Below are 55,817 nucleotides of genomic sequence, written 5' to 3' on the forward strand. Positions count from 1 at the left end.
GACGCAGCGGCATTCCCAGCCGGGTTTCGAGCGGAAGCAGGCACATCGTCGACAGTCTCCTGCCGCACCAACACCGTTCGTTGGGCCTTATCCCGAACCACCGGCACCGGGTTGGCAACCACCTGATCTCCAGCCTTCAACGGCACATCCGGAATCGTCTTGATCCTCGTTGCCCGGCTACTGAGCAATATCGGCTTAGCCAGCTCCGCGTGGTCATCCCCACGGAACCTCCCGAACTGCCCAGCCATATGCTCCAACCACTTACGCGCTCGCTGAGACTTGATGCCGCCCAGCACCTTCGTACTCAAGCGCACCGCCATCCCCATTCCTGCGGTAGCAAGACACAGCAGCAAATTGATCAATACTTCAGCGCTGATTTCCCCCAGCAACTCGTTCATATAAGGCGGCGGCAACATCCGCATCCAGCTGACCATCGCCGACACATAAATGAACAGCAGCGGCTCATCGCTCAGCACCAACAAGCCCTTTGCGATGCTTTCGGTGCCGAGCTTCAACAGCTTTTCACATTCATCCTGGGACAGGTAATGCAGGAGTTTTTCCGCGTAACCCATTGGGTCCGAAAGCCACTGAAACATCTGCTTGATGTTGTCCCAGAGCGCATACAACGCCTCACCAAACCCCCGAGCGTAGGCTTGGTGCAGCGAGAGATAGCGTTCCAGGAAGTTGGCTTCGGAATACCCCTTCCACAGCGGTTCAAACGTGGTGGTCCATTCAGCGCGCAGCCAACCTTCCAGCGGCGCGATAACCGACTGGTAAGAGGCGTACAGCGCCTTGAAATGCGCTGTGGAAACGTTGGGGTAGAAACTGACCCGGTACTGCTGGTTGCGATCACATTCAGTGATTTCGAGAATGCCGCTCGGGCCAATGGTTTTATGGAGGGGCTCCCCGAGCGGGCCACCCGTTGGATCGATGCGTTGCACCATCACGGGCGTATTGCCAATGGGCACGAACCGTGAACTCTGGAACATGTGCACCAGGGTCAACGTGCCGTTGGCCTGGCAGGTTGCGGTGGTGGTGCTGGGAAACAGGGAGCGGTTGATCGGCGCGACCAGCGCCACTTCATCCCCGACCTTGAAGACCTGCTCGATATCCAGCGCCGAAAAGCTGAAAAAGCTTTCCGCCCAGGCATCGTAGTGATTGAGGCAGCGCTTGAAGTCGCTGATGACCGATTCAACGTCTCGCGTCTTTGAATCCAGGGTGGCCAGTACCAAATAGCCGATGGTTTGGCTGGTCACTTCGATCATGAGGCGGCCCCATCAACCGGGGGCCAAACAAACAATGCCATCCGCAATCCCTCGCACTGTGTACTCAGGCGAGGGACTTTGCGGACCTTTTCACGGGAGGGGAGTAGAGCTTATCCGGCAGACATGTAGGACGTTTCGACAAACCTTGTCGTCCCTCACGCGACTAGCGGCTATTGTCAGAAATTTCCCACAGGAGTACAAATGTACTCCATGACAACTCTAACGCCCCGCCGTACCGCCATCCTGACCTTCATCCGCGACCGTATCGCGCAGCAAGGCCAGTCCCCCAGCCTCGCCGAGATCGCCGAGGCGTTCGGCTTTGCCTCGCGCAGCGTGGCGCGCAAGCATGTGCTGGCGCTGACTGAAGCCGGGTTTATCGAGGTCAACCCGAACCAGGCACGCGGTATTCGCTTGCTCAATCAACCGATGCGTCCGCAATGGCTGGATGTGCCGGTGCTTGGCCGTGTCGCTGCAGGCTCGCCTATCGGCGCCGATGCCGAGGTGCATAGCCGCCTGCAACTTGACCCGTCGACCTTCGCGAAAACCCCGGATTACCTGCTGCGCGTGCAGGGCGATTCGATGATCGAGGACGGCATTCTCGATGGCGACCTGGTGGGCGTGCGCCGCAGTGCCGAGGCCTTGAACGGGCAGATTGTGGTGGCGCGCCTGGACGGTGAAGTGACCATCAAACGTTTCGAACGCCATGGCGACAGCGTGCGCTTACTGCCGCGCAACCCCGCGTATCAACCCATCGTGGTCGGGCCCGATCAGGACCTGGCGATCGAAGGGGTGTTCTGCGGTCTGGTGAGGCAAGGTTGATGGGCGCCGTGGTTGCACTGGACACGCTGTTCAATGGCGGGCGTGTCTGGAAAGGCCGGCCTGCCACGCCGCCAGCCAGTGTGCACCCCACCGGGCTGGCGGCGCTGGATGCGGTGTTGCCCACGGGCGGCTGGCCGGAGGCGGCCCTGAGTGAAATCCTCATGGCCAAGGAGGGGGTGGGCGAACTGCAACTGGTGCTGCCGACCCTGGCACGCTTGTCAAAGGCGCGGGAGCGCATTGTGCTGGTGGCGCCGCCCTATACACCGTACCCCCATGCCTGGCAGAACGCCGGGGTGGATCTGCGCTTGCTTTCGGTGATCCAGGCCGAAGAGCGTGATGCCCTGTGGGCGGTGGAACAGTGCCTGCGTTCCGGCAGTTGCGGCGCGGTGTTGTGCTGGCCACGCAAGGCCGATGACCGCGCGCTGCGGCGCCTGCAAGTGGCGGCGGAAACCGGGCAGACCCTGGCCTTTGCCTGGCGCGCCTTGAGTGAGGCGGTCAACTCATCTCCCGCCGCCTTGCGCCTGGCCGTGGAAGCCAAACCCGCGCAGGTGCGCGTGCTCAAGTGCCGGGGCGGCCTGGCCCATCCGGCGCCGATTAAGCTGGCGGGGCATTGAGGTTGCCATGCGCTGGGTGTGTATTGTCTTCCCGCAATTGGCGCTGGACGGAGTGCAGCGTGCGCATCCCGAACCGGAGCAGCCTCTGGTCTTGCTGGCCGGTACGCCACAGCGGCGTGTGCTGCAAACGGTCAATGACGCCGCCCGCGCCTTGGGCTTGCGCCCCGGTCAATCCCTGACAGCTGCACATGCCCTGGCCAAGACCTTTGCCAGCGCCGAATATGATCCCGCCGAGATCGAACGCTACCAGCAGTTCCTCGCCGCCTGGGCCTATCAGTTCAGCTCTCAAGTCAGCCTGTATTATCCACGCGCTTTGTTGTTTGAGATCGAGTCGAGCCTGGGGCTGTTCGGACCATGGCCACGGTTCGAAGCGCGCTTGCGCAGAGAGTTGACCGAACTGGGTTTTCGCCACCGTATCGTCGCGGCACCCAACCCGGCGGCGGCGCGGGTGCTGGCAAATATCTACGATGGTTTGGCGGTGCAGGATGACGGCTTGATGCAGGCCCTGGCGCCGCTGCCCATCGACCGCGCCGGTCTTGACCCGCAGGCCGCTACGGCCTTGTCGCGCATGGGCCTGCGCACATTGGCCCAGGTGCAGGCGCTGCCTCGGCATACCCTGGCGCGACGCTTTGATGCCGGCTTGCTCAAGCACCTGGATGCACTGGTCGGGCACCGGCCGCTGGGCCTGGCGTTCTATCAGCCGCCGGACCGGTTCGATGTGCGTATCGAGCTGAATTTCGATGTGCAATCCCATCAGGCGTTGCTGTTTCCTTTAAGGCGTTTGACCGGCGATCTGTCCGCCTTCCTCTGTGGCCGCGACAGTGGCGTGCAGCGCTTCGACCTGCACTTGGAGCACGCCCAGGCGCCCGATAGCGTGATCAAGGTCGGCCTGCTCAGTGCCGAGCGTGAACCGGCGATGCTGTTTGAACTGGCGCGTGGCCGCCTGGAGCAAGTCCAAGTCACCTCACCGGTCCGCGGCTTTCGCCTGGTGGCCCAGGACCTGCCGGTGTTCGTGCCCCAGCGCCAGGACCTGTTCGACGACCGCCCGCAACAAACCCTGCCATGGGAGCAACTGCGCGAACGCCTGCGTGCCCGCTTGGGCGATGAAGCGGTGCAGGGCCTGCGCTTCCACGCTGACCACCGACCTGAATGCGCCTGGCAAGCGGCTGCGGATAAAACCCTGTGCCCAACCCTGAACAACGTGCAGCGCCCCGGCTGGCTGCTGAACGAACCGACCTTGCTGGGCGAGCAGGGTGTGCAGATCCTCATGGGGCCTGAGCGCATCGAGTCCGGCTGGTGGGACGGCGCCGATATCCGCCGCGACTACTACCTGATCCAGACGCGCGCCGGTCAGCAAGGCTGGGCCTTTCGCACCGTGGGGCAGGGCGATGGATTATGGTTGCAGGGTTGGTTTGCATGAGTTACGCCGAGCTGCACTGCCTGTCCAACTTCAGCTTCCAGCGCGGCGCCTCCAGTGCGCTGGAGTTGTTCGAGCGCGCCAAGCGCCAAGGCTACAGCGCGCTGGCAATCACCGACGAATGCACCTTGTCCGGCATTGTGCGCGCCTGGCAGGCGGCGAAGGCGGTGGAGCTGCCGCTGATCATCGGCAGCGAGGTGCGCATCGACAACGGCCCGAAACTGGTCCTGCTGGTGGAAGACCTCAGCGGCTACCAGCACCTGTGCCGCTTGATCACCCTGGCCCGGCGGCGTGCCGAAAAGGGCAGCTATCGCCTGCTGCGCGAGGACTTCGATCAACCGCTGCCCGGCCTGCTGGCGCTGTGGGTGGCCGAAGACAGCGACACCCAGGCCGATAGCCAATGGCTGCGCCGCACCTTCGGTGAGCGACTGTGGCTGGCGGTGCACTTGCACTGCGGCCAGAACGATGCGCGTCACTTGGAACAACGCCTGCAACTGGCCGCCAGCCTGCACCTCCCCGCGGTGGCTTGCGGCGATGTGCACATGCATGCGCGTGGCCGCCGCGCCCTGCAAGACACCATGACTGCCATTCGCCATCACGTACCGGTGGCCGAAGCCGGCACGCGCCTGCACCCCAATGGCGAGCGGCACCTGCGCAGCCTCGACGCCCTGGCCGCGCTGTACCCGCAAGCCTTGCTCGACGAAACCGAGATCATTGCCCGCCGCTGCACCTTCGACCTCAGCCAATTGCGTTATCACTACCCGCGCGAACTGGTGCCCGCTGGCCACAACGCCCAATCCTGGCTACGCGCCGTGACCGAAGAAGGCATCGCCAAACGTTGGCCGCAAGGGGTCGACGCCAAGACCGCGCAGCAGATCAACAGCGAGCTGGAGTTGATCAGCGAGCTGGGCTACGAAAGTTACTTCCTTACGGTGCACGACATTGTGCAGTTCGCCCGCAGCCGGTCGATCCTGTGCCAGGGGCGCGGCTCGGCGGCGAACTCGGCGGTGTGTTATGCCCTGGGCATCACCGAGATCGACCCGAGCCTGACCAGCATGTTGTTCGAACGCTTCCTTTCAAGGGAGCGCAATGAACCGCCGGATATCGACGTGGACTTCGAACATGAACGCCGCGAAGAGGTGCTGCAGTACGTGTTCCAGCGTTACGGCCGTACCCGTGCGGCGCTGACGGCGGTGGTCAGCAGTTACCACGCGTCCGGCGCGGTGCGTGATGTGGCCAAGGCCCTGGGGCTGCCGCCGGACCAGATCAACGCCCTGGCCGACTGCTGCGGGCGCTGGAGTGACGCAGCGCCCCCGCTGGATCGTCTGCGTGAAGGCGGCTTCGACCCCGACAGCCCGATCCTGCGCCGCGTGCTCACGCTGACCCAGCAATTGATCGGCTTTCCCCGGCACCTGTCCCAGCACCCGGGTGGCTTCGTGATTTCCGAATACCCGCTGGACACCCTGGTGCCGGTGGAAAATGCCGCCATGGCCGAGCGCACCATCATTCAGTGGGACAAGGACGACCTCGATGCCGTCGGCTTGCTCAAGGTGGATATCCTCGCCCTGGGCATGCTCAGCGCAATCCGTCGCTGTTTCGACTTGCTGCGCCGCCATCGCAACCGGGACCTGGCCTTGGCAACCATCCCCAAGGAAGACCCGGCCACTTACGCGATGATCAGCAAGGCCGACACCATCGGCGTATTCCAGATCGAGTCGCGAGCGCAGATGTCGATGTTGCCCAGGCTCAAGCCGCAGAAGTTCTACGACCTGGTGATCGAGGTCGCCATCGTGCGACCTGGGCCGATCCAGGGTGGCATGGTGCACCCGTACTTGCGGCGGCGGAACAAGGAGGAGGAAACCACTTATCCTTCGCCGGAACTCAAAGTTGTGCTGGAACGTACCCTGGGCATCCCGCTGTTCCAGGAGCAGGTGATGCAGATCGCCATGGTCGCCGCCGACTACGGCCCAGGCGAGGCCGACCAGTTGCGCCGCTCCATGGCCGCCTGGAAACGCCACGGTGGCCTGGAACCGCACCAGGAACGCCTGCGCACCGGCATGCTGAAAAACGGTTACAGCGAAGCTTTTGCCGCGCAGATCTTCGAGCAGATCAAGGGGTTTGGCAGCTATGGCTTCCCCGAATCCCACGCGGCCAGTTTCGCCTTGCTGACCTACGCCAGTTGCTGGCTCAAGTGCCATGAGCCGGCGGCCTTCGCCTGTGCGCTGATCAACAGCTGGCCCATGGGGTTCTACAGCCCGGACCAGATCCTGCAGGACGCACGGCGCCATCGCTTGCAGATCCGGCCAGTGGACGTGCAAGCCAGCGACTGGGATTGCAGCCTGGAGCCGATCGACGGGGCACAGCCGGCGATTCGCATGGGCTTGCGCATGATCTCGGGGTTTCGCGAAGAGGACGCGCGGCGCATCGAAGCCGCACGCCACCGCCGGGCATTCAGCGATATTGCCGACCTGGACGATCGTGCCGGGCTGGATGCACGCGCCCAGGCACTGCTGGCGGATGCCGGTGCTTTGCGCGCCCTGGCGGGCAACCGGCACAAGGCGCGCTGGGAGGTCGCCGGTGTACACAAGCAACTCGGGCTGTTTGCCGGCCTGCCGAGTCCGGACGAAGCCGTGGTGGAGTTGCCGTCGCCCACGGTGGGTGAGGATTTGCACGCCGACTATGCCACGGTCGGCACCACCCTGGGCCCGCATCCGTTGGCGTTGTTGCGTGCGGAACTGCGCAAGCGGCGCTGCCGCAGTTCCCAGGAGCTGATGGCGGTGGAGCATGGGCGCAACGTCAGCGTTGCCGGCCTGGTCACCGGTCGTCAGCGTCCCGGCACAGCCAGTGGGGTGACTTTTGTCACGCTGGAGGATGAATTCGGCAATCTCAATGTGGTGGTTTGGCGCGATCTGGCTGAGCGTCAACGCCAGGCGTTGGTGGGCTCGCGTCTGATGAAAGTGGATGGGCGCTGGGAGGCGGTGGGTGAAGTGCGGCACCTGATCGCCGGGCGCCTCACCGACCTGACGCCGTTGCTGGAAGGCATCACTGTGCGCAGCCGGGATTTTCATTAGGGGCTGTGGTTTCTGCGGGCATTCCTCCCTAAGTTATATAAGATGAAACCATCAGCTTCTGACGCGCTCCAAATTTCGCAGCTGTCTTTTCTTTGCGCAGAGTTCAATGATGCAATTTTTATCCAACCCTCATGGCTGTGAAGGTTGGGCCGGTGAAATGGCCCAGCGAATCCGCGCTTTCGATTGGGCCACCACCGACCTGGGCCCTATCGACAAATGGTCCACCAGCCTGACCTGCACCGTGCAGATGATGCTGGCATCACCCGTGCCCATGGTGATGCTGTGGGGGCAATGGGGGTACATGATCTACAACGACAGCTATTCGGTCTTTGCCGGTGGTCGCCACCCGTACCTGCTGGGTACGCCGGTAGAACTGGGGTGGCCGGAAGTCGCCGAGTTCAACCGTCACGTGGTGGACACTTGCCTGGCAGGCGGCACGCTGTCATTCAACAACAAGGACCTGGTGCTGTTGCGCAACGGCAAGCCAGAAACCGTATGGCTGGACCTGTATTACAGCCCCGTCGCCGGCGACAACCAGCAACCGGCGGGGGTGTTGGCGATTGTGGTGGAGACCACCGAGCTGGTGAAATCCGAACAGGTGCGCCAGGAGCTCACGCATAACCTGGAGCAGCGGGTCGCCGCTGAAGTGCAGGCGCGCTCGGCCGCCGAGGACCAACTGCGTCAGTCACAGAAACTCGAAGCCATCGGCGGCCTGACCGGCGGTGTGGCCCACGACTTCAACAACTTGCTGCAAGTGATCGCCGGCAACCTGCATTTGCTGGCCCGCCACGAACCGGACAACGCCCAGGTGCAGCGCCGTGTCGCCGCGGCCATTGCGGCGGTGGAGCGCGGGTCCAAGCTGTCATCGCAATTGCTTGCGTTTGCCCGTCGCCAACCTTTGTCACCGGCGGTCTACAACCCGCAACGTATCTACGCAGGACTCGGCGAGCTGCTGCAACGGGCGCTGGGGGAAACCATCCATATCGATGTGCAACTGCCCCAGGACTCGTGGTTTATCAACGTCGACCGCAACCAACTGGAAAATGCACTGCTCAACCTGGCGATCAATGCCCGGGACGCCATGAACGGCGAGGGCGTGATTCGTATCACCGGCGAGAACATCATCCTTAATCCGGACGATTGCGCGGGTAAAGGCATCAAGCCGGGCGAATATGTGCGCCTGGCGGTCATCGACACCGGTGTGGGTATGTCCGAGTCCACCTTGAAACGTGCGTTCGAACCCTTCTTTACCACCAAGCGCGAAGGCCATGGCACCGGCCTGGGCCTGAGCATGGTGTTCGGCTTTGTGCGCCAGAGTGGCGGGCATGTGGAGATGTGGAGCGAGGAGGGCAAGGGCTCGGTGGTGCAGATGTATTTCCCTCACAGCCTGGAGCCGGAAAGCCTCGATGTGCATATCGACCAACTCCCCCTAAGCAGCGGCCAGGAAACCATCCTGGTGGTCGAGGACAATGAAGGCGTGCGCCTGACCGTCGTCGAGTTACTCGAACAGTCCGGCTACACCGTGCTCACGGCCGATGACGGTGACCAGGCCATGCTCAAGCTACAAGCCGGTTTGCAGCCGGAGCTGATTTTCACCGATGTGGTCATGCCCGGCCGCGTCAAAAGCACCGACCTGGCCAACTGGGCGCGTGCGCAAAACCCGCCGGTGGCAGTCCTGTTCACCTCCGGCCACACCCGTGACATTCTCTCCAGCAATCATCTGCTGAGCGCCGATATTCATCTGCTGAGCAAGCCCTACAGCCCCGAAGCGCTGACGCAACGGGTGCGCAGCGTGCTCACCGCCCGACAAGGTTGTCCATGACTTCACAGCGCAACACGCCTGCAATCACTGCCCAGCAAACCGGTTTCGTCCGTGTGCGTGGCGCCCGCGAACACAACCTGCGGAATGTTGATGTGGATATTCCCCGGGATGCCTTGGTGGTGTTCACCGGCGTGTCGGGTTCCGGCAAGTCGTCCCTGGCGTTTTCCACGGTGTATGCCGAAGCGCAGCGGCGTTATTTCGAGTCGGTGGCGCCGTATGCCCGACGGCTGATCGACCAGGTGGGCGTGCCGGACGTGGACAGCATCGAAGGCCTGCCGCCCGCCGTGGCCCTGCAACAGCAGCGCGGTACGCCGAGCGCGCGCTCATCAGTGGGCAGCGTGACGACGTTGTCGAGCCTGATCCGCATGTTGTATTCCCGCGCCGGCAGTTATCCGCCGGGACAGCCGATGCTGTACGCCGAGGACTTCTCGCCGAACCTGCCCCAGGGTGCGTGCCCGCAATGCCATGGCTTGGGCCGTGTGTATGAAGTGACCGAAGCACTGATGGTGCCGGACCCTTCGCTGACCATCCGCCAGCGCGCGGTGGCGTCCTGGCCATTGGCGTGGCAAGGCCAGAACCAGCGGGACATTCTGGTGACCCTTGGCTACGACGTGGATATCCCCTGGCGCGACCTGCCGAAAAAGCAGCGCGACTGGATCCTGTTCACCGAAGAAACTCCCACCGTACCGGTCTATGCCGGCTTTACCCCGGAGCAGACCCGCGATGCGCTGAAACGCAAACTGGAGCCGAGCTATCAGGGCACCTTCATGGGCGCCCGGCGTTACATCCTGCACACCTTCGCCCACACCCAGAGCGCGCTGATGAAGAAGCGCGTGTCACAGTTCATGCAGGGCAGCGCCTGCCCGTTGTGCGAGGGCAAACGCCTGACCAAGGCTGCGCTGTCGGTGAAGTTTGCCGGGGTGGACATAGGTGAGTTGTCACAGTTGTCATTGGCGCAATTGGCCGAGTTACTGCGGCCGGTGGCGGCGGGGCAGGACACGATGAAACTCTCGGTGGAAAAACGCCTCGCCGCCCAGCGTATTGCCCAGGACTTGCTGGAGCGGGTCAGCACCTTGACCGAGTTGGGCCTGGGTTATCTGTCCCTGGAGCGCAGCACGCCAACCTTGTCGTCCGGCGAGTTGCAGCGTCTGCGCCTGGCCACGCAATTGGGCTCGCAGTTGTTCGGCGTGATCTATGTGCTGGATGAGCCTTCGGCAGGCTTGCATCCAGCGGATGGCGAGGCACTGTTCACCGCACTGGACCGTTTGAAAGCGGCGGGCAATTCATTGTTTGTGGTGGAGCATGACCTGGAAACCATGCGCCGCGCCGACTGGCTGATCGACGTTGGCCCGGCGGCCGGCGAACATGGCGGCCAGGTGCTGTACAGCGGCCCGCCTGCGGGGCTGGCACAGGTGCAGGCGTCGCAGACCCGCGCCTATCTGTTCGCTGAAAAGCGTCTCTCCAAGCAAGAGCGCCGTGAACCCACCGGTTGGCTGACACTGCAAGGTGTGACGCGTAATAATCTCAAGGACCTGAATGTCGATTTTCCGCTGGGCTGCTTCACGGCGGTCACCGGGATTTCCGGGTCGGGCAAGTCCAGCCTGGTCAGCCAGGCGCTGCTGGAACTGGTGAGCGCCGGTTTAGGGCGCGTGGTGGAAAATGACGAAGAACCAAGCCTGGAAGACGATGCGCCGCAAACCAGCGGCGGGCACATCCACGCCGGTCTGGAGCACATCCGCCGCCTGGTGCAGGTAGACCAGAAACCCATCGGCCGCACTCCACGTTCGAACCTGGCGACCTATACCGGGCTGTTCGACAATGTGCGCAAGCTGTTCGCGGCTACACCGGCGGCGAAGAAACGGCACTACGATGCCGGGCAATTCTCGTTCAACGTCGCCAAGGGGCGTTGCCCGAACTGCGAAGGGGAAGGGTTTGTCAGTGTCGAGTTGCTGTTCATGCCCAGTGTGTACGCGCCATGCCCGACCTGTCATGGGGCGCGCTACAACCCCGAGACCTTGGCGGTCAAATGGCAAGGTTTGACCATCGCCCAAGTGTTGGGGCTGACGGTCGAGCAGGCGGTCGAAGTGTTTGCCGAACAACCGAGCGTGCTGCGCTCGTTGCAGGTGCTGCGGGATATCGGCCTGGGCTACCTGCGTCTGGGCCAACCGGCCACCGAGCTGTCGGGCGGTGAAGCGCAGCGCATCAAACTGGCGACCGAGCTGCAACGCAATGCGCGGGGCGCGACCTTGTACGTGCTGGATGAGCCGACTACAGGCCTGCATCCGCGGGATGTGGACCGCTTGCTCAGCCAGTTGAATCACTTGGTGGATGCGGGGCATACGGTGGTTGTGGTGGAGCATGAGATGCGCGTGGTGGCGCAGAGTGATTGGGTGATAGATATCGGGCCGGGGGCAGGGGATTTGGGCGGGACCGTGGTGGCCAGTGGTACGCCGCAAAAAGTTGCGAAGAGCAAGAAAAGCCGGACTGCCGCCTTCCTGGCGAAAGCACTCTAAACCTGTGTAGGCGCGGGGCTTGCCGACAAGCCCGGCGCCTATACAAAAGCTGTCAGGTCTGTTGGATTTGCTGCTTGGCCTGCCTCACCACATTCTCCACGGTAAACCCGAACTTCTCCTGCAACTTGGCCAACGGCGCGGACGCACCGAAGCTGTTCATCACCACCTTGGCGCCGGTCTGGCCTACATAACGGTCCCAGCCCAATGGGCCTGCCTGTTCCACCACGACCCGCGCTTTCACCGCCGGCGGCAGCACACTGTCGCGGTAGGCCTGGTCCTGGTCTTCAAACAATTCCCAGCTGGGCATGGACACCACTTGCGCGGCAATCCCTTCGGTCTTCAGCTGCTCATAGGCCGCTACGGCCAGGCCGACTTCGCTGCCGGTCGCCAACAGCAAGACCTTGGGATGGTCGGCAGCGGCCAGCACGTAAGCCCCCTTGGCCGCCCCGGACGCCGCTGCGTACTTTGTACGATCCAGCGTCGGTAACGGCTGACGCGACAACACCACGCAACTCGGCCGATGGGTTTGCGCCAGGGCAACCTTCCACAGCTCCAGGGTTTCATTCGCATCGCCCGGCCGCAGGGTCAGCAGCCCCGGCGTGGCGCGCAACTGCGTAAGGTGTTCGATCGGCTGGTGCGTCGGCCCATCTTCACCCACGCCAATCGAGTCATGGGTAAACACGAACACCACCGGCAACTCCATGATCGCCGCCAGGCGGATCGGCGGTTTCATGTAATCGCTGAACACCAGGAACGTCGAGGTGTATGGCCGCAGGTAGGACAGCGCCAGCCCGTTGGCGATCGCGCCCATGGCGTGCTCACGAATGCCGAAGTGCAGGTTGCGCCCGCTGTAGTCGTCGGCACTGAAACGCCCGGCACCGTCAAAGGTAAGGTTGGTCTTGGTCGACGGTGACAAGTCCGCCGAACCGCCCAGCAGCCAGGGGACCTGTTCGGCAAACGCATTCAGCACCTCGCCGCCAGCGGCGCGGCTTGCGATGCCCTTGGGGTCGGTATCGAAGTCCGGCAGGTGCTTCTGCCAGTGTTCCGGCATTTCCCCGGCACGCATACGTCTCAATTCATCGGCCAATTCCGGTTCGAACTGCTCCAGCAAGGACAGGTGTTCGGTCCATTTTTCATACAGGGGCTCGCTGCGTTCAAGCAGGGCATCACGCAATTGCGCGCGTGCTGCTTCGGGGACCAGGAAGCTCGAGTCCTCGGGCCAGCCATACGCCGACTTGGTCAGGCGAATTTCCTCTTCGCCCAAGGGCTCGCCATGGGCGGCGGCCGTGTTGTGTTTGTGCGGTGAGCCATAGCCAATCACGCTGTCGACCACAATCAGCGTGGGTGCGCCACGATTGCAATGAAAGGCTTCCAAGGCATTGCTCAGGGCTTGCAAGTCGTTGGCATCGGTAACGTGCAGGGTGTGCCAACCATACGCCTGGAAGCGCTGGATCACGTCTTCGCTGAACGCAAGTTCAGTGTGGCCTTCAATGCTGATGGTGTTGTTGTCATAGATCCAGCACAGCTTGTCCAGCTTCAAGTGACCGGCCAAGGACGCGGCTTCACCGCTGATGCCTTCCATCATGTCGCCGTCGCCGCACAGGGTATAGACGTTGTAGTCGAACAAGGTTTTTTCTTCGCGGTTGAAGCGCTTGGCCAGCCAGCGTTCGGCCATGGCCATGCCGACACTGTTGGCACAGCCCTGGCCGAGCGGGCCCGTGGTGGTCTCCACGCCAGTGGTCATGCGGTATTCGGGGTGGCCGGGGGTCTTGGAGCCGGCTTGTCGAAATTGCTTGATATCGTCCAGGCTGACCGCGGGTTGGCCGGTGCGCTCGCCGTTGGCATCCAATTCCACTACGCCGGCCAGGTGCAGCAGCGAATACAGCAGCATCGAGGCATGACCAACGGACAACACAAAACGGTCACGGCTGGGCCAGTCGGGATGCTGGGGATGATAGCGCAGGAAGCGGCTCCACAACGTATACCCCACCGGTGCCAGGCCCATGGGCGTGCCCGGATGGCCGGAATTGGCCTTCTGCACGGCGTCCATGGCCAAGGTGCGAAGGGTGTTGATGCATTGGGTGTCGATATCAGTGGCAGCATGAGTCATGAAACCGGTCTCCCTCGGTTGGCTATCTAGAGTGGAGGGCAGGGGGCGGCAAAGGTTTGATCCAAACGCCCGCGCTGCGACGAACGGGGCTGTATTGACCCCGGACATGACAAGACCCCTCGCAATGGTCTAGCTTCTAGGGCGTAAGCCATTGATCAACTTGCGGAGGTACGCCATGCCAGTGAAACACGACCTGTATCAGGACTTGGGGTTTAGCAAGGAAGTCGTTCACGAACGCAGGGCGAGCGATAAACGCCTGGACTCGCTGCTCACTCAATACGATGACGCTGATAAGGAGGTGCTGAAGGCAGAATCGGCAAGCGCCAGCGATGAGGATGTGGAGAAGCTGAAGAAGAAGCGGCTGTTGATCAAAGACGACATTGTCGCAAAGCTGGGGTAAACCAAAACGCCTCCCCTGTAGGAGCAAGCTTGCTCCTACAGCAGGGACGGACATATTTGTTCAGAATTGTCTGGGGGACAGGATGCTTCTCTCTGCCTATCATGCCGACCGCCCACCCGGCTCTGGGGACTGTTGCGGCGCAAGGATTGTGCTGGTGAGTCGGGTGGGCACTTCATTTCAGGCCAGCAGTGCCTTTGTGCATTCATCGATAGAGCGTTGCTGCGTCTCGCCATACAGCTTCAATTCATCAATCGTCCGACGTCCCAGCGCCTTTTCAAACTCGGCCCGATTCGAGTTGGCCGCGTAGTGACTCTGGGCTGCATCCCCCAGGTTCGACTGAAAAATCCCCGCCGCACTCACCGGTAGGAAATCCTCATACACCAACGGCTCCACATCGATGTGGCCGGCCTCGACCAGCGCTTCCAGTGTGCGCGGTTGAGCGGCAGTGCCGCGCGCCGCCAAACCTTGTTCGGTGGCGAAGTAGCGGAAGTAGGCCAAGCCCTGTTCGCGCATCTGTGCATGGTTATCCGGGAACGCCTGGAAATGCCGTTCCATCAATTCGACATAACGTGCAGCGTTGCCCTCATTGGGAAAGGCGCCCAATTCGTCGCGCGCGGCGTTCAGCAACTGGTCGTACAGCGCGCGGCCTTTGGGGGTGAGCGCCACGCCGCGCTGTTCGATTTCGCCAAAGCGCGCACTGTGGCTGCCTTGAGCGTCGGTAAAGGCGATGGGTTCGTCGAGGGCCTTGAAGCTGGTCTGGCGCAGCAGGAGCGGGCAATGCCGGCGCGGTGGGCCTTCGATCACAGCCTTGGGGGTGATGCCTTTGCCGGGCATGGCGGCCTGGACCTGGTCGATGTCCAGGGTGCGCGGGGTCAGATGGTTGATATGCGGGCCTTTGAAGGCGACCACGTCGGCGATCAGGCGGTGCTGGTCGCTCAGTTGCTGGTACTGCGCGCCGGTGACGGTGGCGGTGTGGTGCCAGCGGAAGGTTTCCAGGGCCTGGCGGATAAACTCATCGGCGTCCTCGGCGTTGAGGCCGCCGTCCTTTTCCGCTTGTTCGATCAGCGTCAGGGCGCCAGGGGTGAAGATCGAGCGCTTGGCCAGCGCGGTTTCGGCGAAGGCGCGCAGGTCGGGATTTTCGATCAGTTCCAGGCGCAGCAATGAGGTAAATACCCGAAACGGGCTGGTTTGCAACGCCTGTTCATGCACGGCGCGAAACGCGGTGGAGTGCACCGGTACGCCGGCCGGTGTCAGGTCGTAGTAGCCCACCGGTTGCATGCCCATTACGGCAAACAGGCGGCTGATGGTCGCCAGCTCTGCCGCGGTGCCCAGGCGGATCGCGCCGTGGCGCTCCATGTCCAGGCGCTGTATTTCGCCGGTGCGTTGCAGCTGCTGCGCCAGCTGCGGCTGGGTGTCGAGTACGTGGGCATTGGTCTCGGCCACCAGCTCCATCAGGGCGCCATACAGGGGAACTTCATCTCGGTACATGTCGGACATGGCCTTGGAAAAGCCCCTACGGATCTGGTCGGGGCTGACATGTGCGGTGCTGGGCATAGAAAAATTCCTGATGGCTATAGCGGTAGAGGTGGCCTTTGCCTGGATTTTGTTGAGCGCAAAGCACCCTTGCAAACGAAGATTCCTCAGGACTTCATTCTGCAAATGAATGAGATGACGTGAATATGACAAAAAACATCCCGTGAGAAATTTCATTTAACGGCGGCTTTCCTAACTAATTCTTCACGGATTCCGCCCTGGTCGGCATGAAAGAATCGTCACGTTTGCAAGGATGAAAACGCCGTTATGCACACCAGACACATAAAAAAATGTTTAGGGGCTGTCGTTAATGAAAATTTCTACACTGGCGTTGTCGATCACCGCCGCCGTTCTTGCACAACAGGCGTTCGCTGATGATTTCGGGCTCGGTTCGCTGGGCACCGGCAACGGTCACAGCGGCTTCTTGGAAGACAGTCATGCGGCCATCAGCTCGCGGACCATGTACTACAGCGCGGATAACCGCTCGGGGACCAACAACGACCTGCGCGAAGCCGCAACCGCGCTGCGTTTTGACTACAAATCCGGTTTCACCCAAGGCACCATCGGCTTGGGCTTTGACGTCATGGCTTTCGGCGCACTGCGTCTGGATGGCGGTGATGGCCACACGGCGGGCGCGGGCCTTTCGGGCAACGGCAACAGCTTCTTCCCGACAAAGAACAACGGCACCGAGCCTGCGGATTCCTTCGGCCGCGCGGCGGGCAACGTGAAGTTCCGCATTTCCCAGACCGAATTGCATGTCGGTGGCGGCTTGGCGCCGGTGTTGCCGATCCTGGTTTCCAACGACAGTCGCGTGGCTCCGCAGACCTTTGACGGCGGCATCCTCACCTCCAATGACATCCCCAATGTCACCTTCACCGGCGGTGAACTGAACCGCGCCGAAGGCCGTGCTTCCAGCAACTCCACGGGCTTGAGCGTGGCAGGCGGTACCCGCGACAGCGACAGCTTCAAATTCGGTGGGGTGGACTACAAACCGTTTGGTTCTTCCGAGAACGTGATCGCGAAAAACCTGACGTTGCAGTACTACTACGCGCAGCTGCAGGACTTCTACAAACAGAACTACTTCGGCCTGGTCCACGTGCTGCCGCTGGGCAATGATCGGTCGTTCAAGACCGACCTGCGCTACTTCGACAGCTCCAGCGACGGCAAGAACGGCGAGAGCGGTTACCAGTTCAACAACAACGGTGGCTACGCCAAGCACGCCAACGAAGTGGACAACAAAACCTACAGTGCGGCCTTCACCTACCAGTTGGGCGGCAGCAGCCTGATGCTTGGCCACATAGGCGTGGGTGATGACGGCGGCTTCGTGTGGGTGAACCAGGGCAGCCTGGCCGACCCGCACGCACAAGGCGCCGGCGGCAGCGACTTCTACCTGTTCACCGACGCCGTGGTCGGCCAGTTCTCCCGTGCGGGCGAACAGGTCAACTTTGGTCAGTACTCGTATGACTTCAAGGCCTATGTGCCGGGTCTGAAGGCGTCCGTGGCTTACCTGGACGGCAGGGACATCAAGTCGAAGGTGGCCGGTGGCCCTGACCAGAAAGAAAACGAAGCCGACTTCCGCCTGGACTACGTCGTGCAGGCCGGTCCGCTGAAAGGGTTTGGTACGACTTTCCGTACCGGCACCTATCACGGTAAAAACACCGGCACCGCCGACCAGGACCAAACCCGCCTGATCTTCAACTACACCTACGCGATCTTCTAAGTCTTCATGTGCGCCCGGACGTCATTGGGCTCTACACTGCCTCTCACTGGGTAGGCGATGGAGGACCCGATGACGGCCACACCCGACAACCGGATACTTGGAACCCTCGAAGGCCAACGCTTGGCGCAGCAGGATGCCGAACGTTGGCGCGAGTGGGGCCCTTATTTAAGCGAACGCCAATGGGGCACGGTGCGCGAAGACTACAGCGCCGATGGCGATGCCTGGACTTACTTCCCCCATGAACACGCGCGCAGCCGTGCCTATCGCTGGGGCGAGGATGGTTTGGCGGGATTCAGCGACAAGGCGCAACGCTGGTGCCTGGGCCTGGCCCTGTGGAACGAGCGCGATGCGATCATCAAGGAGCGCTTGTTCGGCCTCAATAACGCCGAGGGCAACCACGGTGAGGACGTCAAGGAACTGTATTTTTTCGTCGACGGCGTACCGAGCCATGCCTATATGCGCATGCTCTACAAATACCCGCATGCCGCCTTTCCCTATGACGACCTGATCAGCGAAAACGCCCGCCGTGGCCTGGCGGATGCCGAATACGAGATCCTCGATACCGGCGTGTTCGAAGACAACCGTTACTGCGATGTCAGCGTCGAATATGCCAAGCATCAGCCCGACGACATTTTCATGCGCGTGACTGTGCGCAACCGTTCGGAGCAGTCGACGCGCGTGCAGGTAGTGCCTCAACTCTGGGCGCGCAATGACTGGAGCTGGACCTTCGACGCGCCCAAGCCGCAATTGACGATGGACGGGGAACAGGTGCTGGCGCGCCACCCTGAGTTGCCTGATCGGCATCTCGGCGCCTGGGGCCAGGACGGCGTGGAGTGGTTGTTTTGCGAGAACGAGACCAACGTTGCGCGGCTGAATGGGCAGCCGGCGCCGGGACCGTTCAAGGACGGGATCAATGATTACGTGGTGGCGGGTGTGCAATCGGCGATTCGCCGTGACCGCGGCACAAAAGTCGCGGCGCGCTTCATCCTTGAGCTGGCAGGCCTGGAAAACAAAACCCTCTACCTGCGTTTCGCCCCCGTTGATGCACCGCAGGTCAACGCCCGCAAGCTGTTCGAACAGCGCCGCCAGGAGTCCGATGACTTCTATGCCGCCTTGCAACACAACATCGCCGATGAGGATGCGCGCAATGTGCAGCGTCAAGCCTTGGCCGGGTTGCTCTGGTCAAAGCAGCTCTATTATTTCGATGTGAACCAATGGCTCGACGGCGACCCGGCACAACCCGCGCCGCCGCCCGAGCGCCTGCATATCCGCAATACCCATTGGCGGCACCTGTCCAACTTCGACATCCTCTCGATGCCTGATACCTGGGAATACCCGTGGTACGCCTCATGGGACCAGGGCTTCCAGGCGGTGGCCATCGCGCTGATCGATCCGGGATACGCCAAGCAACAGCTGTTGCTGTTGGTGAAGGACCGTTTCATGCACCCCAACGGCCAGTTGCCGGCCTATGAATGGCGCTTCGACGACGCCAATCCGCCGGTGCATGCCTGGGCCAGTTGGCGTGTCTATCAGCAGGACAAAGCGCTGACTGGCGTAGGCGATATGGATTTTCTTGAGCGAATTTTCCACAAGCTGCTGCTGAATTTTTCCTGGTGGGTCAACCGTAAGGACGCGGAGGGACGCAACCTGTTCCAGGGCGGCTTCCTCGGGCTGGACAATATCGCGTTGTTCGATCGCTCGGCCGCGTTGCCACCGGGTTACCAGCTGGACCAGGCCGATGGTACCGCGTGGGTGGCGGCCTATGCGCTGGACTTGATGCGCATCGCCCTGGAGCTGGCCAAGCGCAATGGCGTGTACGTCGACATTGCCGTGAAGTTCTTCGAGCACTTCCTGTATATCGCCGGCGCCATCAACCGCGTCGACGACAGCGCGGAAGGCCTGTGGGACGAGCAGGACCTGTTCTTCTACGACGTGCTGCACCGGCCCGACGGCGCGAACGAGCCGGTGCGCCTACGTTCGATCGTCGGGCTGATGCCGCTGTTTGCCGTGTTGGTGCTGGAGCAGCGCGAGCATGAAGGCCTGGAAGGTTTGCGCGAGCGTTTGCTGGGGTTTATGAAGCACCGGCCGGACCTGGCCAAATTGGTCTCGCGCTGGAACGAGCCGGGGCAGGGCAATCGCCTGTTGCTGGCATTGTTGCGTGGTGAGCGCACCAAGGATTTGTTGCGGCGCATGTTGGCTGACGAAGAGTTCTTGTCGGCGTTTGGCGTGCGCTCCCTGTCCAAGGCGTTCGCGGAACAACCGCTGGCGTTGAAGATGAACGGCAATACCCTGTGTGCGAGCTACCAACCCGGCGAATCCGACTCGCGGTTGTATGGCGGGAATTCCAACTGGCGCGGGCCGCTGTGGATGCCGGTCAACTACATGCTGATCGAGTCGTTGCGAGAGTTTCACCGCTACTACGCGGACAACTTCTCGGTGGAGTACCCGGCCGGCAGTGGTTACCTGTCCTCCCTGGAGGACGTCGCCAACAGCCTCAGTCAGCGCCTGACGCGTCTGTTTCTGCGCGACGAAAATGGCTCAAGGCCGTCGATGGCAGGGTACGCCCAGCTGGAAGCTGACCCGGCCAGCCGCGACCTGGTGTTGTTCCACGAGTATTTCCACGGGGAAACCGGGCGCGGACTGGGCGCGTCCCACCAGACGGGGTGGAGCGCGCTGGTGGCGTTGCTACTGCAGCCAGGGGCTTGAGTTTCTTTGTGGCGATTGTTGTGGTGAGCGGGCAGAGCGCTGAACTACAGGCGACGCAGGAAGGATTTAACGATGTGCCGGGTGGCGTCGGTGGTGTCCAGTTCATCCATGGCGCCATAAGGGTGCCACTGGCAATCGATTATTTCATTGCAGGGTTTTGCATCGGCGATGTTCACCACTGACGCTTCGAACACGTGGTGAACGGTGTCGCGAGCCTTCAGTTCCTGCAAGTACAGCAAGCCGTCCACGTTCAATCCGGTTTCTTCTTCCAGTTCGCGTTCCGCCGCGCCGACCGGGCGCTCATTGCGTTCGACCTTGCCGCCCGGCAGCGCCCATTTCGATCTGGCCTTGCGTACGAAGAGGATATGCCCCTCGTGTTCGCAAATGACCGTGGCCCTTATTTTCATCGTCTGTGCCCCCGCAGTGGGATGAATGTCATAAAAGTGTAATGCAATTGTCATGCTAAGTGGTTATGGCGCTGACGCGTGGGGTTGTGGATACTGCCCGATTGATCAAAACGGACGAGGAGAGCAGATGAGCACCGTACGCTGGGGCATGATCGGCTGTGGCAGTGTCACTGAGTTAAAGAGTGGACCCGCTTTCTACAAAGCGCCAGGTTCGGCGCTGGTCGCCGTGATGGGGCGCCGTGAAGAGGCTGTGCGCGATTATGCGACACGCCACGGGATTGCCCGCTTCTACACCGATGCCCAGGCCCTGATCAACGATCCCGAAGTGGACGCGGTGTACATCGCCACGCCACCCGACAGCCACCTGGAATACAGCCTGATGGTGGCCGCCGCGGGCAAGCATTGCTGTGTCGAAAAACCGATGGCATTGAATGCCGAGCAAAGCGCATTGATGCAGCGCACCTTCGAGCGTGCCGGCCTGCATCTGTTTGTCTCGTATTACCGCCGCTCACTGCCGCGTTTCCAGCAAGTGCGCCAGTGGCTGCAGGACGGGCGTATTGGCCAATTGCGTCACCTGACCTGGACCTTGTGCAAGCCACCGGGCGCCGACGACGCCAGCGCCGCCAATTGGCGCACCGACCCGCTCATTGCCGGTGGGGGTTACTTTGCCGACCTGGCCAGCCATGGGTTTGATCTGTTCCAGTACCTGGCCGGGGATATCGTCGAGGTCTCGGGCTTTACCGCGCGACAGGCCGGGCGCTACGCCGCCGAGGATGCGGTGACCGCCTGCTGGACGTTCGCGTCCGGCGCGCTGGGCATGGGCTGCTGGAATTTTGTCGCCGACCGCCGCGAAGACAAGGTCGAGCTGATCGGCAGCAAGGGGCGCATCACGTTTGCAGTGTTCGAAGACCAGCCGCTGCGCCTTGAAGGCGAGGTGGACGAGGTGCGGGAGGTGCCTTGCCACGCGCATATCCAGTGGCATCATGTGCTGGCCATGAACGCCCATATTCGCGGGGAAGCCGAACACCCCTCACAGGCGATCGAGGCGTTGAAGACCGATCGGATCCTCGACAAGGTGCTACAGCGTAACCCCCATCATCCTGGCTAGGTACGATAGGGTTGTGTTTTTTCAAGGAACAGATGGATGAAATTCTGGATGATGGTGTGGCTGGTCATTGCCACCAGCGCAATGGCCGCACCACGAGAACAACGCCCGGCAGGGGATTTTGATTTTTATGTGTTGTCACTGTCGTGGTCGCCCACGTTCTGCCTGACGCACCCGAGCAACGAGCAATGCACGGGTAAAGGCTACGGCTTTGTATTGCACGGGTTATGGCCGCAGTATGCCCGAGGCGGGTGGCCGGCGTCGTGTGACCCGCAATCGCGGCTGTCGGCCGAAGACATCGCCAAGGGCGCGCTGATGTTTCCCACCCAGGCATTGCTCAAGCATGAGTGGGCCAAACACGGTACGTGCAGCGGCCTGGGACCCACGCGTTACCTGGACGCCACCGACGCGGCGCTGGCCACGGTGCAGATCCCGCAGCAACTGCAGCCATTCAATGTGCCCAATTACCTTGAAGCACGGGACATCGAACAGTTGTTCCGCCAGAGCAACCCCGCCATGGGCGATCACAGCATGGCGGTGATCTGCAAGGGCAAGGTGCTGTCCGAAGTGCGCGTGTGCCTGAGCAAGGAACTGCGCTTTGCCGGCTGCCCCAAAAGTGTGAAAACCCAGTGTCGCGGCGGTGATATTCGTATTCCGGTTCAGCGCTGATCCGGCGTCTGGAGCGCGTGCAACGCAATGGTTGCCGCGGCGTTGGCCGTTGGCGCCCCGGCGCGATCTGCCAGGTAACGTGCTGGCGGCTGGCCTACCGCCTTGCGGAACATGGTGATGAAGCCGCTGGCGTTCTCGTAGCCCAGGTCCAGAGCGACCCGCTGCACACTGTCGCCCCTGGCCAGGCGTTGCAGTGACAGGATCACATGCAACTGCCGGCGCCAGCGGCCGAAACTCAAGCCAAATTCTTCCAGCAACAGGCGCGTCATGCTGCGCTCGCTCATGCCGATGCGCATGGCCCATTGGCCGAGCGTGGCCTTGTCGCCGGGGTCGGCCAGCAGGCTGTCGGCCAGGCGCCGCAAGCGCGGATCCCGGGGCATCGGCAGGTGCAGGTCCTCGATGGGCGCCTGGGCCAGCTCGTCCAGCAGTGTGCGGATCAGGCGCCCCTGTGCGCCGTCCTCGTCATACAGTTGCGGGAAGCTTACGGCCTTGCTGATCAGTTCATGCAACAGGCCGGACACCGACAGCGTGCAACATTGCGCGGGCAGGGCGCCGGCGGCGTCCGGGTCGATCAACAGGCAATACACCTCCGCTTCGCCGGAACCGCGCGCCGCATGGGGCAGGCCGCCGGGAATCCACAGCGCGCACTGGGGCGGCACGATCCAGATGCCAGCCTCGATCTGGCAATGAATCACCCCGCGCAGGGTGTACATCAGCTGCCCTTTGCGATGGGAATGCGGGGCATGCTCCCAGCTCTCGGACGTGCTGGTGGCGTTCACGGCCACCACGGCGCGCGGGAGCAGGTCGGCGTCCCTGACTCTGGCGGGATCACGATGATCAAGGCGGTGGCGTTGCATGACGGCTTCACGTTTTGGCTGAATTGCGAAACATTCTGGCTATTCTGTGCAATGCCGTCCAGCGGGTTGAGCCTTATGATGAGATTCACTCTCATCAAAGGCTACTCAAGGGGCTTTGCCATGCGACTCGACAGTTCAACATTCCCAGTGGTGAAAATCGTCTTCGATGCACCCAACGAGGGCGGGCCGGAAGATGCCTTCCTGACCTTCGAAAGCCTGCTGGCCCGCCAGCAATCCTTCGTGCTGCTGCACGAGAAATCCGTGGATGAAAACAACCACGAGCACTCCCACGAGGAGCGCAAGCACGCGTCGATCTGGATGAAGAAAAACAAACAGGCGCTGCGCACCTACGTCAAAGGCATGATTCAGGTGGAGCCCAGCGCCGCGCAACGCTTGGCGCTCAAGCCGTTTGCCGCGATGTTCGGCAAGGCCTGGGGCTACCCGCTGCTGGTGGTGGAATCCAGGGAAAGCGCCTGGGCACTGGCGCGGGATGTGCTGGATGAGCGGGTGTCGGATGTGGCGCACTTCTAACCGCTCCTACAGGGGGATATGGCTCAGTCCACGCAGATCGCCCGCCCCAGCTTGCCTTTCTCCACCGTCGCCGAGCAGCCGAAGTGGCTGTTATCCACCTGGCAGGTGCCGCTGATCGGTGTGGTGCCTGTTTGCGTGGTCACGCTGGTCTGGCACTCACCCTCGCACTGGCTCGAATCGGTGCACGCCTTGCCCGCGTCCCTGTACGGCGTGATGCACTTCCAGGTCTGCAACTTGCCGACTTGCTTCATCGTGCCGCCGCCGGCCAGGCATGTTGACGCAGCGGAGTCTTGGGCGGGGGGCGTGGTGGGTGTGGTCGTGGTGCAAGCCGATACCAACAGCAGGGCGGCCAGGCCGATCATCAATTTCATGCAAAAGTCCTCATGGAATAAGCGCAACGGTGCAGTGTACGGGCATTTGGACTACTTTGATTGACGAGCGATCCCTACCCGGTACTGGCCATGCGCACGTTATGGAAGCGGTATATGGCGTTGTTGGAAAACGATCTGAGCACGCAGATCTTCGACAACGTGAAAAACTTGCTGGTGTGTGCACTGCTGTTTGCGGCGGGGACGAATACGTTGCTGGGTCAGCGTGACTTGTTTATCGGGGTGTTTGCCTCCAGCGTGGCCGGCTGGGGCCTGATCATCCTGTCGACGCTGTTGATGCTCCTGAATATCAGCGACGGTATTCGCCGGCTCGCCAAGCTGCGTTATCACCTGGCGCTGCAGTTATTGTTGATCCTTGTCTACCTGGTGATCGCCGAACGGGTGGTCGAGATTGTGTGGGGCTTTCGGGCGCATTGAAGTATCCTCCGCGACCCGTTTGCCAGCGATTCAAACACAGATGACAGGACAAGACATGCAGGCGATGCTCTCGTCGATCCTCGACGAAGTGCGCCCCCTGATCGGCCTCGGCAAAGTCGCCGACTACATCCCCGCACTTGCCGATGTGCCCGCCAACCAACTCGGCATCGCCGTTTACGGCAACGATGGTGCGGCCTACTGCGCCGGTGATGCCGATACGCTGTTCTCGGTGCAGAGCATCTCCAAAGTGTTCAGCCTGGTGCAGGCCATCGACCACGGCGGCGAAACCATCTGGGAACGCCTGGGCCACGAACCTTCGGGGCAGCCGTTCAACTCCATGGTGCAACTGGAGTTCGAACGCGGCCGCCCGCGTAATCCGTTCATCAATGCCGGCGCGCTAGTGATCTGCGACATCAACCAATCGCGCTTCGCCGTGCCGATTTTGTCGATGCGCGACTTTGTGCGGCGTCTGTCCGGCAACCCGCAGATCCTGGTCAACAGCGTCGTCGCCGAGTCCGAAGCCCAACACGGCGCGCGCAACGCGGCCATGGCCTACCTGATGAAGTCGTTCGGCAACTTTCACAACGATGTCGATGCGGTGCTGCACAGCTATTTCAATTATTGCGCGCTGCAAATGAGCTGCCTGGATTTGGCCCGGGCCTTCAGTTTCCTGGCCAACGAAGGCGAGAGCGCCCACAGCGGCGAGCAGGTCCTCACCGCGCGCCAGACCAAGCAGGTCAACTCGATCATGGCCACCAGCGGGCTCTATGATGAAGCGGGAAATTTTGCCTATCGCGTGGGGTTGCCGGGCAAGAGCGGGGTAGGCGGCGGGATTGTCGCCGTGGTGCCGGGGCAGTTTACGGTGTGCGTGTGGTCACCGGAGTTGAACGCGGCGGGGAACTCGCTGGCGGGGATGAAGGCATTGGAGTTGTTGAGTGAGCGGATTGGGTGGTCGGTGTTTTAGATCGCGTCGGATGGCAGCACTCAGGCCGCTCAGGCATAGATGGGTAAACGTCCAACTTTGTGGGGTCAGTTCACTCTGCGTGGGAGCGAACTCTCTCCCCCTGTGGCGGGGACCTGTTCAGTATCTGCGTTGCTTCATTTTGAACGTCTCTTCGGCATCGGAAAAATCATGCTGACCTCTCCCTGATACTCGCGATACCTGTCTCCAAACAACACCGTCAGATCCTTCTCTTCAAAGTAGGTGCCGATAAAGAGATAGACCGTCAGCCCCATCGCAAACTGTAAATGACCGACCGTCATGTCCGGCGTAGCCCAAAAGGCAATCAGGAACCCAAGATACAGCGGGTGACGAATGATCTTATAGAGCAGCGGGGTCCTGAACACTGGCGCGTGTTGCGCTGTGTCGCGCCAGCGGTCAATCGCTTGCTTGAGCCCGAAGAGTTCGAAGTGGCTGATCAACAGCGTCGCCAATAACACAATGGCCCACCCCGCCCAGAACAGCCCCGTTATCAAAGCCCTCGCCCAGGCTGTTTCGATATGCCATACCTGATAGGTGATGGGGTGCCACAGCCAGAACATCACCCCCAGTACCAGACTGCTGAACAACACATAGGTGGAGCGTTCAGCCGCCGTCGGAATGAGTGCAGTCAACCTGCTCTTGAAGCGTTTACGCGCCATGACGCTGTGCTGTAGACCAAACAGGATGATCAGCAAACCGTTGATCAACGTTGCCAGAGGCCAGTCGATAAGTCGCCCCGCGTTGATGTTCTTGGGCACCACGACGCTGCCCAAGAACCCCATCAGGTATAAAAAGGTGAGTAGGAAAACCACGTAGCAAGCGATGCTGTACACCAACCCGACCAAGCGCGCGGGGAGGCTGTCGGCGTGTGTTTGTGGGTTCATGGACGATTCCTTTCGCACATGGTAAAGGCGTGAGCCAGACGAGGATTGAGTTCGACTGGCTCAGGCTAGCAGGGTGCGTCGGTTCAGTAACCTGTGAGTGTTGACAGCTCTTTAGAGTGTTTAGCGATTCAAACGATGTTCAACCGGTCCAACAGGCTATACCACGCCACCCCCGCCCCGATGTAGAAACGCTGCAACCCATGCATCGGTAGCCGTTGCAACGGTGTCACCGGGTAGGCGAACTCCGCCTGGCTGTCACACAACTTGCCCGCCAACTGTTGCCCCAGGCTGGTACACAGTGCGATCCCGCGCCCATTGCAGCCCAGTGCCAACGTTAAACCCGGCGCGGGCTGGTGAACGTGGGGCATGAAGTCCCGCGTGATCGCGATACGTCCGGCCCAGCGATACTCGAACTGCAGTGGCCCCAACTGCGGAAACAGCAGCGCCAGCGAGCGTTCCAGGTGGGCGAAATCTGTCGGTGAAGTGGGGTCGTTGAACAGTCCGCGGCCGCCCATCAACAAGCGCCCATGGCTGTCCTTGCGAAAGTACAGCAGCAGCCTTTGCGCGGTGGAGACGGTTTCCTGGCCCGGCAGGATGCGCTCGGCGACGCTGCCACTCAACGGTGTGGTAGCGACGATAAAGCTGTTTGCCGCAAGGACGCTCTGCGCCATGCCCGGCCACAGGTTGCCGCTGTAGCCGTTGGTGGCCAGCACGACTTGATCGGCCATGACCCGTGCACCCGAAGCCGTCTGCAATTGCCAGCCCGCTCCCTGGCGCCGCAAGTCTGTCACCGCGCTCTGCCCATGAATGCGTACACCCGCCGCCAATGCCGCGCCCACCAATCCACGGGCATACGCCAACGGTTGAATCGCCCCTGCACGACCATCCAGCCAGCCGCCGGCAAATGCGTCACTGCCCATGCGTGACGCCACCGTCGACGCATCCAGACGCTGCACCGGCACACCGCGCCGCGCCCACTGATCCGCTCGCGCGTGCAGCCCGGCGACGCCTTTTTCGGTGTATGACACCTGCATCCAGCCCTTGCGTACCGGCGCGCAATCAATGCCGTGCTTTTCGATCAGCTTGAACACCAGGTCTGCTGAACTCGACACGGTCGAGATCAACGGTTCGGCGCGCTCCGGCCCGAACATCTGCACCAGTTGCTCGGGGTCGTATTTGAGCGTGGGATTGACCTGCCCACCATTGCGTCCAGATGCCCCCCAGCCGGGCTCATTGGCTTCCAGCACGCACACGCTGACACCACGCTCGGCCAAGTGCAGTGCGGTCGACAAACCGGTGTATCCCGCCCCGACAATCGCCACATCCACCTTCACCGACTCCCTCAACGCAGGTGTCGGCACCACCGAGGGCGCCGTCGCGGACCACAATGACTTCATGACAGGCTCCGCGTATCGCCAGTGGGGTGCAGCACCCGCCGCAGGAAATCCTGGGTACGCGGATGCTGCGGATTGCCCAGCACCTGTTCCGCCGCACCACTTTCGACGATGTAACCGCCATGCAGGAAACACACGCGGTCGGCGACTTCGCGGGCAAAGCCCATTTCGTGGGTGACCACAATCATGGTCATGCCTTCGTCGGCCAGGGTGCGCATCACCGCCAGCACATCGCCCACCAGTTCCGGGTCGAGGGCGGAGGTGGGTTCGTCGAACAACATGGCGTCGGGTTTCATCGCCAAGGCGCGGGCGATGGCCACGCGTTGTTGCTGGCCGCCGGAGAGTTGCTCCGGGTAAGCATCGGCCTTGGCGCTCAGGCCGACCTTTTCCAGCAACACCAGGGCTTCTTCGCGGGCTTGCGTGGGCGGTTCGCCTTTGACGTAAACCGGGCCTTCCATCACGTTTTCCAGTACGGTGCGATGGGGGAACAGGTTGAAGCGCTGGAACACCATGCCCATGCGGCTGCGCAGGGCGTGCACGGTCTTGCTGCCGCGCTGCACGGTTTCGCCGAACACGGTGATCACGCCGCCGTCGTAGGCTTCCAGTGCATTGATGCAGCGCAGCAGGGTGGATTTGCCCGAGCCCGAGGGGCCGATCAGGCACACCACTTCGCCCTTGGCCACGTTCAGGTCGACACCGTGCAGTACGCGGTGGCTGCCGTAGTGTTTGTGCAGTTGGTGAATGTTGATCATGCTTTTTTCCTCCGACCCAGGTGTTGTTCCATGCGGCGCAGGCCATACACCAGCGGCAGGCTCATCAGCAGGTAGAGCAGGGCGACCAGGGTGTAGACGGTCATGTTCTGGAAGGTCGACGAGGCGATCAGCTGGCCCTGTCGGGTCATCTCGGCCACGGTGATGGTCGACACCAGGGACGAGTCCTTGAGCATCATCACCAGGGTGTTGCCGTAGGGCGGCAGAGCGATGCGAAACGCTTGTGGCAGGATCACCCGGCGCATCATCAGCGCCGAGCGCATCCCCAAGGCTTCGGCAGCTTCGCGCTGGCCTTGTTCGACGGCAATGATGCCGGTACGGAAGTTCTCGGCCTGGTACGCCGAGTAGGCGATGCCCATGCCGATCACACCCGCATAGAACGCGGTGAGGTGTACGCCCATGTCGGGCAGTACGAAGTAGATGTAGAACAGCTGCACAATGATTGGCAGGCCACGGATCACGTTGATGATGGTGCTGGCCGTCCACGACAGTGCACGAATCGGCGACAGCTTGATCAGCGCCAGTACCAACCCGAGCGCACTGCTGAGCAGGAACGACAGCACGGTGATCTGGATCGTCACCCAGGCGCCTTGCAGCAGGATCGGCAGGAAGTCCAGGGCGTTTTGCAGGAACTCAGCCGGCTTCATGGGCGCACCTGGGTATCAAGTCCCCACTTCTTGAGGATGCTGTCGAGGGTGCCGTCAGCCTTGATGCTGGCGATGGCGGTGTTCAGGCGCTCCAGGGTTTGTGCATCGCCCTTGCGCACCACCAGGCAGACTTCGCCGACGTTGCTGGGCGTGTAGTCAGGAGCGAGCTTCACGCCTTTGAACAGCTTCTGGCGAATCTGGTAGGCCACCACTGGCTGGTCGCCCACAGCGGCCTTGATGCGGCCCAGGGAGAGGTCGCGGACCATCTCGCCGATGGAATCGTAGGTGCGGATCTCCTTGAAGATGCCGAGCTTGTTCAGCTGGTCATAGAAGATCGTGCCGGCCTGCACGCCGACTACCTGATCCTTGAGTGGCATGAGATCAGGGTAAGCGGCGTTGTCGTCGGCATTGATGATCAGGCCTTCACCGTACGCGTAAACCGGGGCGCTGAAGTCGACGACCTTGGTGCGTTCTTCGGTCTTGAGCATGCCGGCGGAAATGAAGTCGAGCTTGCCGGAGGTGAGGGAGGGGATCAGCGCGGCGAAGTTGGTCTGCTCGATCTGGCTGGTGAAACCGCCGGCCTTGCCTACGGCTTCAGCGACATCAACCATCACGCCCTGAATGCTGTTGCTCTTGATGTCGAGGAAGGTAAACGGCGAACCACTGGCCGTTGCACCGACTTTGTAAGAGGACGCACTTTCTGCGTGCACGGCGGTAACGCAGAACGTGGCACAGAGGCCGAAGGCAAGGCGGCGAAACAAGGGCGAAAGACTGTTCATCGGGTTACTCCAGAAGGAAAACGGAAAGTCAGTACCGCAAGCGGCTGCCGATGAAATCGCAAGCTCTGTGCCATTTCGATTAATAAAAATCGTATATCGCTACACAAAATTGAAAAAATGAAGCAGTCGTATCGATATGCGATATTAGATGGTCTATTTTTGTAATTTAAGGTAGAAATATCGCCACGCCTGATCGACCTGACCACGAGTACGCCATGTCCGAAGATCGCAACAGTCTGCACAACCAATCCCTGGAAAAAGGCCTGTCGGTGCTCAAGGCATTCAGCGCACAGCGCCGCAGCATGAGCCTTGCGGAGGTGGCCGAGGCCGCCGGCATGACCAAAAGTTCGGCCCAGCGCATGGTATTTACGCTCGAAAGCCTGGGTTACCTTCGGAAACACTCGCGCACACGGCATTACCAACTCACACCTCGGGTGTTGGAGTTGGGCTTCAGCTATCTGGATGCGCATTCGTTGATCGAGGTGGCCAACCCGTTTTTATCGGAACTGACGCGATTGACCGGCGAGACGTCGTGCCTTACCGAGCCTGCGGGCTACGACATGACCTACATCGCACGCTTCGTCAGCTCGGGTTTCGTGCCGGTGCACATGCCGATTGGCTCGCGGGTACCGATGTACTGCACGGCGTCGGGGCGGGCGTATTTGAGCGCGTTGCCGCAGGAGGAGGCGTTGGTGTTGATCGAGAACAGCCAGCGCATTGCGCATACCAGCCAGACATTGACCGAGGTCGACAGGATTCTGGAGTCGTTGCAGCAAGTGCGCGAGCAGGGCTATGCGGTAAATGGCCAGGAGCTGTTCCTGGGCGACATGACCATCGGCGCGCCGGTACTGGGTGCCAATGGCCGGCCGGTGGCAGCGGTGCATGTGGTGGCGCCGACCAGTCGGTGGAGCAGGGCGGATGCGCAGAAGCAACTGGCGCCGGCGTTGTTGCAGTGTTCGCGGGCGCTGAGCAATTCAGCGCGGAACCTCGAATAACCGACAACCTCTGTAGGCGCTCGCGAAAAACCAACAGGCACCGCGTGCATCCAGAATGCCTGCGTCTTCGTTGATGTTCTTCGCGAGCAGGCTCGCTCCTACAGTAGGGTGGGTTGGCATCAAAAAAAATGCGCCCCTCAGGGCGCATTTTTTGTTCGGTCAACGATTGCCTATTCAGGCAATTGCATCCCAGGCACGATCACCGTGCTCGTCTTTGATCCGCGTCGGCAAGCCCATCACGTCCAGCGCTTTCAGGAACGGCTCGGCTGGCAGTTCCTCGACGTTGGCCATGTGCTTCACATCCCATTCGCCACGGGCGACCAGCAGCGCAGCGGCCACCGGTGGTACGCCTGCGGTGTAGGAGATGCCCTGGCTGTCGGTTTCGGCAAAGGCTTCTTCATGGCACGCCACGTTGTAGATGAACAACTCGCGTGGCTGGCCATTCTTGGTGCCCTTGACCAGGTCTCCAATGCAGGTTTTGCCGGTGTAGCCCGGTGCGAGCGAAGACGGGTCGGGCAGCACGGCCTTGACCAGTTTAAGCGGCACGACTTCCAGGCCTTCGGCGGTGGTGACCGGCTTTTCGGAGAGCAGGCCGAGGTTCTTCAGTACGGTGAACACGTTGATGTAGTGTTCGCCGAAACTCATCCAGAAACGCACGTTGGGCACGTCGAGGTTTTTCGACAGCGAGTGCACTTCATCGTGGCCGGTGAGGTAAAGGTTCTGCGAACCGACTACCGGCAGGTCGTCGGTGCGTTTGACTTCGAACATGGTGTTGCTGGTCCACTGGCTGTTCTGCCAGCTCCACACCTGTCCGGTGAACTCGCGGAAGTTGATTTCCGGGTCGAAATTGGTGGCGAAGTATTTGCCGTGGGAGCCGGCATTGACGTCGAGAATGTCGATCGAATCAATGCGGTCGAAATGCTGTTGCTGCGCCAGCGCGGCATACGCGTTGACGACACCCGGGTCGAAGCCCACGCCAAGGATGGCGGTGATGTTCTTCTGTTTGCACTCTTCCAGGTGGTTCCACTCGTAGTTGCCGTACCACGGCGGGGTCTCGCAGACCTTGCCCGGCTCTTCGTGGATGGCGGTGTCGAGGTACGCAACGCCGGTGTCGATGCAGGCCCGCAGGACCGACATGTTGAGGAACGCGGAACCGACGTTGATGACGATCTGCGATTCGGTCTCGCGGATCAGGGCCTTGGTCGCTTCCACGTCCAGGGCGTTCAGCGCGAAGGCTTGGATATCGGCGGGAACCTTGAGGCTACCCTTGGCCTTGACGCTGTCGATGATGGCCTGGCATTTGGAGATGTTGCGCGACGCGATAGCAATACGACCGAGTTCGTCGTTGTGCTGCGCGCACTTGTGGGCCACCACCTTGGCGACACCTCCTGCACCAATGATAAGAACGTTCTTTTTCAATTGCTTTATCTCTCCTTTATCCGCCAGCTTACGAAAGGCTGGACAGGTAGTCGTCGTAACCAAATTCACGAACCACTTCGACAGTACCGTCGAGTTGTTTCACTACGATGGACGGCATTTTCAGGCCGTTGAACCAGTTTTTCTTGACCATGGTGTAGCCTGCGGTGTCGATGAACGACAGCCGATCGCCGATGGCCAGCGGACGATCAAATTGATACTCGCCGAAAATGTCCCCGGCCAGGCAGGATTTGCCGCACACCATGTAAGTGTGTTCGCCATCGCTCGGTGCCAGCTTGGCATTGAGGCGATAGATCAGCAGGTCCAGCAGGTGGGCTTCGATGGAGCTGTCTACCACGGCGAGGTTCTTGCCGTTGTAGAGGGTGTCGAGCACGGTGACTTCCAGGGAGGCACTGTTGGTGATCGCCGCTTCGCCGGGTTCCAGGTACACCTGCACGCCGTACTGTTCGGAGAACGCTTTCAGGCGCGCGCAGAACGCGTCCACCGCGTAGTCTTCCCCAGTGAAGTGGATGCCGCCGCCGAGGCTGACCCACTCGACCTTGTGCAGCAGCGCGCCGAAGCGTTCTTCGATCACGCCCAGCATCTTGTCGAACAGGCTGAAGTCGCCGTTCTCGCAGTTGTTGTGGAACATGAAGCCGGAGATCTGCTCGATCACACCTTCGATCTTCACCGGGTCCCATTCGCCCAGGCGGCTGAATGGACGCGCTGGGTCGGCCAGCAGGTAGTCGGAACTGCTCACCTGAGGGTTCACGCGCAGGCCACGGGTCTTGCCTTCGGAACGTTCGGCAAAACGCTGCAGCTGGCTGATGGAGTTGAAGATGATCTTGTCGCAGTTATCCAGCATCTCTTCGATTTCATCGTCGGCCCAGGCCACGCTGTAGGCGTGCGCCTCGCCTTCGAACTTCTGGCGACCGAGCTTGAGCTCATACAGCGACGACGACGTGGTGCCGTCCATGTATTGCTGCATCAGGTCGAACACCGACCAGGTGGCAAAGCACTTGAGCGCCAGCAACGCCTTGGCGCCGGACTGCTCGCGCACGTAAGCAATCTTCTGCATGTTGACCAGAAGCTTCTGTTTATCGATGAGGTAGTACGGCGTTTTGATCATTTTTGAGAGCCTGCGGCGGTGCCTGCCAAAAAAGGACACGCATTGTGCCCGCACTTGGATCGAATCGAAAGGTTAGTGGGCGGATTTTGCGTGCCCGATTTTTCCAGACTAGCCCAGGAGTATGACTGTCTATGGATAGACACCGGCCCACATTTGGACCGCTGTTCATCCTGCTGCAGGGTATGTGCTGTCATCAAACCGTAACCCTCCCACCACCGTCCTGCCATATTCCCCCGCTAGTGTCCTCGCCAATGAGATCGATCTCAAGCGAGTGACAATGACTGACCTGAAAGACGTAGCACGGCTGGCTGGGGTATCCCGCGCCACCGCCGCCCGTACCTTTGCTTCCCCTGACCAGGTGCGCCCGACCACCCGTGAGCAGGTGTTCGCCGCCGCCCGTGAGCTGGGCTTTCGCCCCAATCTGCTGGGCCGCCAACTGCGCCTGCAAACCACCCAGTTGATCGGGGTGGTGGTGCCCAACTTGCTCAACCCGGTATTCGCTGAACAGTTCCAGGCCATGGAACGTGCGGCGCGGGCGCGCGGCTACAGCCTGTTGCTGGCGACCACCGACTACAGCAGCGAACGCGAGTGCAGTGTGGTCGAAGAGCTACTGCGCCAGCGTGTCGACGGCCTGGTGCTGACGGTGACCGATGCCGAAAGCAACAGCGTGCTCAGCAGCCTTAACACCGAACAGACCCCGTTCGTGCTGGCCTACCACCAACCGAGCAACCCCAACTACAGCGCCGTATCGGTCGACAACCGCGCCGGCATGGCATTGGCTACCCGTTATCTGCTGGATGCGGGCCATCGACGCATCAGTATGGTCGCCGGCCCCGCGTTGCAGTCCGACCGTGCCCGCCTGCGCTACGCCGGTTATTGCGATGCCATGCTCGAATACAGCCTTGAGCCCCGCTCAGTGATCGAAATGCCGGCCCACACCCAGGCCGAATTCGCCGCCATCCAACCCGTTCTCCAAGGTGCTGATGCGCCCACCGCGCTGGTGTGTTCCAACGACTTTCTGGCAATCAGCCTGATCGCCGAACTGCGCCGTAACGCCTGGAACGTGCCCGAACAACTCTCGGTGATGGGTTTCGACGGCATCAGCCTCGGCACTCAGATGCACCCGACCCTGTGCAGCGTGGTGCAGCCCATCGCCTTGCTGGCCAGCACCGTAATTGACCAACTGCTGGCGCAAATCGCCGGCAATGCCCCGACGTCCCATTGCCTGCCTTGCCATATCCGGCCGGGCGACAGTACTCAACCCCACGAGGAAACCCACGATGCGCGCACTCAGTAAAACCCTGGCAGCCGTGCTGCTCTGCGGTGCGGCCAGCCTGGCCCAGGCCGCCGACACTGCAATCTGCTACAACTGCCCGCCGGATTGGGCCGACTGGGGCACCCAACTTCAGGCCATCGCCGCCAGCACCGGTGTGCAAGTGCCGCTGGACAACAAGAACTCCGGCCAGTCCCTGGCACAGTTGGTGGCGGAAAAAGCCGCACCGGTGGCGGACGTCGTTTACTACGGCGTGACCTTCGGCCTGCAGGCGCAAAAAGCTGAAGTGGTCGACACTTACAAACCCAAGGCCTGGGACCAGATTCCTGCAGGTTTGAAAGACCCCGCCGGCCATTGGTTCGCGATCCATTCCGGCACCTTGGGCATTATGGTCAACGTCGATGCGCTCGGTGGTTTGCCGGTGCCGCACAGTTGGGCTGACCTGCTCAAGCCGGAATACAAAGGCATGGTTGGTTACCTCGACCCGTCCAGCGCCTTTGTCGGCTACGTCTCGGCAGTGGCGATCAACCGCGCCATGGGCGGCGACCTGGACAACTTTGCGCCGGCCATCGACTACTTCCAAAAGCTCGCGAAAAACATGCCCATCGTGCCCAAGCAAACGGCCTATGCGCGCGTGCTGTCCGGTGAGTTGCCGATCCTGGTGGACTACGACTTCAACGCTTACCGCGCGCGCTACAAGGACAAGGCCAACGTCGCCTTCGTGATCCCGGAAGAAGGCAGTATCAGCGTGCCCTATGTGATGAGCCTGGTGGCTAACGCGCCGCACCGCGCCAATGCGCAAAAGGTCCTCGATTTCGTGCTGTCGGACGAAGGCCAGGCACTCTGGGCCAAGGCCTACCTGCGCCCGGTGCGCCCGATGAAAATGCCGGCTGACGTAGCTGCACAGTTCCTGCCCGACAGCGACTACGCCCGCGCCGGGGTGGTGGACTACGAAAAAATGGCCGCCGTGCAGGAAGCCTTCGCCGCCCGTTACCTGAACGAGGTCAAGTAAGTGGCAGCATCGTCAAGACATGCGGCCTGGGCGCTGGCCCCGGCCTTTGCGGTGCTGCTCGCGTTCTGGCTGTTGCCGCTGGCGCACTTGGTGGTGCTCGGTGCCGACAGCCGCGACAGCAACGGCAGCGGGTACTGGCAGGTGCTCAGCAGTGCGCAGTACTTGGGCAGCCTTGGGCAAACGTTGGTCCTGGCCGTGGTGATAACGCTGGTTGCGTTGGTGATTGGCGGCATCAGCGGGGTATTCCTCGCCCGGCAGCAGTTTTTCGGGCGCTCGGCGTTGGTGGCATTGCTCACCTTTCCTTTGGCCTTTCCCGGTGTGGTGGTGGGCTTCCTGGTGATTTTGCTGGCTGGCCGACAAGGCCTGCTGGCCTCACTGGGCCTGCAACTGGTCGGCGAGCGCTGGATCTTTGCCTATTCGTTGGCGGGACTGTTTGTGGGCTACCTTTACTTCTCGATTCCACGGGTGATCCTCACGGTGATGGCCGCGTGCGAAAGCCTTGACCGCAGCCTGGAGGAGGCCGCGCATTCCCTCGGCGCCGGGCATTGGCGCGTGGTGTGCGACGTGATCGTGCCGGGCCTGGCGCCCGCGTTGGCGTCCTGCGGCGCGATCTGTTTTGCCACGTCCATGGGGGCCTTCGGCACGGCCTTTACCTTGGGCACGCGACTGAATGTCACCCCGGTGGCGATCTACAACGTATTCACCAACTACGCCAACTTTGCCGTCGCCGCTGCGCTGTCGGTGGTGCTTGGCGTGGTGACCTGGGCGGTGTTGCTGCTCACGCGACGCCTGGTGAAAAACGCGGGAACTGTGCTGTGAAACGCTCATCACTGTTTGTGCTGCAACTGCTGTTCACCTTGCTGGTGTGTGCCTTCATGTTGGTGCCGGTGCTGATGTCTTTGCTGGCCGGCTTGACCCGCAACTTTTTCGTGGGGCTGTCCAGTGGCTTGACCTTTGATTGGTTGATCCAGGTGTGGCAGGCCTATTCGCCCACCGTGTGGTTGTCGCTGCAATTGGCGCTGGCCTGCGCGGTAGGTGTCTGCGTGATCGGCGTGCCGGCGGCCTACGCGCTGGTGCGGATGAACAACCGCTTCAGTCGCGCCTTCGAAGAGTTGATGGTGCTGCCGGTGGCGATGCCGGGGTTGGCCAGTGCGCTGGCCTTGCTGCTCACCTACGGCCAGTTCGGCAGCTTTCGTAGCAGTTGGCTGTTCATCCTGGTTGGCCATGTGCTGTTCACCTTGCCGTTCCTGGTACGCCCGGTGATGGCGGTGATGCAACGCCAGCAACTGCCGCTGCTGGAGGAGGCGGCGGCCAGTCTGGGCGCGGGTCCGATCAAACGCTTTTTCAGCGTGGTGGTGCCCAACTGCCGGGCGGGGATTCTGGCGGGCGTGCTGATGGTGGTGACCTTGTCCCTGGGTGAATTCAACCTGACCTGGATGCTCCACACCCCCATGACCAAGACGCTGCCCGTGGGCCTGGCCGACAGCTATGCCTCGGCGCGCCTGGAAATCGCCAGTGCCTACACCCTGATCTTTTTGCTGATGATCGTGCCGCTGCTGATTGCGTTGCAGGCCATCAGTGCCCGTTTGTCCCGTGGAGAACGTCGATGACCGCTATCACTATCCGCCTGCAAGGCTGTCGCAAGGCGTTCGCCGATGGCACCGTGGCCGTGCATGACTTGAACCTGACCGTCGAGGGCGGCGAAACCCTGGCGATCCTTGGCCCATCCGGCTGTGGCAAAACCACCACGTTGCGCCTGATCGCCGGCCTGGAGCGCCCGGATGTGGGCCAGGTGCTTTTCGGCGATCAGGACGTGACCCGCCTGCCCATCGAGCGCCGCGACGTGGGCATGGTGTTCCAGAACTATGCGCTGTTTCCCAACCTGAACGTGGCGGGCAACATTGTTTATGGCTTGAAGATTCGTGGCATGGGGGGAGTGGAGCGCGAGAAGCGCTGCGAAGAGCTGCTGGAGCTGGTGGGCTTGCAACACCACGGCAAGCGCAGCATCCACGAACTTTCAGGCGGCCAGCGTCAGCGCGTAGCACTTGCCCGCGCCTTGGCGCCACGTCCGAAAGTGCTGTTGCTGGACGAACCGCTGGCGGCCCTCGACGCGCAATTACGTGAGCGCCTGCGCAGCGAACTGAATGACCTGTTGCGCGGTCTTGGCATCACCTCGGTGTTCGTCACCCATGATCAGGGCGAAGCCATGGCCCTGGGCGATCGCATCTTGGTCATGGAGCACGGCCGTGTGGCGCAACTGGCCAGCCCGCGTGACATCTACCACAAACCCGCCAACGCCTTTGTCGCCGGCTTCGTCGGCAACCTCAATGCCTTTCCGGTCATCGAACCGTCGGCCCATGGCTTGAAAGTCTGCGGCGGCGAGTTGCCGTGGCACGCCGCCGAGCTGCCCAGCACAGTCTATTGCCGCCCCGAACACCTGAGGGTGATGGAGGGTGAGGGGCACCTGCACGGCCACCTGCTGGCGCAGTTCTTCCAAGGCGCGCAAAGCCGCCTGCTGGTGGATGTGGGCGGCCCGCAACCGCTGTTGGTCGACAGCAGCGACAACCAGTTGTACGCCGTCGGCGCGCCAATTGCCCTGGCGATTGCGCCGCACATGTTGTTCACCCTGAATGCTTGAGAATCTATTGTGAATCGACCGTTTCTTGTCGCGCAGATCAGCGACCTGCACCTTAAAGCCGGCCAGCGTCTCACTTATGGGGTCGTCGACACCTTGGGCGCATTGCGTCGCGCCGTCGACCACCTGAACGCCAGCGACCCGCGCCCCGATATCGTGGTGATCAGCGGTGATCTGGTGGACTTCGGCCGCGCCGATGAATACGCCGTGCTGCACCCCGAACTCGCCCGACTGCACATGCCGTACTACCTGGTCCCCGGCAACCACGACAGCCGCGGGCCGTTGCTGGAGGCGTTCCGTGATCACGCGTATTTGCCGTTGTCCGCAAAGGGTCCATTGGACTGGGTGGTGGACGAGCATCCGCTGCGCCTGATCGGTCTCGACTCCACCCTCCCGGGCAGTCACGGCGGCCAGCTGCATGACAGCCAATTGCAGTGGCTGGACGCGCAATTATCCTTGCGCCCGGAGGCGCCGACCTTGTTGATCCTGCACCACCCGCCGTTCATCAGCGGCATTGGCCATATGGACCGCGAACCCTTCATCAATGCGGCCGCGCTGGAGCAGGTCGTTGCCCGCCATCCGCAAGTGGAGCGCCTGCTCTGTGGGCACTTGCACCGCCCCATGCAGCGCCGTTTCGGTGGCAGCTTGAGTTGTGTGTGCCCCGGCACCTCCCACCAAATCGTACTGGACCTACAAGAAGCGGCGCCCGCGCATTTCAACCTGGAGCCGGCGGGCTATCTGTTGCATCGCTGGGAGGCGCAACAGGGTTTGATCAGCCACAACGGCGTATTCGGGGACTACCCGGGGCCGTATCCGTTTTATGACGCTCATGGGTTAATTGACTGAGGTTGTGATGAAAGCCACTTTGAATGTGTTAAGCGTGTTGACCGGCAGCCTGGGCGTTGCCCTGAGCCCTTTGGCGTCGGCTGATTTCTTGAGCGACAGCAAAGCCAACTTGAGCATGCGCAACTTCTACTTCAACAACGACAACCGGGATGGCACCGCCGCCCCGTCGAAGACTGAAGAGTGGGGCCAGGCGTTTATCCTCAACTACCAGTCGGGCTTCACCGACGGCACCGTGGGGTTTGGTCTCGATGCCATCGGCATGCTCGGCATCACCCTCGACAGCGGCGCCGGTCGCCATGTGGGCAGCTCGATGATCCCCAACGATGACGGCAAGGCCACCGATAACTGGGCCCGAGGTGGCGCCACGGCCAAGGCACGTTTTGCCAAGAGCGAACTGCGCTACGGTTACCTGCGCCCGAACCTGCCGATCCTGGTGAGCAACGACGGCCGCCTGTTGCCGCAGTCGTTCGACGGTGGGCAAATCACCAGCAAGGACATCGACAACCTGACCCTGATCGGCGGCCAACTGCAACACACCACCGGCCGTGGCTCCAGCGACCGTAGCGGCCTGGCGGTGGCGGGCGGCACCCAGGAAAGCAACACATTCAACTACGCCGGTGCCGATTATCAGGTGACCAAGGACCTGATGCTCCAGTACTACTACGCCAACCTCGAAGACTATTACCAACAGCACTTCGCCGGGCTGATCCACGTGTTGCCCCTGGGCGACTACGGCTCGTTGAAAACCGACCTGCGCTACTTCAAGACCACCTCCGACGGCAAGAACAGCAGCGTCGCCGGCCGTGCCGAAGGCTACAAGCTCGGCGGCTACACCAAGAACGGCACGGGTGAAATCGACAACAACACGTGGAGCGCGGCGTTCATCTACTCCCTGGGTCCGCACGCGATCACCGCCGGTTACCAACAGGTCTCGGACGACAGCAACTTCGCCCAACTCAACCAGGGTGGCCTGGTGAATAAAGGGGAGGGCGGTTCCAGCCTGTACCTCTACACCGACCGTACCGTGCAAACCTTCATCCAGGCCGGCGAGCGCACCGCCTTTGCGCAATACGCCTATGACTTCGCGTCACTCGGCGTACCGGGGTTGAAAGCCTCGGTGATGTACTTGAAGGGTGACCACATCCTCACCGCCAGCGGCAACGATGCGAGCGAGTGGGAGCGGGACATCTCGTTGGATTACGTGGTGCAGAGCGGGACGTTCAAAAACGTCGGGTTTGGCTGGCGCAACGGTGTGTCGCGCAGTGAAGTGGCGCGGGATCAGGATCAGAATCGGGTGTTTGTAAATTACTCGATTCCGTTGATGTAACGTCCCTTCAAACACCGCAAAGCCCAATGTGGGAGCCGTCGAACCCAGTGAGGTCGCGATGACCGCAGCACTGTCGATAGAGATGCCGCCTGACACACGGCTATCGTCGCCTCGCTGAAGCTCGACAACTCCCACTTTCGCGCTCTGTCATTGAGCCTGCAGCATCCGTCTCAGCTGTGCCCCAAGGTTTTTGTGTGGGTGGCCGTGTCATCAGCCACTTGATCAAAACCGCAGCGAAGGTAGAAAGCTGCCGCCTCAGAGGAATCGGTGGACAGACGTACCTGGTAAAAATGCACGGCAGCGTTTTCCAGCAATTGATGCACCAAGGCCTTTCCAGCCTGCCGCCCACGGTGATTGCGCTCTACGTAGACCCGGCGAAGCCGTCCAACGCCCGGTCCCGCAAAGGGATCACAAGACAGACCGCCGACTGCTATCAACTGCCCTTCACAAAACATCCCTAGAAAGCATTCACCCGGTTGATCAAATCGATGGGTGCCATCTTCCCACTCTGTGATCAATCGTGTCAGGAACCTGAAACCTTCGGCGACTGCCTGAACTTCGAGCGCGCGGATCTGCACCGGAAGTTGCTCCAGTTTACGTATCGAGACGTTTGCGTTGCGCTGACTCAAAGGAACTGTCCGTGAATCCAGGTTGCCTTGATTCGTTGTGTCCATGCCTGGTTTTATCCCGAAGAGTTCGACAAACACTATACCCGTGGCGAGGCAGCTTGCTCCCGCTGGAAGGCGCAGCATCATCCCTATATCGGCCACAACCACAAACGTACAAGAATCCCCCCAACGCCCCTCAGTAGACTCGCCGCACTCTTTCTACTGCAGGTCTCCCATGGACATCTTCCTCTACGCCTTCAGCGTCATGTACAGCCCCGGCCCCGTAAATTTCATGGGCCTTAACGCCGGGCTCACGGGGCAGTTCCGTCGCTCCACCGGGTTTTTCGTCGGCGTGGGGTGCGCGATGCTGGTGTTGTTCATGCTGTTCGGCTACACCGGCGAAGCGATCATTTCTCAGGCGGCGTTGCCCTATATCTCATTGATTGGCGGCGTGTACACCTTGTACCTGGCTTATCAGGTGTTCACCGCGCGCACGGTGGTCGATGAAGAAGCCTCAACCGCTCCGACCAGGACCCTCACGTTCTGGAACGGCCTGGTGATCCAGTTGCTCAACCCCAAGGGCATCATGGCGGTGCTGCCGATCACCAGCGTCATGCTGCCGGCGGCGCATATCACCGGGGTGTCGATTGCGGTGGTGTCGGGGTTGCTGGCCTTTGGCGCGTTTGGCGCGCCGTGGATCTATGCGTTGCTCGGCGCACTCCTGGGACGGCGGATCAACGGGACGTCAGCGTTTACGGTGTTCAACCGCTGTATGGGCCTGGCGCTGGCGGTGTGTGCGTATTTCATGTTTCACGCGTTCTATGTGCATCTGGTCGCGACATGAAGGGCCTTGGGCGCCTCGGTAGCCTGCATAGACCGAGGTGATGCAATCGCAGGCAAGCCAGCGCCCACAGAAAAGCTGTCCGGATTCTATAGATATTTGAGCCAGGCCAGGTCGCGGCGCCGCGCCTTCAGCCCGGCGAACCAATGTACCGGCGGGTACAGCGCCAGCGGCAGCAGCAGCGCCACCAGCCAAATGGCGCCCATGCCGTCAAAGCCGAAGTAGTTGCCGTGATTCAGGCCAAACAGCGCCACGCACACGACGTAGAGGATTTTCAGCACATACAGGTGCAGCAAATAAAAGAACATCGGCGCCGCCCCGAAGGTGGCGAGCATGCTGATCCAACGCTTGGCCCCAGCTTGTTCAAACGCCAGCAACAGCAACAATCCGATACCCAGCGTCAGGGCCAAAAACAGCAACGAAGGCGGGTACTTGGTGATGTTGAAAAAACTCATCAGGGTTTGCACGCCGTTGTCATAGGCTTGCCATGGTGTGTCGCCATACCCATTGGCCGCTCGCACCACCACGAACCCCACCCACGCACTCACACCGCCGAGCAACAGATAACGTTGGCGCAACGTCGGCTGCATGCTTTTGGCAAACCACGGGCCCAGGCAATAACCCAGGGCTATCACACCGATCCACGGCAGCACCGGATAAGTGATGCGCAGGCGCAGCGAGTCGCCCACCTCGATCCAACTGCGCTCATGCAGGATCGCCCATGGAACATGCAGTGCCGAACCGGTCTCGAAGTGCAGCCCGTCCAGCAGGTTGTGCCCGGCGATAATCACCACCGCAAACGCAATCAACAGCGGACGCGGCAACCACACCAGCGCAGCAAGGGCGATCATGCTCACGCCAATCGCCCAGATCACTTGCATGTAGATCACGCTGGGCGGCAACTGGAAGGTCCACGCGAAGTTGACCAAGGTGAATTCCAGCACCACCAGAAACAGCCCGCGCTTGAACAGGAACGCCGACACGTCGCGTCGGCCCTGGTATTTCTGGCCATACAGCCAGGCCGATAACCCCGTGAGCAACACAAACACGGGCGCACACAGGTGGGCGAGGGTACGGCTGACAAACAGCGCAGGCTCGGTGCTGTCGATGGTCATCGGGTCGCTGACCTGGCGGTGCAGCAGGAAGGTTTCGCGCACGTGGTCCAGCAGCATGAACAGGATCACCAGGCCGCGCAGGGCATCGATGGAGAGCAGGCGTTGGCGCAGGGGAACAGCATCGGTCATGGGCGGGGTCACAGGGCAGGGCGGAAGTGGGGTGTTATCCTATAACATTAGTGTGCGCGTTGCTGCGATTCGTTGCTCAAATTTGAATGCGATCAGCTCTTAACTGCTACCGGGGGCGGGGGATCGGCATGTCGTCTTCGCTCCCTCTGCCTGTCCAGGCGTTGTATTGCGAACATCGCCGGTTTCGGCAGCGAGCCGCACGCAGTCAAGTGCTCGGCAACAGTGGACTTCTGATCCGCAAACACGGTCCACTGTAGGCGCCGGCGAGCCGGTTCCTACAGGAGATAGCCCCGTGAGTGCGACCCAACACACCCCACAATCCGTCATCGAGTTCTGGAAACACGCCGGCCCCAAGCGCTGGTTTGCCAAGGACGAAGCCTTCGACGCCCGCTTTCGCGACACCTTCCACACCACCCACCTGCAAGCTGCCCGGCGTGAACTCGAACACTGGCTGGACTCTGCGCAAGGTGCCCTGGCCCTGCTGATCCTGCTCGACCAATACCCGCGCAACGCCTTTCGCGGCACCGCCCATATGTTCGCCACCGACCCGCTGGCACGCTTGTACGCCCGCCGCCTGGTCGACGCCGGGCTGGATCAACAGATCGACCCGGGGTTGCGCGCATTCTGTTACCTGCCGTTCGAACATTCGGAAAACCCGGCGGACCAGCAGCGCTCGCTAATCCTCAACCAGGCATTGGACGCCAGCACCTACCATTGGGCCAAGGAGCATGCCCGGATCATCGAGCGGTTCGGGCGCTTTCCTCATCGGAATGAGGTGTTGGCTCGGGAGACCACGGAGGAAGAACGCGCCTTCCTGGACGAGGGTGGGTTTGCCGGCTAGGCCAGTATTCCGCCAAGGAATGCCCCCATAAAAACAGCGCATTGTCTTTCTTGCGGCACATCTCGTAGCGTGGTGTTCCCCTCAAGGAGAATCGTTATGCGCCTGTATGTTGACCATATGTACACCAGCCCCTACGCCCTGTCGGTGTTCGTCACGCTGCGCGAAAAAGGCCTGGCGTTCGACACGATCACCCTGGACCTGGATGCCGCGCAACAGCACGCGGCCGACTTCGCCCGCCTGTCCCTGACCCAACGCGTGCCGACCTTGGTAGAGGGCGACTTCGCCTTGTCGGAGTCCTCGGCGATCACCGAGTACCTGGAGCAAGCCTACCCCGGAACGCCGGTGTACCCGGCCGACCCAAAGCTGCGGGCGCGGGCGCGCCAGGTACAGGCATGGTTGCGCAGTGACTTGCTGCCGATCCGCCAGGAGCGTTCGACGATGGTGGTGTTCTACGGGCAGAAGATGCCGCCATTGTCCCCAGTCGCTGAAGCGGCGGCGGCCAAGTTGATCAGTGCGGCGCAGGACTTGTTGGTCGGCAACCCAGCGTATCTGTTCGGCGATTGGTCAATCGCCGATGTGGACCTGGCCGTGATGCTTAACCGCCTGATTCTCAACGGCGACAGCGTACCTGCCGAATTGGTGGAATACGCGCAGCGCCAGTGGCAGCGGCCCTCCGTACAGGCGTGGGTCAATCAGCATCGTCCTGCGCTGTAGAGCGCTCAGAGATTTGCAGGACCCGGCGATCCAGGTCCTCCCAATCCGCCATGCCCAGCACCCGCGTTGTGTTCAGGCCGCGCAGGTAACCGCGCAGTTGTTGGGCGCTGGCGCTGACTTGATCGTTGTCAGCCGCCTCGTCCAACAGCACGTTTTCATAATCGACCAGGTAATCGGCGACCCGCTCGCGAAACTCCGGTAGTACGGCTTCGCGGATGCGGTCGAAGGTTTTCTGGTGGGGCTTCATGGCGGGGTCCTTATAAGTTTTATGTCAGCACTATCGGTTCAGATAATAGTCACCATCATGGAACGCAAGTTCTGTTTTTGCGGGAAAAGCGCAAAATCACCCCATCGAGATGCTGTTCAAGGAAATGCGCGATGAGGACGTTTATTCAGCTGGCTTTGATGACTTTGATGCTCGGCACGGTTGCCTTCAACAACGCGGCAGTCGCCGATGATCTGCGCACGCGCCATTTGCTACCTGTCAACGGTAGCGTAGAATCCCTGCAGCACGCGCAGTCGGTGGGTGTATTGCTGAGTGACAACACCCGCGACAACCTCAGCTACCTCGAACGCTACCACGACATGGCCTTGAATGGCGCCAGGGATGCCCTCGACGGGCGTATCCGCCAGGCGTTCGTCAACAGCTCCGACCCGGAGCTGGCCATCGATTGGTTGATGAGCTCGCTGCAAGGCACCTTTTTGTCGGTGACGGTCTACGACAACCTGGATGCCCTGGTGCAGGCTCACCCCGATGTGGTGGTGATGCTCGATACCCATAACCAGTTGCTGACCCAGCGTAACGACCAGGTCGAGGCGCGTTTCATTGCGCGGTTCTACGATGCGAACCTGCAATACATCGCCAAGGCCGAAGGCTCGGTGCACAAGCAGGTGCCATCGGTGTGGGTACGCGACAAGGCCGCGCCGGAAATTGCCGCGCAGATCGAGCAGCAGCGGGATGTGCAACTGGATGCCTTGAAGCAGTTCGATGCCTCGCTCAAAGCGTTGGTTCGTGCCGGTTGATGTGAACCTTTATTTTTTTATCGTCAGGAATTTTTGATGCGCGCTTTTTTCGCCCCGGCCTTGGCCCTTGCTTCCTTGTTGTTGGCCGGTTGTGTTTCCGCCCCCAACGCTCCAACCATGACCTTCCAGACCAGCAAAACGCCTGAAGCCTATGTGCAGTGTGTGCTGCCCAAGCTGGAAAAACACGGGATCGCCGCCACCGTGACGCAGAACTCGCGCCACGCCAAAGTGGTATTGACCAGCAAGATTGCCGCCGATGATGTGCTGGAAGCCTACAAGACCCAGGACGGTGGCAAGGTGTTCCTGTATGAGCGCAAGCCGCTGGCGTCGACGATTAAGCCGTCGCGATTGGAGCTTGCCGCACAGGAATGTAAGTAACACCGCCCCCAGTGGGAGCGGGCTTGCTCCCACATTTTGAATGTGTGTCAGGCCTAGGGTTTGGCTTCGTTGCTGAAGGCGTTGACCGTCTTGACCAACCCCTGCGCCGCCAACGCCACCAGCTCCCCACCTTTTTCCACTGTCGCCAGCGCCGGATCCGAACCCATGCGTCCGTCCGGGAAGCGTGCGCGGAAGTCCAGGGCTTCACGGATCGGCCCGGTGTTGGCAATTTGCGGCGAGTAATCCGCCGTCTTGATCGCGTCCGGGTAGGCCCATTGGGTCACTGCAATCTCCGAAGGCGTGGCATGGCTGCCATGGCCCACCGGGAATTGGCGTTGCGCCAGGTCGTTCACACCTTCCAGGTCCCACCAGTTCACCAGCTTCAAGGCAAACCCGGCCGGGCGGCGGGCGAAGCTGGCTTCGGCGTACAGCTCGGAAAATGCGGCTTCAATGGTGGCGATATTGCCGCCGTGGCCGTTCAGAAACAGGATCTTCTCGAAACCATGCCCGGCCAGCGAACGCACCCAATCGCCAATCGCGGCGATAAAAGTGGAAGGGCGCAGGGAAATGGTGCCGGGAAAGCCCAGGTGATGCTGGGCCATGCCGATGTTGAAGGTGGGGCCGATCAGGAGGTCGGCGTTCTTCTGCGCTTCATGGGCGATGATTTCCGGGCACATCCAGTCGGTGCCCAGCAGGCCGGTGGGGCCATGCTGTTCGTTGGAACCGATCGGAATCACCACCGTGCGGTTGCGCTCCAGAAACTGCCCGATCTCGATCCAGGTGGATTTGTGTAGAAGCATGCGACGCTCTCTTTTATCTATGGGGACAGGCTATCCGCCACGGATTGTACGACTACTCGCCACCTGTTGGGGTTTGCAATTGAGGTAGGTCGAAGACTTCAACCAGCGCTGGTCGGGGTACCACGAAAACATGAACTGCCCATCCTTGAGCTTATCCACTACCTGGCGCGCCACTTGCGGGCGCACGGCCGGGCAACCCTGGCTGCGGCCGATACGGCCTTCGCGCTTGCTCCACAGGGGGCTCACATAGTCGGCGGCGTGAATCACGATGGCACGATCGCGGGCCTGGTCATTGAAGCCCGGCTCCAGGCCGTCCATGCGCAGCGAGTAGCCGTGGGTGCCCAGGTAGCTTTCCTGGGTGCGGAACAGCCCAAGGCTGGACTGGTGGCTGCCTTCCAGGTTGGAGAACTGTGTGGCGAAGTTCTCCCCAGATTTGGCACCATGGGCCACCAGGTCGCGCAGCACCAGGGTCTTCTTGCGCAGATCGAAGATCCACAGCCGACGGGCGGTCGATGGCTGGGAGTAGTCAATAACCGCTAGGCGCTCGGAACGTTCTTCGCCGTTATTGACCGCACACTGCACCGCGTTCAGGGCGCTTTTGAGTACGGTGGGATTGAGTTCTGGAGCCGAGCGCGCCAGGCTGCTATACAAGTTAGGAGAGGTCTGATTGGCAGCAAGCGCAAAATTGCTCAGCGTAGCCAACGCCACGGCCATCAAACCGAGGCGGCGCATGAAAGTCAGCATCTACGAAGTGTCCCCCGGTGTGGATTGGAGCCTGGTCAATTGTTCAAAAAACACGCATGTTACTTGAGCATTTGCCTGCTCGTTGCACCATTGGTCGCGACAGCCGTCGCGCTGCCGGTCGAGCCGTTGCCGGTGACCACGCCGGCGCCGGTCGATCTGGCACCCGTGCAACAGGCGTTGGCGCAACTGCCCAGTGTCTGCCCGGACCTGGCTCGGCAGGTCGACGCCGCCGCCCAGTTGCGCCTGCAAGCCTTCTACCAGCAGCAAGGCAACATGCCGCTGTGGTCCGCCGATGACCGTCGACAAGCCCTGCAATCTCAGTTGCTGATGCTCGCCGATGACGGCCTGGACCCTACCCACTATAGCTTGCCTGTGCCAGATGCCGCGGCTAACGTGCTGTGCAGCGATATCACCAGCAGCCAGCACTACCTGCAAGCCCTGCAGGATCTTCATTACGGCCGCCTGCAGCAATCGCGCTTCGAACCGCTGTGGCACGCTCAACCACCCACCCGCGACCCCAACGTCGAAGTGCTGGCGTTTGCGGCCCAAGGTCTGCAAGACATGGCCCAGGCGTTCGACCAGGCACGGCCCAGTGCCGATTTGTATCGCAGCCTGCGCAACGCTTATTCCACCGTGCGCCAGCAACCCTTACCGCATTGGGACCCTGTGGCCAGCGGCCCGCTGCTGCGTCCGGGCATGGAAGACCCCCGCGTGCCGGAGCTGGCGCGGCGCCTGATCAGTGGCGGCTACCTGGCCAACGCGCCCAGCGGCAAGCAGTACCGCGATGAACTGGTCAAGGCGGTCAAGGCCTTTCAGCTCAGCCATTCGTTGCAGGCCGACGGGGTGATCGGCGCCGGCACTGTGGCCGAATTGAACATCAGCCCGGCGGTGCGCCGCGAACAACTGCGCATCAACCTCGAACGTTTCCGCTGGCTGGCCCAGGACTTGGAGCCCGAAGGCGTGTTGGTCAACGTCGCTGCCGCGCAACTGAGCGTGTACCAGAGCGGCATCCCGGTCTGGCAAACCCGCTTGCAAGTCGGTCGCGCCGAACGTCAGACGCCGCTGCTCAAATCGCGCATTACCCGGCTGACCCTCAACCCCACCTGGACCATCCCGCCCACCATCATGCGCGAGGACAAACTCCCGGCCATCCGCCTCAACCCCGAATACCTGCGCCAGCAGAACCTGCAAGTACTGGACGCCGAAGGCCACCCGCTGACTGCCGAACAGGTGGACTGGGCCCGACCCGGCAATATCCTGCTGCGTCAGGAAGCTGGTCCGCGCAATCCGCTGGGCAAGATCGTGATGCGTTTTCCCAACCCGTACTCGGTGTACCTGCATGACACGCCGAGCCAACCGCTGTTCACCAAGGGACCGCGGGCATTCAGCTCAGGGTGCGTGCGGGTCGAGCAACCGTTGTTGCTGCGGGATTTATTGGTGAGCCCGGCTGAGCGCGCCCGTACCGATGAGCTGCTGGCTACCGGCCTGACCCATGAGTTCAGGTTGGCCACGCCGGTACCGGTGCTGCTGAGTTATTGGACGGTTGAGGTCAATCGCGAGGGCGGGTTGGTGTATGCGCCGGATATCTATGGGCGGGACCTGGTGTTGATGAAGGCGATGGGGAGCGTGCTTTGAGCGTCGCCAGCACTCTTGTTACCGCCTCATCCGGCGTCATGAGTGCGGTGTCGAGCGTCATCGGCACTTCGGCCCACGCCTCGTACTCATGCGCCAGCACCGACTCCCAAGGGGGGGGAGCCAGGCCGGGAATATCTCCCGTGCGGGCTTCCACCCGCCGTTGATGTTCCTGCCGGTCAGAACAAATCACCCGAATATCCAGCAACTGCGCACCTGTCATTGCCGCCGATGTTTTCCACGCCTCCCGGCTTTCCTTGACCGGGTTCACGCAGTCAGCCACCACCGTCTGCCCCAATCGCAGATTGCTCAACGCCAAGGCATTCGCTACCCCATAACCGCTGGCACCCACATCGCTCGCCAACACGCCCGCGTCACGGATCGCCTGCTCAATCACATCGATGCGCAGGTACACTGCGCCGATCTGGCCTGCCAGCGCCTGGGCGATGGTGGTCTTGCCGGTGCCGGGCAGTCCGCTGAAGACAATTAGCATGGGCGGCTCTCGATAAGATGGGTGCGGTTCAGGGTATCCTTCAGTTCCCCATCGGTCGACCACAGGACAGCCCATGCCTCTGCCGTTTGTGAAAATGCACGCCCATGGCGATGATTTCATCATCATCGATCGCCGGGGCCTGCACGATCCGATTACCGCGAAAGTTGCCCGCCAACTCGGTAACCGCCACACCGGTATCGGTTTCAACCAACTGGCCGTGCTGCTCGATTGTGATGACGCCGCCGCGCGCATCAAATTCTGGAACCCCAACGGTACGCTGCTGGCCACCTGCGGCAGTGCCACCCGTGGCGTGGCTGACCGTCTGATGCATGAGGCGGGCACGGATTCGGTGGTGCTGCGTACTGACCGCGGCTTGCTGACCTGTGCGCGGGCTGCGGGGCGGCAAATTTCGGTGAACATGGGTGAGCCGTCGCTGGACTGGTCGGCCGTGCCGCTGGCCGAGGCCATGGATACGCTCACCTTGCCCATCGATGGCAACCCGGCGGCGTGCAGCATGGGCAATCCGCATTGCACCTTTTTCGTGGAAGACCTCACGGCTGTCGACGTGGCGACCGTGGGCCCGGCGCTGGAAATTCACCCATTGTTCCCAGCCAAGACCAATGTGCATTTCGTGCAGGTGCTCGACCGTGGTCATATCCGCCTGCGCATCTGGGAGCGCGGCGGTGGCGTGCCGCTGGGTTCCGGGTCGTGCTGCTGTGGCGCGGTGGTCAATGGGATCCGCCGTGGCTTGCTGGACGCCACGGTGCAGGTGCACTGCGACGGCGGCACGGTGACTGTGCACTGGGCGGGCGAGGGGGCAGTGGTGCTCACAGGCAGCGTGGAGCCGGTGATGCAGGGCAGCGCCTACGTAGGCTGAAAGTTGACGGTAAACGTCGTGCCGCCCGTGACACAGGAACTCACCGCTACATCGCCGCCATGCACCCTGGCCAATTCGCGCACGATGTACAGGCCAAGGCCGACGCTGCGTACGTCACTGCCCTGATCGGTACCACGGGTCATGGGCTCGAACAATTCGGCCAGCAACGCTTTCGGGATCACTCGGCCGTAGTTATGTACCGACACTTCGCACCGGTTATCTCCCAGGCGTGAAGTGATGGTGATTGGTCGTTGCGGGTCACCATACGCCACGCTGTTCGCCACCAGATTACCGATGATCTGCTGCACGCGGTCGGCGTCCAGACTGGCGTCGCCATTGCCATCGGCGAGGTGCACCAAGGATGCCTTGGGAAAGGCCACGCGCAGTTCATCCACAGCACGATGAATCACCTCATGCAGGTCCAGCGGCGCTGCCTTGATGGTGATGCCCTGGCCGACGCGTGCCTGGGTGAAGTCCAGCAGGTCGGCGATCATGCGTTGGGCACGCTCGGACGACTGGCCGATATGCCCGAGCAGTTGGCGTTCCTTGGTCGTGCGTTCGCCCCTTGCCAGAAAATCCGAGGCCATACGTATGGCGGTCAGCGGGTTTTTCAGGTCATGGCTGACAATCGCCACCATTTGCTCGGCAAACCGTGCGCGACTCTGGGAAATGGCATAGGCCTCGTGCAATTCGGCCTGGGCGTGCTGCAGGGCAAGTTCGGTGTCAGTCTTTTCCTGAAGCAAGGCCTCGGCCAGTTTGCGTGCATTGAGCAGCTCGCGCTCGTACTTGTCACGGTCAGTGGTGCCGAACAGCGCCAGGTCGTGTACCACGGCATCGGTCTGTTCTCGCTTGATACCGTTGAGCAGTACGGTCACTTTGTGGCCGTCACGGTGCAGCATGTCGAGTTTCACTTCGGTGACGCTGCCGCGCATGCGCAGCATCGGCGCCAGATGGGTCTGGTGGAAGATTTGCCCGCCCATGGTCAGCAAATCCTGAAAACGCTTGCCGCACAGCTCAGTCGTGCTGAACCCCAGCCACTCGCTGAACCGCGCATTGACTTGCAGGATCGTGCCGTCCTCTGCCGTGACGGCGAGGGCGCAGGCGGCGCTGTCGAACAGATCAGTCGGCACGTGCAGCCGCCCAAGGGGCCAGGAAGCTGTGCATGGCGGTTGCACAGGCGTGCGGCGCGCTCATGTGCGGGCAATGGCCGACGTTGTCCACCAGGCAATAGGTGCTATTGGGCAACACGCTGTGCAGGTATTCACCTACGGCGACCGGGGCAATCAGGTCGTCGCTCGATTGCAGGACCAGTACCGGAGTGGCCAGGCCGATCACGTCCTGGCGGTTATCCGACATGAAAGTCACCCGTGCAAATTGCTTGGCGATCTCAGGTTCGGTGCGGCAAAAGCTGTCGGTCAATTCCTGGCTCAACGCCGGTTGCCCAGGCGCGCCCATGATCACCGGCGCCATGGCGCTGGACCAACCGAGGTAGTTGCTGTCGAGGGTGTCGAGCAGGTCCTGGATATCGCCCCGTTTGAAGCCGCCGACATAACCGTCGGCGTCGATGTAGCGCGGCGAGGGGCCGATCATGACGTGGGCGGCAATACGGTTGGGGCCTGGCGGTCGGCGAGGGTGCTGATCATGGCGCTCACCGAATGGCTCACCAAGATCACTGGGCCCACGGCGAAGGCGTCAATGATCTCGTTCAAATCGCGCGCGTAACCGTCGAGGGAACTGTATTTGGCCTTGTCGAACGCACTGAGGTCCGACAGGCCGGCGCCCACCAAGTCGTACATCACCACGCGAAAACGCTCGGAAAATTGCGGGGCCAGGTAGTTCCACATCGCCTGGTTGCAGCCGAAGCCGTGGGAGAACACCAGGGTCGAACTGCCGTTGCCCATCACACTGACATTGTTGCGGTGGCGTAGATCCATGGGCTTTCCGGTTGTGGCGTTTTGCTATGCGTGAAGGGAGTTTAAATAGTCAACGGCGTGGGGTCACGCGATATAGTGCGGATAAGGTAAAGTCGCCGCCTTCAGGAAGAAACTTCAGGTAACAAAACATGATGGCGATTCTGCGGCAATCCGTCTTGAGTCTGGTGGCGCTGGTGTTCTTAGGCCTTTTGAGCACCGCCCAGGCGGACACTTCACCGATTGGCGTCGCCCTCGACCAACGGGTGATCGACCTCACCGACACCCTGGATGCCAGCACCACCACCCGTCTGAAAAACCAACTGGCCGACCTTGAGCAGCGCAAGGGCGCGCAGGTGGCCGTGCTACTGGTGCCCACCACCGGCGGTGCGAGCATTGAGGATTACGCCAATCAACTGTTCCGCGCCTGGAAGTTGGGACGCAAGGGCGTCAATGACGGCGTCCTGCTGGTGGTGGCCAAGGAGGACCGTAAGGTGCGTATTGAGGTGGGGTACGGCCTGGAGGGTACGGTGACTGACCTGCTGGCACACCGCATCATCGAAGAACACATCACCCCGGCCTTCCGCCAGGGGGATTTTGCCGGCGGTGTTTCCCAGGGGGTAAACGACTTGGTGGTGCTGGTGGACGGCGGCGACCTACCCCAAATCGCCGGGCCAGGGGCGAATCCTCAGTTCATTGCGATAGCGCTGGCGTTTGTCATCGGCGCCATTGGCGGTGTGCTGATCAGCGCCGGTAGGCTTCACTGGCGCCGCGCCTTGATTGCGATCGCGGCCGTCACCGTGCTGCTGGCGATTTTTGGTGGGGGCCGCGACTGGCTGATGTTCCTGCTGGTGCTGCCATTGACCCTGCTGATCGGCGGCGCGACGTTTGGTGCGTTGTGGATGGCCCGCTCGGTGTTTTACGGCGTGGTTGCGCTGCTGGCCTACATCCTTGGGTTGGTGGTGGTTGATCAGCGATATGCCGACGTCAACTTCATTCATTGGTTGGTGTTTCCGCTGGGTGCGTTGCTGGCGTTGGGGTTGTACCTGGTCCTGTTGGTGATCATGAAGGACGCCTGGAAGCAGAGCCGTGTAGGGTTTATTGCGCGGCTGGTGGCCGCGGTGGGGGTGTATGTGGCGGCGGGGATGCTGATGGAACTCGGCCGTAACGGTTGGTTGTACGCCTTCCCGATAGCCTCGTTCGCAGCGCTGTTCATTTTTGGCAAGACCAGCGGCGGGTCTGGGTCCGGGTCGAGTGATGGCTCAAGCTCGGGTTCCAGCAGCTCCAGTTCCAGTAGCAGTTCTTCCGGTGGCGGAGGCTCCAGTGGGGGTGGCGGGGCATCCGGGAGCTGGTAAAGGCGCCAGGCTGCGTGTAATCCACCGATCTCTGCACGCCGCCCCCGGGCTGGACGTGCGCAGACCGCTTCGCGGCTGCCGCGTCATCCATTCAATAAATGAAGCGTCAGGTCAGGACGATGTAGTCATTCTGCTGGCGGATCGGCTGGTGCGGGCCCTGTACCAAGTGAACATAGCGACCGTCCACCAGATCGATCGGCAGGCAATCATCGATATCCAGTACGCCGTCGGTGTGGGCCTGGGACCACTGGCGCAGCATTTGTTGCTTGCCCTTGCTCGTAGCCTCCTGTTTATTGCGGGCCACCACCAACAGGTAGTGGTGGGCTTCGCCAAAGCTGTTGGCTTCATAACCGCCAAGGTTAATGAAGTACAGGTGATGCGCGCCGGCAGCAGGCGCCAGGGGGCTGAACTCGACTTTCCAACCGTCGACGCCATCCACCGCCATCCACGCATCGATATGCATACCCTTGGGGCCGCCAAACCAGCCATCGCGCAATTGCGGGTAGGTGGCCTCCAGCGTGTCCGCGACAACAAATACCACATCGTGTACTTCAATTTTCGCCCGGGGGTGCTTACCCCCGAGCATGACGACAAACAGCATTACAGGTTCTTCCTGGCGACTTGGCAGAGGCTAACCATACTTCGATTGAACCCTTTTGTCCGGCCAATGCCACACTGTTAATCCGCGAACTCATGAGGAGGTTGTCATGCGCACCATCGATCTGGCGGGTGTTCCCGTTCCTGTTATCGGCCAGGGAACCTGGCGCATGGGCGAAAACCCCGACCAGCACCGCGCTGAAGTCGCGGCGTTGCAATTGGGCATCGACGAGGGCATGACCCTGATCGATACCGCCGAAATGTACGGCGATGGTGGCGCCGAAACAGTGGTCGGCGAAGCCATTCGTGGCAAGCGCGACCAGGTATTTCTGGTGAGCAAGGTCTACCCGCACAACGCCAGCCACAAGGGCGTGCCCCGCGCCTGTGAAGCCAGTCTCCAACGCCTGGGCACGGACTACATCGATCTTTATCTGTTGCACTGGCGCGGCCAGTACCCCCTCGAAGAAACCGTCGAAGCCTTCGAACGCCTGCGCGAAGCCGGCAAAATCGGGCGTTGGGGGGTGTCCAATTTCGATGTGGCCGACCTGCAGGAACTCGCATCCCCGGCCTGCGCCACCAACCAGGTGCTCTACAACATCGAAGAGCGTGGCATCGAATTCGACCTACTGCCGTGGTGGCAACAGCATCACTTGCCCTTGATGGCGTATTGCCCGATCGCCCAGGGTGGTGAGTTGTTGTCCAGCCCGACCCTCAAGCAGATCGCCCACCGCCATGAGGTCACACCCGCGCAGGTCTCCCTGGCCTGGGTGTTACGCCAGGATGGCGTGATCGCAATCCCCAAGGCCGTCACCCCTGAGCACGTGCGGCTCAATGCGGCCGCCGCCAAGCTGGTACTGGATGAGCACGACCTGGAGGCGATTGATCGCGTGTTTGGCGCACCCAAACGCAAACATCCACTGGCGATGGTTTAGCCCCTTCGCAGGGACGGCGCCATCCTTGGCGCCGTCCCTGCGTCAAGCCGGTTTAACCTGCAACCGGGCTACGCCAGTCATCTGACCCTGATGTGCCGGACACTTCGTGGGTCCACACGATCTTGCGATAGGTGAAGTAAACGTCTTCCAAGTGAGTGAAATGAGCGTTGTCCGGATCCTGGCAGTTCGGCATGCGTGACTGGATGTCCACGATGGTCGCCCCCTCCAGTTCAATCGTAAAGTAGTGCTCCTGGGTGCCGGCCGACGAGGTGCGCAACCATTCCAGCCGGCACTTGACCTCTTCGCCGCTGGTCAATGCACTGAACAGCAACGGTGAGGATTTATCGAAGACTTTGCTGATCATCATGGGCTTA

The 55,817-nt window shown here is 61.4% G+C and carries 52 protein-coding genes and 2 pseudogenes (1 of these 54 running past the window's edge); 31 read left to right on the plus strand and 23 right to left on the minus strand.

Features of this window, described 5'->3' with window-relative positions; genetic code table 11:
* A pseudogene (locus tag AC4PS7_RS05765) lies at positions 1–1,265 on the minus strand (type IV secretion protein Rhs); the annotation flags it as partial.
* A 201-nt stretch (positions 1,266–1,466) separates the two neighbouring features.
* Here AC4PS7_RS05765 and lexA point away from each other — a divergent pair.
* From lexA to uvrA, 6 genes are all read left to right on the plus strand, one after another.
* Positions 1,467–2,084 (plus strand): transcriptional repressor LexA, encoded by a 618-nt coding sequence (gene lexA, locus AC4PS7_RS05770; RefSeq protein WP_021492567.1) that lies wholly within the window; start codon positions 1,467–1,469, stop codon positions 2,082–2,084.
* Positions 2,084–2,698, plus strand: a complete 615-nt coding sequence (gene imuA, locus AC4PS7_RS05775) for a translesion DNA synthesis-associated protein ImuA (RefSeq protein ID WP_042572205.1) — start codon at positions 2,084–2,086, stop codon at positions 2,696–2,698. The genes lexA and imuA overlap by 1 nt, the downstream gene beginning before the upstream one ends.
* A 7-nt stretch (positions 2,699–2,705) precedes the next feature.
* Positions 2,706–4,118, plus strand: a complete 1,413-nt coding sequence (locus AC4PS7_RS05780; protein ID WP_042572206.1) for a Y-family DNA polymerase — start codon at positions 2,706–2,708, stop codon at positions 4,116–4,118.
* Positions 4,094–7,186: an error-prone DNA polymerase gene (locus AC4PS7_RS05785; protein ID WP_222942626.1), complete on the plus strand. Its 3,093-nt coding sequence runs from the start codon at positions 4,094–4,096 to the stop codon at positions 7,184–7,186. The genes AC4PS7_RS05780 and AC4PS7_RS05785 overlap by 25 nt, the downstream gene beginning before the upstream one ends.
* Before the next feature lie 109 nt (positions 7,187–7,295).
* On the plus strand, positions 7,296–9,008 hold the full coding sequence (locus AC4PS7_RS05790) for an ATP-binding protein (protein ID WP_010209882.1): 1,713 nt from the start codon (positions 7,296–7,298) through the stop codon (positions 9,006–9,008).
* Complete coding sequence (gene uvrA / locus AC4PS7_RS05795) at positions 9,005–11,521, plus strand: excinuclease ABC subunit UvrA (protein ID WP_069673383.1); 2,517 nt, start codon at positions 9,005–9,007, stop codon at positions 11,519–11,521. Before AC4PS7_RS05790 ends, uvrA begins: the two co-directional genes overlap by 4 nt.
* A 52-nt stretch (positions 11,522–11,573) precedes the next feature.
* Here uvrA and tkt read toward each other — a convergent pair whose 3' ends face one another.
* Complete coding sequence (tkt, locus tag AC4PS7_RS05800) at positions 11,574–13,631, minus strand: transketolase (RefSeq protein WP_021491608.1); 2,058 nt, start codon at positions 13,629–13,631, stop codon at positions 11,574–11,576.
* A gap of 175 nt (positions 13,632–13,806) precedes the next feature.
* Here tkt and AC4PS7_RS05805 point away from each other — a divergent pair, with 175 nt between their 5' ends.
* Positions 13,807–14,031 (plus strand): DUF465 domain-containing protein, encoded by a 225-nt coding sequence (locus AC4PS7_RS05805; RefSeq protein WP_069673384.1) that lies wholly within the window; start codon positions 13,807–13,809, stop codon positions 14,029–14,031.
* Between the two features lie 177 nt (positions 14,032–14,208).
* Here the strand turns inward: AC4PS7_RS05805 and hglS are convergent, their stop codons facing one another.
* Positions 14,209–15,585, minus strand: a complete 1,377-nt coding sequence (gene hglS, locus AC4PS7_RS05810) for a 2-oxoadipate dioxygenase/decarboxylase HglS (protein WP_492179222.1) — start codon at positions 15,583–15,585, stop codon at positions 14,209–14,211.
* A gap of 289 nt (positions 15,586–15,874) precedes the next feature.
* Here hglS and AC4PS7_RS05815 point away from each other — a divergent pair, with 289 nt between their 5' ends.
* On the plus strand, positions 15,875–17,284 hold the full coding sequence (locus AC4PS7_RS05815) for an OprD family outer membrane porin (protein WP_021491606.1): 1,410 nt from the start codon (positions 15,875–15,877) through the stop codon (positions 17,282–17,284).
* A gap of 69 nt (positions 17,285–17,353) precedes the next feature.
* Entirely contained in the window at positions 17,354–19,990 is a 2,637-nt protein-coding gene (locus tag AC4PS7_RS05820; protein ID WP_010209892.1) for an MGH1-like glycoside hydrolase domain-containing protein, read from the plus strand.
* A gap of 44 nt (positions 19,991–20,034) precedes the next feature.
* On the opposite strand, the gene AC4PS7_RS05825 is transcribed toward AC4PS7_RS05820, so the two are convergent.
* Complete coding sequence (locus AC4PS7_RS05825; protein WP_010209895.1) at positions 20,035–20,397, minus strand: NUDIX hydrolase; 363 nt, start codon at positions 20,395–20,397, stop codon at positions 20,035–20,037.
* A 127-nt stretch (positions 20,398–20,524) separates the two neighbouring features.
* On the opposite strand from AC4PS7_RS05825, the gene AC4PS7_RS05830 reads away from it, so the two are divergent.
* Both AC4PS7_RS05830 and AC4PS7_RS05835 read left to right on the plus strand, forming a co-directional pair.
* Positions 20,525–21,505 carry a Gfo/Idh/MocA family protein gene (locus tag AC4PS7_RS05830; protein ID WP_010209897.1) on the plus strand — a complete coding sequence of 327 codons (981 nt, stop codon included), beginning with the start codon at positions 20,525–20,527 and terminating at the stop codon, positions 21,503–21,505.
* A 36-nt stretch (positions 21,506–21,541) separates the two neighbouring features.
* Positions 21,542–22,171, plus strand: a complete 630-nt coding sequence (locus AC4PS7_RS05835; protein ID WP_010209899.1) for a ribonuclease T2 family protein — start codon at positions 21,542–21,544, stop codon at positions 22,169–22,171.
* On the opposite strand, the gene AC4PS7_RS05840 is transcribed toward AC4PS7_RS05835, so the two are convergent.
* Entirely contained in the window at positions 22,162–23,028 is an 867-nt protein-coding gene (locus AC4PS7_RS05840; protein WP_010209900.1) for an AraC family transcriptional regulator, read from the minus strand. The genes AC4PS7_RS05835 and AC4PS7_RS05840 overlap by 10 nt on opposite strands.
* Before the next feature lie 120 nt (positions 23,029–23,148).
* Between AC4PS7_RS05840 and AC4PS7_RS05845 the strand changes: the two genes are divergently transcribed.
* Positions 23,149–23,559 carry a hypothetical protein gene (locus AC4PS7_RS05845; protein WP_010209901.1) on the plus strand — a complete coding sequence of 137 codons (411 nt, stop codon included), beginning with the start codon at positions 23,149–23,151 and terminating at the stop codon, positions 23,557–23,559.
* A gap of 23 nt (positions 23,560–23,582) precedes the next feature.
* Here the strand turns inward: AC4PS7_RS05845 and AC4PS7_RS05850 are convergent, their stop codons facing one another.
* Positions 23,583–23,930: a hypothetical protein gene (locus tag AC4PS7_RS05850; protein WP_010209902.1), complete on the minus strand. Its 348-nt coding sequence runs from the start codon at positions 23,928–23,930 to the stop codon at positions 23,583–23,585.
* A 90-nt stretch (positions 23,931–24,020) separates the two neighbouring features.
* Between AC4PS7_RS05850 and AC4PS7_RS05855 the strand changes: the two genes are divergently transcribed.
* Both AC4PS7_RS05855 and glsB read left to right on the plus strand, forming a co-directional pair.
* Positions 24,021–24,365, plus strand: coding sequence for a hypothetical protein (locus AC4PS7_RS05855; protein ID WP_029529123.1), 345 nt, complete (start codon positions 24,021–24,023; stop codon positions 24,363–24,365).
* A gap of 55 nt (positions 24,366–24,420) precedes the next feature.
* Positions 24,421–25,329 (plus strand): glutaminase B, encoded by a 909-nt coding sequence (gene glsB, locus AC4PS7_RS05860; protein WP_492179223.1) that lies wholly within the window; start codon positions 24,421–24,423, stop codon positions 25,327–25,329.
* A gap of 134 nt (positions 25,330–25,463) precedes the next feature.
* On the opposite strand, the gene mddA is transcribed toward glsB, so the two are convergent.
* The 5 genes from mddA to AC4PS7_RS05885 all read right to left on the minus strand — a co-directional run bounded on the left by mddA (position 25,464) and on the right by AC4PS7_RS05885 (position 29,821).
* Positions 25,464–26,231, minus strand: coding sequence for a methanethiol S-methyltransferase (gene mddA, locus AC4PS7_RS05865; RefSeq protein WP_010209907.1), 768 nt, complete (start codon positions 26,229–26,231; stop codon positions 25,464–25,466).
* Between the two features lie 128 nt (positions 26,232–26,359).
* Positions 26,360–27,628 carry an NAD(P)/FAD-dependent oxidoreductase gene (locus AC4PS7_RS05870; RefSeq protein WP_021491601.1) on the minus strand — a complete coding sequence of 423 codons (1,269 nt, stop codon included), beginning with the start codon at positions 27,626–27,628 and terminating at the stop codon, positions 26,360–26,362.
* Positions 27,625–28,377 (minus strand): amino acid ABC transporter ATP-binding protein, encoded by a 753-nt coding sequence (locus tag AC4PS7_RS05875; RefSeq protein ID WP_010209910.1) that lies wholly within the window; start codon positions 28,375–28,377, stop codon positions 27,625–27,627. Before AC4PS7_RS05875 ends, AC4PS7_RS05870 begins: the two co-directional genes overlap by 4 nt.
* Positions 28,374–29,042 (minus strand): amino acid ABC transporter permease, encoded by a 669-nt coding sequence (locus AC4PS7_RS05880; RefSeq protein ID WP_010209911.1) that lies wholly within the window; start codon positions 29,040–29,042, stop codon positions 28,374–28,376. Before AC4PS7_RS05880 ends, AC4PS7_RS05875 begins: the two co-directional genes overlap by 4 nt.
* A complete protein-coding gene (locus tag AC4PS7_RS05885; protein WP_010209912.1) occupies positions 29,039–29,821 on the minus strand; it encodes an ABC transporter substrate-binding protein in 783 nt (260 codons plus the stop codon). Before AC4PS7_RS05885 ends, AC4PS7_RS05880 begins: the two co-directional genes overlap by 4 nt.
* 215 nt (positions 29,822–30,036) lie before the next feature.
* Between AC4PS7_RS05885 and AC4PS7_RS05890 the strand changes: the two genes are divergently transcribed.
* Positions 30,037–30,816, plus strand: coding sequence for an IclR family transcriptional regulator (locus AC4PS7_RS05890; protein ID WP_010209913.1), 780 nt, complete (start codon positions 30,037–30,039; stop codon positions 30,814–30,816).
* A 174-nt stretch (positions 30,817–30,990) separates the two neighbouring features.
* Here the strand turns inward: AC4PS7_RS05890 and AC4PS7_RS05895 are convergent, their stop codons facing one another.
* Together AC4PS7_RS05895 and AC4PS7_RS05900 are read right to left on the minus strand one after the other, a co-directional pair.
* The gene (locus AC4PS7_RS05895) at positions 30,991–32,235 is read right to left on the minus strand and encodes a saccharopine dehydrogenase family protein (RefSeq protein WP_010209914.1); all 1,245 of its coding nucleotides are present in this window, start codon (positions 32,233–32,235) and stop codon (positions 30,991–30,993) included.
* A 28-nt stretch (positions 32,236–32,263) separates the two neighbouring features.
* The gene (locus tag AC4PS7_RS05900; RefSeq protein ID WP_010209915.1) at positions 32,264–33,361 is read right to left on the minus strand and encodes a carboxynorspermidine decarboxylase; all 1,098 of its coding nucleotides are present in this window, start codon (positions 33,359–33,361) and stop codon (positions 32,264–32,266) included.
* A gap of 277 nt (positions 33,362–33,638) precedes the next feature.
* On the opposite strand from AC4PS7_RS05900, the gene AC4PS7_RS05905 reads away from it, so the two are divergent.
* Genes AC4PS7_RS05905 through AC4PS7_RS05935 form a run of 7 tightly spaced genes read left to right on the plus strand, consistent with a single transcriptional unit; the run spans position 33,639 to position 40,454 of the window.
* A complete protein-coding gene (locus AC4PS7_RS05905) occupies positions 33,639–34,658 on the plus strand; it encodes a LacI family DNA-binding transcriptional regulator (protein WP_010209917.1) in 1,020 nt (339 codons plus the stop codon).
* On the plus strand, positions 34,642–35,646 hold the full coding sequence (locus tag AC4PS7_RS05910; protein ID WP_154847134.1) for an ABC transporter substrate-binding protein: 1,005 nt from the start codon (positions 34,642–34,644) through the stop codon (positions 35,644–35,646). Before AC4PS7_RS05905 ends, AC4PS7_RS05910 begins: the two co-directional genes overlap by 17 nt.
* On the plus strand, positions 35,647–36,465 hold the full coding sequence (locus AC4PS7_RS05915; RefSeq protein ID WP_492179224.1) for an ABC transporter permease: 819 nt from the start codon (positions 35,647–35,649) through the stop codon (positions 36,463–36,465).
* Complete coding sequence (locus AC4PS7_RS05920; protein ID WP_010209920.1) at positions 36,462–37,256, plus strand: ABC transporter permease; 795 nt, start codon at positions 36,462–36,464, stop codon at positions 37,254–37,256. The genes AC4PS7_RS05915 and AC4PS7_RS05920 overlap by 4 nt, the downstream gene beginning before the upstream one ends.
* Positions 37,253–38,284: an ABC transporter ATP-binding protein gene (locus tag AC4PS7_RS05925; protein WP_010209921.1), complete on the plus strand. Its 1,032-nt coding sequence runs from the start codon at positions 37,253–37,255 to the stop codon at positions 38,282–38,284. The genes AC4PS7_RS05920 and AC4PS7_RS05925 overlap by 4 nt, the downstream gene beginning before the upstream one ends.
* Before the next feature lie 9 nt (positions 38,285–38,293).
* A complete protein-coding gene (locus AC4PS7_RS05930) occupies positions 38,294–39,127 on the plus strand; it encodes a phosphodiesterase (protein ID WP_010209923.1) in 834 nt (277 codons plus the stop codon).
* A gap of 7 nt (positions 39,128–39,134) precedes the next feature.
* Positions 39,135–40,454 carry an OprD family porin gene (locus AC4PS7_RS05935; RefSeq protein WP_010209925.1) on the plus strand — a complete coding sequence of 440 codons (1,320 nt, stop codon included), beginning with the start codon at positions 39,135–39,137 and terminating at the stop codon, positions 40,452–40,454.
* A gap of 170 nt (positions 40,455–40,624) precedes the next feature.
* On the opposite strand, the gene AC4PS7_RS05940 is transcribed toward AC4PS7_RS05935, so the two are convergent.
* Entirely contained in the window at positions 40,625–41,209 is a 585-nt protein-coding gene (locus AC4PS7_RS05940) for a GNAT family N-acetyltransferase (RefSeq protein ID WP_306413612.1), read from the minus strand.
* An 88-nt stretch (positions 41,210–41,297) separates the two neighbouring features.
* Here AC4PS7_RS05940 and AC4PS7_RS05945 point away from each other — a divergent pair, with 88 nt between their 5' ends.
* Positions 41,298–41,906 carry a LysE family translocator gene (locus tag AC4PS7_RS05945; protein WP_010209927.1) on the plus strand — a complete coding sequence of 203 codons (609 nt, stop codon included), beginning with the start codon at positions 41,298–41,300 and terminating at the stop codon, positions 41,904–41,906.
* Positions 41,907–41,992: 86 nt separating this feature from the next.
* Here AC4PS7_RS05945 and AC4PS7_RS05950 read toward each other — a convergent pair whose 3' ends face one another.
* A complete protein-coding gene (locus tag AC4PS7_RS05950; protein WP_010209932.1) occupies positions 41,993–43,147 on the minus strand; it encodes an acetyltransferase domain-containing protein in 1,155 nt (384 codons plus the stop codon).
* Positions 43,148–43,439: 292 nt separating this feature from the next.
* Between AC4PS7_RS05950 and AC4PS7_RS05955 the strand changes: the two genes are divergently transcribed.
* Together AC4PS7_RS05955 and yfcF are read left to right on the plus strand one after the other, a co-directional pair.
* Positions 43,440–43,988: a DUF924 family protein gene (locus AC4PS7_RS05955; RefSeq protein WP_010209933.1), complete on the plus strand. Its 549-nt coding sequence runs from the start codon at positions 43,440–43,442 to the stop codon at positions 43,986–43,988.
* A gap of 96 nt (positions 43,989–44,084) precedes the next feature.
* Positions 44,085–44,702 (plus strand): glutathione transferase, encoded by a 618-nt coding sequence (yfcF, locus tag AC4PS7_RS05960; protein ID WP_010209935.1) that lies wholly within the window; start codon positions 44,085–44,087, stop codon positions 44,700–44,702.
* On the opposite strand, the gene AC4PS7_RS05965 is transcribed toward yfcF, so the two are convergent.
* Positions 44,677–44,949 carry a hypothetical protein gene (locus AC4PS7_RS05965; protein ID WP_010209937.1) on the minus strand — a complete coding sequence of 91 codons (273 nt, stop codon included), beginning with the start codon at positions 44,947–44,949 and terminating at the stop codon, positions 44,677–44,679. The two genes, yfcF and AC4PS7_RS05965, sit on opposite strands and share 26 nt — an antisense overlap.
* A 131-nt stretch (positions 44,950–45,080) precedes the next feature.
* Here AC4PS7_RS05965 and AC4PS7_RS05970 point away from each other — a divergent pair, with 131 nt between their 5' ends.
* Positions 45,081–45,725, plus strand: coding sequence for a hypothetical protein (locus AC4PS7_RS05970; protein WP_010209938.1), 645 nt, complete (start codon positions 45,081–45,083; stop codon positions 45,723–45,725).
* A gap of 36 nt (positions 45,726–45,761) precedes the next feature.
* The gene (locus AC4PS7_RS05975; RefSeq protein WP_010209939.1) at positions 45,762–46,103 is read left to right on the plus strand and encodes a hypothetical protein; all 342 of its coding nucleotides are present in this window, start codon (positions 45,762–45,764) and stop codon (positions 46,101–46,103) included.
* 53 nt (positions 46,104–46,156) lie between these two features.
* On the opposite strand, the gene AC4PS7_RS05980 is transcribed toward AC4PS7_RS05975, so the two are convergent.
* Positions 46,157–46,903, minus strand: a complete 747-nt coding sequence (locus tag AC4PS7_RS05980; protein ID WP_010209941.1) for a creatininase family protein — start codon at positions 46,901–46,903, stop codon at positions 46,157–46,159.
* A gap of 30 nt (positions 46,904–46,933) precedes the next feature.
* On the minus strand, positions 46,934–47,647 hold the full coding sequence (locus AC4PS7_RS05985) for a murein L,D-transpeptidase catalytic domain family protein (RefSeq protein WP_010209942.1): 714 nt from the start codon (positions 47,645–47,647) through the stop codon (positions 46,934–46,936).
* 39 nt (positions 47,648–47,686) lie between these two features.
* Here AC4PS7_RS05985 and AC4PS7_RS05990 point away from each other — a divergent pair, with 39 nt between their 5' ends.
* Positions 47,687–49,282: a L,D-transpeptidase family protein gene (locus AC4PS7_RS05990; protein ID WP_010209943.1), complete on the plus strand. Its 1,596-nt coding sequence runs from the start codon at positions 47,687–47,689 to the stop codon at positions 49,280–49,282.
* Here AC4PS7_RS05990 and AC4PS7_RS05995 read toward each other — a convergent pair.
* On the minus strand, positions 49,197–49,772 hold the full coding sequence (locus AC4PS7_RS05995) for a P-loop nucleotide/nucleoside kinase family protein (protein WP_010209945.1): 576 nt from the start codon (positions 49,770–49,772) through the stop codon (positions 49,197–49,199). The genes AC4PS7_RS05990 and AC4PS7_RS05995 overlap by 86 nt on opposite strands.
* A 73-nt stretch (positions 49,773–49,845) precedes the next feature.
* Between AC4PS7_RS05995 and dapF the strand changes: the two genes are divergently transcribed.
* On the plus strand, positions 49,846–50,649 hold the full coding sequence (gene dapF / locus AC4PS7_RS06000) for a diaminopimelate epimerase (protein ID WP_010209946.1): 804 nt from the start codon (positions 49,846–49,848) through the stop codon (positions 50,647–50,649).
* Here the strand turns inward: dapF and AC4PS7_RS06005 are convergent.
* On the minus strand, positions 50,637–51,779 hold the full coding sequence (locus tag AC4PS7_RS06005) for a PAS domain-containing sensor histidine kinase (RefSeq protein WP_010209947.1): 1,143 nt from the start codon (positions 51,777–51,779) through the stop codon (positions 50,637–50,639). The two genes, dapF and AC4PS7_RS06005, sit on opposite strands and share 13 nt — an antisense overlap.
* Positions 51,769–52,583, minus strand: a pseudogene (locus AC4PS7_RS06010) (alpha/beta fold hydrolase). The gene AC4PS7_RS06005 and the pseudogene AC4PS7_RS06010 overlap by 11 nt, the downstream one beginning before the upstream one ends.
* Positions 52,584–52,711: 128 nt before the next feature.
* On the opposite strand from AC4PS7_RS06010, the gene AC4PS7_RS06015 reads away from it, so the two are divergent.
* Positions 52,712–53,914: a TPM domain-containing protein gene (locus AC4PS7_RS06015; protein WP_010209950.1), complete on the plus strand. Its 1,203-nt coding sequence runs from the start codon at positions 52,712–52,714 to the stop codon at positions 53,912–53,914.
* Between the two features lie 106 nt (positions 53,915–54,020).
* Here the strand turns inward: AC4PS7_RS06015 and AC4PS7_RS06020 are convergent, their stop codons facing one another.
* Entirely contained in the window at positions 54,021–54,515 is a 495-nt protein-coding gene (locus AC4PS7_RS06020) for a DUF1543 domain-containing protein (RefSeq protein ID WP_010209951.1), read from the minus strand.
* Positions 54,516–54,621: 106 nt separating this feature from the next.
* Between AC4PS7_RS06020 and AC4PS7_RS06025 the strand changes: the two genes are divergently transcribed.
* Positions 54,622–55,443, plus strand: a complete 822-nt coding sequence (locus tag AC4PS7_RS06025; protein ID WP_010209952.1) for an aldo/keto reductase — start codon at positions 54,622–54,624, stop codon at positions 55,441–55,443.
* Between the two features lie 52 nt (positions 55,444–55,495).
* Here the strand turns inward: AC4PS7_RS06025 and AC4PS7_RS06030 are convergent, their stop codons facing one another.
* Positions 55,496–55,817, minus strand: partial view of an Hcp family type VI secretion system effector gene (locus AC4PS7_RS06030; protein ID WP_010209954.1) — the 3' portion only. 194 nt of this gene lie beyond the right edge of the window; the window shows 322 of its 516 coding nt (coding positions 195–516); its start codon lies beyond the right edge, outside the window — the gene reads right to left on this strand; the stop codon is at positions 55,496–55,498.

The sequence above is a fragment of the Pseudomonas sp. DW-iso3 genome (assembly GCF_058725305.1).

What these genes read in the sequence shown, in the direction of transcription:
- lexA (WP_021492567.1), top strand. Translation starts at nt 1,467, where the DNA reads ATGTACTCCATGACAACTCTAACGCCCCGCCGTACCGCCATCCTGACC.
- imuA (WP_042572205.1), top strand. Translation starts at nt 2,084, where the DNA reads ATGGGCGCCGTGGTTGCACTGGACACGCTGTTCAATGGCGGGCGTGTC.
- AC4PS7_RS05780 (WP_042572206.1), top strand. Translation starts at nt 2,706, where the DNA reads ATGCGCTGGGTGTGTATTGTCTTCCCGCAATTGGCGCTGGACGGAGTG.
- AC4PS7_RS05785 (WP_222942626.1), top strand. Translation starts at nt 4,094, where the DNA reads ATGGTTGCAGGGTTGGTTTGCATGAGTTACGCCGAGCTGCACTGCCTG.
- AC4PS7_RS05790 (WP_010209882.1), top strand. Translation starts at nt 7,296, where the DNA reads ATGCAATTTTTATCCAACCCTCATGGCTGTGAAGGTTGGGCCGGTGAA.
- uvrA (WP_069673383.1), top strand. Translation starts at nt 9,005, where the DNA reads ATGACTTCACAGCGCAACACGCCTGCAATCACTGCCCAGCAAACCGGT.
- tkt (WP_021491608.1), bottom strand. Translation starts at nt 13,631, where the DNA reads ATGACTCATGCTGCCACTGATATCGACACCCAATGCATCAACACCCTT.
- AC4PS7_RS05805 (WP_069673384.1), top strand. Translation starts at nt 13,807, where the DNA reads ATGCCAGTGAAACACGACCTGTATCAGGACTTGGGGTTTAGCAAGGAA.
- hglS (WP_492179222.1), bottom strand. Translation starts at nt 15,585, where the DNA reads ATGCCCAGCACCGCACATGTCAGCCCCGACCAGATCCGTAGGGGCTTT.
- AC4PS7_RS05815 (WP_021491606.1), top strand. Translation starts at nt 15,875, where the DNA reads ATGAAAATTTCTACACTGGCGTTGTCGATCACCGCCGCCGTTCTTGCA.
- AC4PS7_RS05820 (WP_010209892.1), top strand. Translation starts at nt 17,354, where the DNA reads ATGACGGCCACACCCGACAACCGGATACTTGGAACCCTCGAAGGCCAA.
- AC4PS7_RS05825 (WP_010209895.1), bottom strand. Translation starts at nt 20,397, where the DNA reads ATGAAAATAAGGGCCACGGTCATTTGCGAACACGAGGGGCATATCCTC.
- AC4PS7_RS05830 (WP_010209897.1), top strand. Translation starts at nt 20,525, where the DNA reads ATGAGCACCGTACGCTGGGGCATGATCGGCTGTGGCAGTGTCACTGAG.
- AC4PS7_RS05835 (WP_010209899.1), top strand. Translation starts at nt 21,542, where the DNA reads ATGAAATTCTGGATGATGGTGTGGCTGGTCATTGCCACCAGCGCAATG.
- AC4PS7_RS05840 (WP_010209900.1), bottom strand. Translation starts at nt 23,028, where the DNA reads ATGCAACGCCACCGCCTTGATCATCGTGATCCCGCCAGAGTCAGGGAC.
- AC4PS7_RS05845 (WP_010209901.1), top strand. Translation starts at nt 23,149, where the DNA reads ATGCGACTCGACAGTTCAACATTCCCAGTGGTGAAAATCGTCTTCGAT.
- AC4PS7_RS05850 (WP_010209902.1), bottom strand. Translation starts at nt 23,930, where the DNA reads ATGAAATTGATGATCGGCCTGGCCGCCCTGCTGTTGGTATCGGCTTGC.
- AC4PS7_RS05855 (WP_029529123.1), top strand. Translation starts at nt 24,021, where the DNA reads ATGCGCACGTTATGGAAGCGGTATATGGCGTTGTTGGAAAACGATCTG.
- glsB (WP_492179223.1), top strand. Translation starts at nt 24,421, where the DNA reads ATGCAGGCGATGCTCTCGTCGATCCTCGACGAAGTGCGCCCCCTGATC.
- mddA (WP_010209907.1), bottom strand. Translation starts at nt 26,231, where the DNA reads ATGAACCCACAAACACACGCCGACAGCCTCCCCGCGCGCTTGGTCGGG.
- AC4PS7_RS05870 (WP_021491601.1), bottom strand. Translation starts at nt 27,628, where the DNA reads ATGAAGTCATTGTGGTCCGCGACGGCGCCCTCGGTGGTGCCGACACCT.
- AC4PS7_RS05875 (WP_010209910.1), bottom strand. Translation starts at nt 28,377, where the DNA reads ATGATCAACATTCACCAACTGCACAAACACTACGGCAGCCACCGCGTA.
- AC4PS7_RS05880 (WP_010209911.1), bottom strand. Translation starts at nt 29,042, where the DNA reads ATGAAGCCGGCTGAGTTCCTGCAAAACGCCCTGGACTTCCTGCCGATC.
- AC4PS7_RS05885 (WP_010209912.1), bottom strand. Translation starts at nt 29,821, where the DNA reads ATGAACAGTCTTTCGCCCTTGTTTCGCCGCCTTGCCTTCGGCCTCTGT.
- AC4PS7_RS05890 (WP_010209913.1), top strand. Translation starts at nt 30,037, where the DNA reads ATGTCCGAAGATCGCAACAGTCTGCACAACCAATCCCTGGAAAAAGGC.
- AC4PS7_RS05900 (WP_010209915.1), bottom strand. Translation starts at nt 33,361, where the DNA reads ATGATCAAAACGCCGTACTACCTCATCGATAAACAGAAGCTTCTGGTC.
- AC4PS7_RS05905 (WP_010209917.1), top strand. Translation starts at nt 33,639, where the DNA reads ATGACTGACCTGAAAGACGTAGCACGGCTGGCTGGGGTATCCCGCGCC.
- AC4PS7_RS05910 (WP_154847134.1), top strand. Translation starts at nt 34,642, where the DNA reads ATGCGCGCACTCAGTAAAACCCTGGCAGCCGTGCTGCTCTGCGGTGCG.
- AC4PS7_RS05925 (WP_010209921.1), top strand. Translation starts at nt 37,253, where the DNA reads ATGACCGCTATCACTATCCGCCTGCAAGGCTGTCGCAAGGCGTTCGCC.
- AC4PS7_RS05935 (WP_010209925.1), top strand. Translation starts at nt 39,135, where the DNA reads ATGAAAGCCACTTTGAATGTGTTAAGCGTGTTGACCGGCAGCCTGGGC.
- AC4PS7_RS05940 (WP_306413612.1), bottom strand. Translation starts at nt 41,209, where the DNA reads ATGATGCTGCGCCTTCCAGCGGGAGCAAGCTGCCTCGCCACGGGTATA.
- AC4PS7_RS05945 (WP_010209927.1), top strand. Translation starts at nt 41,298, where the DNA reads ATGGACATCTTCCTCTACGCCTTCAGCGTCATGTACAGCCCCGGCCCC.
- AC4PS7_RS05950 (WP_010209932.1), bottom strand. Translation starts at nt 43,147, where the DNA reads ATGACCGATGCTGTTCCCCTGCGCCAACGCCTGCTCTCCATCGATGCC.
- yfcF (WP_010209935.1), top strand. Translation starts at nt 44,085, where the DNA reads ATGCGCCTGTATGTTGACCATATGTACACCAGCCCCTACGCCCTGTCG.
- AC4PS7_RS05965 (WP_010209937.1), bottom strand. Translation starts at nt 44,949, where the DNA reads ATGAAGCCCCACCAGAAAACCTTCGACCGCATCCGCGAAGCCGTACTA.
- AC4PS7_RS05970 (WP_010209938.1), top strand. Translation starts at nt 45,081, where the DNA reads ATGAGGACGTTTATTCAGCTGGCTTTGATGACTTTGATGCTCGGCACG.
- AC4PS7_RS05975 (WP_010209939.1), top strand. Translation starts at nt 45,762, where the DNA reads ATGCGCGCTTTTTTCGCCCCGGCCTTGGCCCTTGCTTCCTTGTTGTTG.
- AC4PS7_RS05980 (WP_010209941.1), bottom strand. Translation starts at nt 46,903, where the DNA reads ATGCTTCTACACAAATCCACCTGGATCGAGATCGGGCAGTTTCTGGAG.
- AC4PS7_RS05985 (WP_010209942.1), bottom strand. Translation starts at nt 47,647, where the DNA reads ATGCTGACTTTCATGCGCCGCCTCGGTTTGATGGCCGTGGCGTTGGCT.
- AC4PS7_RS05995 (WP_010209945.1), bottom strand. Translation starts at nt 49,772, where the DNA reads ATGCTAATTGTCTTCAGCGGACTGCCCGGCACCGGCAAGACCACCATC.
- dapF (WP_010209946.1), top strand. Translation starts at nt 49,846, where the DNA reads ATGCCTCTGCCGTTTGTGAAAATGCACGCCCATGGCGATGATTTCATC.
- AC4PS7_RS06015 (WP_010209950.1), top strand. Translation starts at nt 52,712, where the DNA reads ATGATGGCGATTCTGCGGCAATCCGTCTTGAGTCTGGTGGCGCTGGTG.
- AC4PS7_RS06020 (WP_010209951.1), bottom strand. Translation starts at nt 54,515, where the DNA reads ATGCTGTTTGTCGTCATGCTCGGGGGTAAGCACCCCCGGGCGAAAATT.
- AC4PS7_RS06025 (WP_010209952.1), top strand. Translation starts at nt 54,622, where the DNA reads ATGCGCACCATCGATCTGGCGGGTGTTCCCGTTCCTGTTATCGGCCAG.